We start from the raw sequence: 57,089 nt of genomic DNA, 5'->3' as shown, positions 1-57,089 counted from the left end.
AACTATCTGACGATTCCATTCCTGCTCGCTCATCCCGATGTCGTGTTGGAGGAGCTGCCACCCTGGTCTGAAGGCACTGAGACCTGGCGGCGGCTGCGGGCGCAATTCCCCACGCACCTGATCACGCTCGCGCCCGAGCAGATATTCTATTTCGACCAGAGCGCTTTGCAACGGCGGACGGATCACGATCTCTTCGGGATGAAGGTAGCGCATTATTCCTGGGCCCATGACAATTTCGCCGGCATCGTGGTGCCGACGCTTCGGCGCGTGCAGACGCTGCAGGCTGATGGAACCGTGATTGCCAGGCCCGTGCTGATGGACGTCGAGATCTTCGACGCCGTGTTCGAGTAGCCGCGGCGACACGCCGCCCTCGCAACGTCTAACACCACATAACGAGCCAACGGCCCAACTTGGGTGCAGATTACGCTTGCGAGCGGCGAACGAACGCAGCAGCTCGACGAAGACTTGCACCGATGTGCTCCACCAGGAGGGAGCGCGTCATTCAGCAAACGCAATCAAGGGAATCCGTGTCATGAAAGTATTGATGGTCATCACCTCCCACGACCAGCTCGGCAACACCGGACGCAGGACCGGCTTCTGGCTCGAAGAGCTTGCAGCCCCCTACTACGTCTTCAAGGATTCCGGCGCGGAGATCACGCTCGCCTCGCCCAAGGGCGGCCGTCCGCCGCTCGACCCCAAGAGCAACGAGCCCGAGTTCCGCACCGACCTGACGGTGCGTTTCGAGAACGATGCGGCGGCCGAGGCCCAGCTCGACGAGACCGTCCGCCTCGACAGCGTCCGGCAGGAAGACTTCGACACGCTGTTCTATCCGGGCGGCCACGGCCCGATGTGGGACCTCGCCGAAGACAAGAACTCGGTCAAGCTGATCGAGTCCTTCCTCGCCGCCGGCAAGACCATCGCCGTCGTGTGTCATTCGACCGGAGCGCTGCGCCACGTCAAGACGCCCGATGGCAAGCCGCTGGTCCAGGGCAAGGAAGTGACCGGCTTCACCAACGGCGAGGAAGAGGACGTGGGCCTGACCAAGGTGGTTCCCTTCCTCGTCGAGGACGAGATGTTGAAGCTCGGTGCCGTCTTCTCGAAAACGGCAAACTGGGGCGTGCACGTCGTCAGCGCCGGCCAGTTGATCACGGGACAGAATCCGCATTCGTCGGGCCCCGCCGCGCAGACGCTGCTCGCCGCCCTCAAGGGCAAGCCGATGGCGAAGGCTTCGTAAAATTCTGGATGCGGTCGCATCTCGGGAGGCGCCCGCGACGGCGCCTCCCGACGCCGCGATATTCCTCGGAGAGGACACGATCATGGACCTGCTTTCCTATGCGAAGACGATCGCAGAGCGCATCGAAGCGGAGGCTGCCCGCGCCACAGTTCCGATGGCGGTTTGCATCATCGACATTCACGGCAACATCATTCTCAAGCACCGTATGAGCGGCGCGCCGACCTTCTCGCTCGAGCTGTCGGAGCGGAAGGCCTATACGTCCGCGCTGGTGGGACTGCGAACGGCGGAACTCTCTCCGATGGTCCAGCCGGGACAGGCGCTGTTTCCCCTGATGGGAGTTGCGGGCGGACGCTTCTGCTCGATGGGCGGCGGCGCGCCGCTGCACATCGACGGACAGCTCGTCGCCGGCGTCGGCATCAGCGGCGGGACCGTCGAGCAGGACGTCGACATCCTCGAGGCGGGGCTTCGCGAACCCGCGGCCACCGATACGGTCGATATGAAGATCGAGGTCGTCGTCCTCCCGGTCTCGGACGTCGAGCGCGCCAAGCGCTTCTATGCCGACCTCGGCTGGCGGCTCGACATCGACTATCAGGCCCAAGCAATTATCGCGTGATCCAGTTCACGCCTCCCGGCTCGGGCTGCTCAGTCATTTTCGGCAGCAACCTCACCATTGCTGCTCCCGGCTCCGTGAAGGGGCTCCATCTCATCGTGTCCGACATCGAGGCCGCATGCGACGACCTGCGCCGTCGCGGCATCACCGTCGGCGAGCCGTTCCACGACCCCGGCGGCATATTCCATCATGCCAGCGTCCAGGACCTTGCCGCCGGCCCGAACCCGCAGCGCAAGAGCTACGCCTCCTACGCCTCGTTCAGCGATCCCGATGGCAACGGCTGGGTGTTCCAGGAGATCACGGCGCGGCTGACGGGACATATCGAGGACGGCGACGAAAGCTTTACGCCCGAGCTCACGGACGTCGTGCGGCGGGCCGAAGCTGCCGCGCGCGCGAGCGCCGGAGCGGGCGATCGCGCGGCGGCCTGACATCGGAGCGACGACATATGAGCATTCCAGCCACCCTCGCCCTCTCTGCTGCCCTTGCCTGCGCGACCGTGCAGGCCTCGGCGCAGGAGCTGCGGTCGAGCCGGCGCTCGATCAGCTACCACACCATCGAGATCCACGGCCTCAAGATCTTCTACCGCGAGGCCGGGCCGGCCGACGCGCCGACCGTGCTGCTGTTGCACGGCTTCCCCTCCTCCTCGCGGATGTGGGAGCCCCTGCTGCCGCTGCTGGCCGACAAATATCACCTGATCGCACCGGACTATCCCGGCTTCGGCAACAGCAGCGCGCCGCCGCCGTCCGGCTTCGCCTACACGTTCGACAATATCGCCGGCGTGATCGGCGAGCTCACGGCGAAGCTCGGCCTGAGCCGCTACGTGCTGTTCATGCAGGATTACGGCGGCCCCGTCGGCTTCCGCATGGCGCTGGCGCATCCCGAACGTACCAGCGCCATCATCATCCAGAACGCCGTTTCGCATGAGCAGGGGCTGAGCCCGCTCTGGGAAGCGCGTCGCAGATACTGGGCGGATCCGGCGCACGAGCTCGAGGCGCTCAAGGCCAACTTCACCTCTCTGGAGGCGACACGCCAGCGGCACCTCGGTTCCAGCCCGCGCCCGGAACGCTATGATCCGGATACATGGACCGACGAATACGCGTTTCTGACGCGCCCGGGCCAGGCCGAGATCCAGACCACGCTGTTCCTGGATTACCGGACCAACGTCGCGTCCTATCCCAAATGGCAGGACTGGCTGCGCAAGACGCGGCCACCGACGCTGGTGGTTTGGGGCAAGTACGATCCATCCTTCGCCGGCGCCGGCGCCACGGCCTATCGCGACGAGGTTCCGGAGGCGGAGGTTCACATCCTCGAAGCCGGTCACTTCGCGCTGGACGAGGCGACCGACGAGATCGCGTCGCTCGTCCGCGACTTCCTTGAGCGACTGGACGGACACAAGGGCTGAAGACGAAGGCAGGAGGCGCCGACGGCTTCCGCCGGCGCGGCTCTCGACGTCACGATCCACTGCTGCGGGGGCCATGTCCTGCCGAAAGCTCGTTCACTTGTCGCTCATCCTGACGACCACCTTCACCGCATCGAGACGCGCGGCGCGCCATATCCAGCGCCGAGGCGATGTCCAGTGAACGCCGAGCGCAAACCTCACGCCGGTGGGTCGATCGCCACATCAGGTCCGGCGCCATCCTCGCGCCAAAGACTTGAAACATTTGAGAAAGTCGACCTCTCTGCGACGCGCTGTCACACCATGTTCGCGCACACAAAATCTAACACATCCTAATCATCACTAACGGGCTTCTTGTCCGGCTCACGCCTATCCTCTGAGCATGGAAAACCTTCTCGAAAGCCTTGTCGAAAGCTTCGGGCTTGGGGGTTTGCCGGTCGCCGCCAGCGGCCGCGATGCCAAGAGAGGACGAGCGATGTTTACCGACTTGCAGGCGGCGCCTGCCTGGATTGATCTTCAGGCCGAGCCGCGCGATCACCAACTCCGCCAGGCAGCACAGGCGATCCCGAGGGAACGCGGGTGGCGCCGGATCGACCGCGGCCCGGAGGCGGCGATCGAGGACATCACGATTTCGCGATGGGAGGATTTCAGAGACAGCTCGTCGCACGATGCGACGACGCCGGAGGATCGCTACTTCGTCGGCATTGCCCTGAAGGCCACGCGTGCGAAATTGACCCGTGACCGCCAGGTCATTTTCGACGGCACCATGCCCGCAGGGACGCTCTATGTCAGCGCACCGTCGAAGCATCTCGCCGCACAATTCCAGGCGCCTTGCGCCTTCCTGCACTTCCATATCTCCGTTGATCATTTCCCGGCGCAATCGCCTGCCGCGGAAGGACTTGGCGACCTCGTCCTGCTGCGCGACCCGCTCGCGGCCGAACTCGCCAGGGCGCTGACCGAGCATGGCGATGCCGCGGACCGGGAGTTCACACGCTGCGTCGGCCAGACCCTTGCGATGCATCTGGCCCGGCTGGAGCCGCCGCGTGCCAGGGTCAACGCCTTGCCGAAATGGCGGCTGCGGCGCGTTGAGGAATATATCGCGGACAATTTCGACCGCTGCATCAGCCTGTCCGAACTCGCCAATGTCGCCGGCCTGTCCAGAATGCACTTTGCAGCACAATTCCGCACCGCGACCGGCTACCGTCCGCGCGAATATCTGCTCAATCACCGGATCGAGCATGCGAAGACGCTGCTCGCGACGACCGGGCGGCCACTGGCCGAAATCGCGCTTGCCGTCGGGTTCAGCACCCAGGCGCATTTTTCGACCGTCTTCAAGCGCATCAGCGGCCAGTCTCCGGCACGCTGGCGCCTCGCCAGCAAGGCCGAGCCTCTCGCAGCGGAAGCGCTGCCGCGGCGCCGTCCTGCTGCAGACAGGGACTGGATGGCCAGCGCGGCCGCGTAGCTCGTCCTTTCGACACGACAGGCGACATGGCGTTGCGGAATACGCGTCTGGTTTGGTCTGCAACGTTTCGAACGTAGTGCCCTGCCACTTGTGCCGGCTCGCGCCCTCGTCCTCCCGGGCCTACGAGCCACTCGGGGCCGTCCCTGCTCCCACACAGGACGGCCCCTTTTCTTTGTCTGTTGACGGGGATGAAGTTGCGCTCACAGCCTCCACATCGTCATTGCAAGCGCAGCGAAGCAATCCAGACTGCCACCGCGGAAAGACTCTGGATTGCTTCGCTGCGTTCGCAATGACGGAGCAAGGGGCGAACGCCCCGCTACACCGGATCGAACGCCCGGATCGGCGGCAGATTGCCGGTGAATTTCTCCACCTCCACCGTCGTCAGCTGCCCCGTGCAGCCCTGCGCGAAGGACGAGGTGCCGACGTCGCGGGTGAGCACGTTCGGATTGCCGTGGACGCAGAGCGGCGCGTCGTCCTCGGGGTCCATCGGGTCGTACCAGGCGCCGGTCGGGAGCTGGACCACGCCGGGCGCGATGCCGTCGGTGACATGGACCGCGGCGAGGCATGCGCCGCGCTCGTTGAACAGGCGGATGATGTCGCCGTCCTTGATGCCGCGCGCGTCGGCATCAACCGGGTTCATGCGCGCGACCTCGCGGCCGCGATGCTTGGCGCCGAGCGAATGTCCGCCGAAATCGAGCTGGCTGTGCAGGCGCGTCACCGGCTGGTTGGCGACGAGGAAGCATGGCGCACCGGGCTTGGGCATGTCGGTCTTGTCGAGCCAGACCGGATGGCCCGGACAATCCGCATCGCCATGGCCGGCGATCTTCGTCGAGAAAATCTCGATGCGGCCGCTCGGCGTCGGCAGGGCGTGAGCGACCGGGTCCTCGCGGAAGCGGCGCAATCGGCCGCCGTCGTCGGGCTGTTGCGGCACGACCAGGCTGCCGCGCTGCCAGAATTCGTCGAAGCTCGGCGCTTCGTGGCCGCGCATGGCGAGCGAGGCGCGGGTCGGCTCGTAGAGATGTTTTAGCCACTCCCGCGACGTGCGTCCTTCGGTAAAGGGTTCGCGCGCGCCGAGACGCTCGGCAAGATCGGCAAAAATCTCGTAGTCGTCGCGCGCGAGGCCAAACGGCTCGGCGATCCGGTGCATCGCGACCATGAGGGGATCGTTGCTGGAATAGCCGATGTCCTCGCGTTCGAGCGTCATGGTCGACGGCAGCGCGATGTCGGCGTGGCGCGCCGTCGCAGTCCAGGCGAGCTCGTGCACGACGAAGGTATCGAGCTGCGCAAAAGCCTTGCGCAGGCGGTTGATGTCCTGGTGGTGATGGAAGGGATTGCCGCCGGCCCAGTAGACGAGACGGATATCCGGATAGGTGCGCGTCTCGCCATTGTAGCGATAGGTGGTTCCGGGATTGAGCAGCATGTCGGCGATGCGCGCGACCGGGATGAAATCACGGACGCCGTTGCGGCCCTGCCCGAGCGTCGGCCCCGGCACATCGTTGACGCGGCGGCCGTAATAGCCGATCGCCCCGAGCGAATAGGCGTAGCCGCCGCCGGGCAAGCCGATCTGGCCGAGTGCCGCCGCCAGCACCATGCCCATCCACACCGGCTGCTCGCCATGCTCGGCGCGCTGGAGCGAATGCGAGACGGTGATGAGCGCGCGCTTTCCGGCAAGGCGACGGGCGAGCGTGCGGATCGTGTCCGCGTCAACGCCTGAGATCGCGGCGGCCCACTCGGCGCTCTTCGGCTGGCCATCGCTCTCCCCGGTGAGATAACGCAGGAAGACGGGCCACCCTTCCGTGTAGCGATCGAGGAAGGCCTGATCGTGCAGCTTCTCGCTGACCAGCGTGTGGACGATGCCGAGCATCAGCGCGGTGTCGGTGCTGGGCACGCACGTCATCCATTCGGCACCGGCCTCGACCGGCAGGTCTTCACGCAGCGGGCTGACCAGGATGAACTCGCAGCCGCGCCGGTGCGCCGCCGCCATGGCGCCGCGCTCGACATGCTTGCTGATCGAGCCGCCGGCCACCATGGAGTTCTTCAGCGCCATGCCGCCGAATGCCAGCACGATGTCCGTCTCAGTCGCGATCTGCTCCCAGGTGACGTTGCGCTTGGTGATGTCTTCGTAGCCCGCGAGAATCTGCGGCAGCAGCACCGAGGAGGCGCCCGAGGAATAGGAATTCACCGAACGCACATAGCCGCCCATCGCGATATTGAGGAAGCGATGCACCTGGCTCTGCGCGTGGTGAAAGCGGCCCGCGCTCGACCAGCCATAGGAGCCGCTGAACACGGTGCCGGGCCCGCGCGTGTCGCGGATGCGGCCGAGCTCGTCGCCGAGGAGATCGAGCGCCTTCTCCCAGCTGACGGAGACGAATTCGTCGCGGCCGCGGCGATCGTCGGGACCGGGCCCGCGCTCGAGCCAACCGCGGCGGATCGCCGGCTGGGCGATGCGCGCCTGATGTCGCAGCGCGCCCGGGAAATTGCCGATGATGCCGTTCGGATCAGGATCGCCCGCATAGGCCCTGACCTCAAGGCCGGCTGCGCCGTTGCGCGCCGAGAACACGCCCCAATGCGAGGTGTGCGGCTTGAAGCCGTCGGACAGGTCGAGGCCGGGGTCGGGGAAGCCAATCGTATCGTCCATCATCTGATCCTTGTTCCGGTACATGGTGGCAGTATACCGATCCAGGTCCCGATGTCGTCGAGATCAGGGTTGACGGAAACGCTGGGCTCCCGCGCGCAACGCAGGCAGGTGGGGATGGTCGGCCCGGGGTGCGTCCGAGGGTCCTCGACTAGGCAACGCCTTCGGGCACCGCCACATTCAGTTTCGAGGCGAGCGCCAGCAATCGCGAAACAGTTCCCCGCGCGAGCGGAATCCCCGCGCGCGACCGTCTTTCCATTTCCTCAAAGCCGCGCTCGCCCGGCAGGTATACGCTGTCCACCCCGGCCGCGGGCGGCAGGCTCTTGATCGCCGCGCCGAGCCGATCGACTTCAAGGGTGAAGTTGTCGCCGAAGGCCGACGGGTCGAGCACAGCCACCAGACCGTTGCCGCCTGGATCGCCGCCGTGGACGAGCGCCACGGCGATGAGTGGGTTGGCCGTCAGGACGCTGGCGAGAACCTCTATCATCAGAGAGAGGCCCGAACCCTTGGGACCGGCCATCGGAAGGACCGCTTTTGCTTCGCGCGGATCCGTTGTCGCCCGGCCATTCCCATCGACAGCCCAGCCAACCGGAATCGGCTGACCGGCATCCCTCGCAGCCATGATCTTTCCGAGCGCCACCGATGCCGTCGACATGTCGAGGAGCAAGGGACGATCGGGATTGCCGGTCGGCGCGGCAATCGCGATCGGGTTCGTTGAGACGCCCTCTGCGCTGGATCCGTGATAGATCATCAGCGGTTTCGAAGCCGTCATAACAATGCCGATCCGTCCCGCCTGAGCGACCTGATGCGCATAGTATCCGATCGCGCCGGCGTGGCTGATGGAGCGAACCGCGCACCAGCCGATCCCGTGGGTGTCCGCAAGCTCGCTTGCTTTTCGCGCAGCAAGGCTCATTCCGACGGCGCCGGGCGCGCGTTGTGCGTCGATCACCGCCACCGCGCTCTTGCCCGAAACCTGGCGCGGTTCGGCGGCGGGATTGATCAGACCAAGCTCGACCATCTCGACGTAGCGCGGGATCCGCAACACGCCGTGCGAATCGGCGCCGCGCAGATTGGCCCAGACGAGCATGGCCGCCGTCTGATCCGCCTGGTCGGCCGTGAAGCCGCCCGCCCTGAGAAGGTCAGCCGCGAACCGCCGGAGCGCATCGGCGCCGATCGCGACCGTGTCTGAAGCGCCCGTCATGCTCAGGCACCGAGCGGAGACGGGAAGAACTTGTCGAGCCAGCCTTTGATGATCGCCTTGGTGCGCGGCGCATCGCCTTCGGCGAGCGGGAAATGCGACGTGCCGGTGATCAGCACGAGCTCGGCCGGCTGGCCGGCCTTCTCGAACATTCGGATCGACTGCTCCGTCGGCGTGATCGTGTCGTTGGCGGTGTGCAGGAGCAGGATCGGACGGGGCGCGATGTTGCCGACGACCTCGTCCGCTCGAAAATTGTACATGCTCCACGCGGTCTCGACGGGAATCTCCATGATCGCCTTTGGCGAGAGATTCTTGCGCAGATGCTCCGGGATCGGGACGGCATCGAAGCGGGAGATCCACATGCTCTGGCCGGTTTCCTGCTTTTGCTTGCGTCCTTTCTCCAGAAGCGAGGTGAATTTTGCCCAGGCTTCGGGCGTCGGATGCTGGCCGCGGAATTTCCGCTCCCCGTCACCCCAGCCGCAGGACGAGATCACGCAGGCGAAGCGATCGTCGACGCCGGCCGCGTAGACGGAGACGGCCGCACCGAAGCTATGGCCGACCACGCCGATCCGCCCGGGATCGACCTCTTCCCTCTCCGCAAGGAACGTCAGCGCGTTCTTGGCGTCCGCGACCTGGTCGAAGCAGCGCACCTGCGCACGTTCACCTTCGCTCTCGCCGCAGCAGCGGAAATCGAAGCGAAGCGCCACATATCCCATCTGCTCGAGCATGCGCGCCTGGATTTCGGCGTGGGACTCGTCCTTCGATCCGACAAAGCCGTGCAGGACGATGAAGGCAGGCAGCCGCTGGCCCGGCTTTCTCGCGTCCGGCACGTGCCATACGGCCGATAGCTTGAGCCCGTCAGACCGGAAGGTGTGCTTCTCTTGCATTGGCATCTCTCTCGTAGGCTGCGACAGGGGCGGCGCGCTCACGCAGTGCGCACACGGGCAAGGCTGCCCGACTTCCCGTCAGGTGATGGCGGTGAAGGGAAAGTGAAACTGACGCCATTCGAGCGGCGCGGGCGTGCCCCAGACATTCATGCAGCGCACATTGCCCGGGCGCTCGAGATTGGTGATGACATTCGGCACGAAGCCGTCGTCGTCAGCGATGAGAGCCATCGATCCGGAGCACTCGATCATCGCGCCGCTGGAATCGGTGTAATAGGCGTAGGTGTTGTCGCCCGGCCGATGCCGGCCCGGCCCCCACAGCATCTGCCTGTCGAAGCGGTCAAGCAGGTCACCGAGCTTCAGGTAGTCGTTGAACTCCCTGAACTCGAAGGAGTAGTGGTGCAGCCCCACCTTGCCGCGGACGACGCCGACGATGTGATGTTGGCGATTGCCGCCGTACATCCAGCTCAGGCTGTCGTCGACCATGCGTTCGGATATGCGGAGGCCGCAGATCCTCTCGAGCTGCTGGCGCGTTGCAATCGGATCGGGCGACGTCAGATTGAGATGATCCATGCGGTTCGGTCCGACGCCGTGGGTCGGATAGCGCCGACCGTAGATCTGGTCGCGCGTCGGCGTATGCACCTCGAAGCGCAGCCCTTCCGGCGTGGCGAAGGTGACGCCCGCGGCCATGCAATCGAGGCTGGGTTTACGCGAGATGACGCGACATCCGGCGCTCTCGACGCGCGACTCCGCCTCGCGGACGGCATCGACGGTGAGCGCCTCCAATCCGATCGTATGGGTCGCATTCTCGTGCGACCTGAGCAGCACCAGTTCCGCCGCACGCCCGTTGGAGCTCAACCAGGTCTGCCCCTCGTCCGTGTAGGTGATCTGCAAGCCGAGGATTTCGGTCGCGTCCCGGACCACGGCCTCGATCGCCGTGGTGTTGATTTTCACGTGCCCGACCGCATGAACAATAGGCGGCATTGCTCCCCTCCCAGGGCTCGACGATGTTTGATGTCCTGATACCGCATCAGGGCAATGCGCACAAACATATTTTCGATGAAATGGTATTATTTCGAAATTATGCAACTTCGTCCGATCCTGCTCGCCGACGATGGGACCCGAAGCTGTTCGGAGAGTTCGCAGCAATCCCGTCGCTTGCTGCAGGCTTCGATCCGTTCAACACCGTGGATACCGCCGTGCCAACCGGGCAACGGCAGCCCGAACTGTTTGATATTCTTTCGAAAATCGATGATACTGACTGGCAGCAGAGGGATGGCAGGACGGCGTCGGATGCGTGAGAGGGTCAAGCCAGCAGGTGAAACACGCGCGGCTGACGTGCTCCACCGGATGCGCGCAGACATCATCAGTTGCACGCTCAAGCCGGGCGCCAAGCTGCGGTTCGAGGCGCTACGAGACATGTACGCGGTGAGCTTTTCGACGCTGAGGGAGGCGCTGTCGCGCCTCGTGGCCGAAGGGCTCGTCATCGCGGAGGATCAGCGCGGCTTCGTCGTCGCGCCGGTTTCGATCGACGATCTCAACGACCTCACCTATGTCCGCGTGCTCATCGAGCGCGAATGCGTAGCGCTCGCGATCAAGAACGGCGACGACGCCTGGGAGGCGGACATCATCGGCGCATTCCACCGGATGGATCGCCTGCAGAACCGGCTCGGCTCCAATTATTATCTCTCGGAAGAATGGGGCAAGCTCCACGGCGATTTTCATTTTTCGCTTGTTGCCGCGTGCGGCTCGCCCAACCTCCTGGAGATCCGCCAGAAGCTGTTCGAACGCGCGCACCGCTACCGCCGCATGTCCTCGCAATTCCGGACCAAATGGCGCGCCAAGGATGTCGAGCACAAGATGATCATGGATTCGGTCGTCGCGCGCGATGCCGCGAAGGCCGAGGAGCTGATCGAGCGCCATATCCGCGAGACGACCGACAACGTGATCAAGCACGCAGGCCACCTCTTCGTCACATCCGACGAGGAACGCCCCCGCCGCACAAGCCGGGTCGCCGCTGAATAGGTGCCAGCAAGGACGGTCTCCTGCTCGCCGTCACGCGCATCCTCTCACATTTCGCGATGCTTCTTGGCTCACCAGAGCGACCGCGAAAGCTGATATAGAGTCGCGCCCTATCCTCTCGCAATGTTGCCCAGTGATGCCCTCTCACGCAGCAAGCTTCATTCCGTGGGCAAAATCCCAATACAGCTTTCGTGCCCGCGCATAAAAGCGCCCTGGCCTGAGTTGCCGGTCGTCGATCCGGATCACGGGCGCGACTTTTGCGAAATTGCCGGTCGAAAAGATCTCGTCCGCACTGACGAAATCGGAGTAGCGCAGCGTTGCCTCCAACACCGTGATGCCGTCACCGCGCAAAAGTTCGATCACGCGCTGCCGCGTGATTCCGTTCAGGAACGTGCCATTCGGCGCAGGCGTAAAGACAACGCCGTCTTTCGCCATGAACACGTTCGAATTGCCGAACTCCGCGACGTTACCGAGCATGTCCAGCATCAGGCAATTCTGGAAGCCGCGCGAGGCGGCCTCCCTGAGCGCACGCGAACTGTTCGGATAAAGACATGAGGCCTTGACATCGGCCGGCGCGCATTCGGCGGTCGGTCTGCGGAACGGCGACAGGGTAATCGCGCTGCCGACGGGCTCCGGGATCGGCGATTCGTAGATGCAAAGGCACCAGTCCGTCGTTTCCGGATCGAACAGCACACCGCCGCCGATGCCGTTCTGCGGCCAGTACATCGGGCGGATGTAGAGTTCGGCATTGACCGGGAAACGGGCGATACCTTCGCGCACCAGTCCGAGCCACGTGTCGAGATCGACGACCGGTTTGAGCCCGAAGTTGACCGCAGATTGATTGACGCGGGCGCAATGACGATCGAGGTCGGGCATGACGCCTTCGAAAGCGCGCGCACCATCGAAGATGGTCGAGGCGAGCCAGAGCCCATGGGTACGCGGCCCCATGATCGGCACATTGCCCTCGTGCCACTGGCCTCGGAAGAATGTCCATGTCCTCGAATGGCTGATGGACTTGGTATCGGGAACCATGACGAACCTCCGTTCCGGGTCGACTAAGTTATGGTCCGTAGATCACCAGCTCGGAATCCGACAGATCGGCAAGTCGGGGGCAATGCGGGCCCTTGAAGTATTTGCGGCCGATCGGCTCCCTGTAGATGCCGACGAGGCCAGGCACAGGGCCATTGGCGTCGAGCGCAATCGATATCCGGCCGCGCCGCAGCAAGAAGCGGCCGATGGCGCCGGCACACACGACATAGTCGGCCACATCGGGGCAATAAATCATTTGCATCGCCAGGAGCCTGATCCTACGGACGCGCATCGGCTGCAGGACGAATGGAAAGGCGCGGCCATCGGAGGCGCGGCATATCAGGCAGAGGCAGCCGTAGGCTGCATGACGTGCCAGCAACACGACGTCAGCCTCGGACAAGCCGTCGATCGCCTGCGCGTCCTGCCGGACGACCTCAACACGCATCGCCTTGGCCGGACGCGACAGCGCCGGAAAGGAGAAGAACAGGCCACCGCAATAGCGGCGAAATCCCTGCGCTTCGATGACTTGCCAAGTCCATTCCGCCGGACTGATATTGACGTAGGTCACGTCCTTGTGGCGCTGCGCTACCTTGGTCAGCATCGGTGCGAAGCTGCGAAAAGCAGGTTCCACATACCAGCTGGAGAGATTGCAGCGGATGGAAATGCTTCCACCATCGTTCCTTGCGGTGTGGATCAACTGCAAAGCACCGACGGGCGCCCGGTCATGCTCAAGCATGTAGCCGAAGCGCGGGAAGCTGTCGGGCGTCTCGCGCACGGACAGGCGCCGGAGTCCCTCGATCCAGTAGTCCCGCGAACGGGTCGGAAAGCCGCGTGTCAGAAGATCGGCGATGGCGTCGAGATCGGCTATTCCTATCTCACGACATCGGATCATGGTCCGAACTCTCACTCGTAGTAGCCGAGCCGCCTCTTGGTCGCCGGATTTGGCGAACGCGCCAGACGAGCGGATCGAGCAGCAACCAACTTGCGTCCGTGGCGATGTGCCGGAATTCCGGCGGCAGACGGAGCCGCTTCTCGGGATCCCAACGGCTTTGAGCGTCCGGCTGGCTGCGACACCATGTACTGCAACCAGTTGCGGTATATGTGCTGGGCCGGCAGATGCCAGACGTTGCTCAGGTCCCTCGTCAGCTGATCCGCTGGAAAGTCGGCAAAAAGCTCTGGTTGTCTGTCGGAAAGGGCTTTCTGTCGGAAAGCGATCAGTATCTCTTCCGCGCCCTTGTTCAGATAGCCCCTCGGTATCGTCGGACAGACCTCGTTCTCTCCCCGGAGGAAGCGACCCATATCCCTTCGATATTCACCCAGCAGGCTCTGGGTTTCGTATTCCGGGTGCCCCTGGAAATGGACGAAAAGGCTGTTCTTCTGTTGCTTGACGAAGCAATCGACGCCAGCCTCCGCCGACCAGGTGAGAACCGAATATCCGCAGTCCGAGAGATCCTCCTCCTGCACCTCGTTCCACCGGGCGTGCGGAATTCGGAAGGTCCTCGGCACATCTTGCATCAAGGGATGATGTCTCGTCTTTGTTTGAGCGAAGACACCGAAGCATTTGGTAGGCAGCTTGTGGCGGGTAACGCCGTCCAGGTGCAGGACGGCCCCATGGACGGCCAGACAGGAAAACACCGACGACACCGTATTCTCCCGGGCCCAGTCCGCGATCTCGGCGAAGGTGGTCCAGTACGGCTCGTCCGTCAGACTGGCGGCTCTGGGTTCGGCGCCGGTCACGATCACTCCGTCCAGGCGTCTGTTCAGCAGATCGTCGATGCCACGGTAGTATCGACGAACGTAATCGCGCCCCCATTCCGAACGGGGGGTCGCCTCCATCGTATAGAAATGCAGCCTGACGCAAAGTCGTCCGGCAGCCGCAGCCAGCAGGTCGAACAGCTGGCGCTCGGTCGACATCAAGGCCGCATCCGACATGTTGTTGATGAGCCCGATGTCGAGGCACTCCGCCCGGTTTCCCGGTGACGCCATCGCGCGGGCGCCGTTGCCGGGCGCTCTCGATAAGAGGTGGTGCTCGTCCGAGTCTACGTCGATCAAGACAGTCATGCGAGTGCCTTCATGGTTGACGAACGTCAATTCGCGGCGCAGAGGGCCTGATCGAGATCCGCGACGATGTCGTCGATGTGCTCAATTCCGACGCTCAGCCTGATCATCTCGGGCCGCACGCCGGCTTTGTCCTGTTCTTCGGCCGTCATTTGCCGGTGCGTTGTCGATGCGGGGTGGCAGGCGAGCGTTTTCGCGTCGCCAATATTGACCAGCCGCTTGCAAAGCTTCAGCGCGTCGTAGAACCGCTTGCCCGCCTCGAAGCCTCCAGCCACGCCAAAAGTCAGCAGTGAACACGCCCGGCCACCCAGATACTTCTGCGTCAGCACGAAATAGGGGCTGTCGTGAAAGCCGGCATAGTTCACCCACTCGACACGGCGGTTATTACGCAAGAACTGCGCGACCTTTGCGCCATTCTCGACGTGCCGCTCGATCCGGAGCGCGACGGTCTCGATGCCCTGGAGCAGCAGGAAAGCGTTCATCGGCGCCAGGACGGCGCCGGTGGTCCTCTGGGAGACGGCGCGGCAACGCGCAATGTAGGCGGCGGCGCCGTAGCGCTCGGTAAAGACCAGCCCGTGGTAGGATTTTTCCGGCTCGTTCATCATCGGGAAGCGCCGGCGATGCTCCGCCCACGGGAACCTGCCGCCGTCGACGATAATTCCACCAAGCGTCGTGCCATGCCCGCCCATGAATTTCGTCAGCGACTCCACGACGATGTCTGCGCCGTATTCGATCGGCCTGAGCAGGATCGGTGTCGGCACCGTGTTGTCGACGATGAGCGGGACGCCGTGCCTGTGCGCGGCATCGGCCATCGCCTGGATGTCGCAGACATTTCCGGCCGGATTCCCGACGCTCTCGCAGAACACCGCACGTGTATCGTCGTCGATCAGCCTTTCGACGCTTTCCGGCCGGTCGTCGTCCGAAAAACGGACCGCAATGCCCTGCCTGGGCAGGATGTGCGCGAACAGCGTATGCGTGGTGCCATAGAGCTGCGGAACCGAGACGATGTTGGAGCCCATCTCCGCGAGGTTTACGACCGCATAGTTCACTGCGGCCTGACCACAGGCCACGCTGAGCGCCTCGATGCCTCCTTCCAGGGCGGCGACGCGCTTCTCCAGCACGGCGTTGGTCGGATTGCCGATCCGGGTGTAGCGGAAGCCGTCCACTTCAAGGTTGAAGAGCGCGGCTCCATGATCGGCACTGTCGAATGCATACGAGGCCGTCTGGTAGATCGGCACGGCAACGGCTTTCGTTGCCGGATCGCTTTCGAAGCCGCCGTGAACGGCGAGAGTCTCTCTCCTCATGGAGGCGCTCCCTTCCGCTGTCCGATCCCGGGCTAGCTCCCGACTTCCTTGGCGCATCGGTACTCCTCGAATGCTGACGGTGCCCCGCGGTCGGTCTGCGCCAAGCCCAGCAGGTCCCGCACTGCGATCGGCCACAGCGCGACGTCTTTGCCGTGGGTATGGAACATGGCCACGGCGAGACGGTCCATTCCGAAGGCTACGCAGGCAGTGTGGGCCGGCTCGCCGGCCGCATCGACGATGCCCCAGGTAGTGCCGAAATGATCGCGGTGGTAGTTGAAGCTCATGCAGGCGGTCGGTCGCTCCTCGGAGCGCAGAGGCACCAGCAGTTCGAACTTCAGCGACAGCTGCTTTTGGCTCACCGCCATCATCTGCCCGACCCGGCCGAAGAACGGGTCGTTGGCATGGTCGATCCTGAAGGTCAGCCCGAGATCTCGGGCGATCTTCTGTGCGCGTATGATCCAGCGTTCCCGGAACGCCGAGACGTGATCGGCGCTCCCGATGCAGACGAATTCGCGCATCCTGAAGGACTGCAGCCGGTCGAGATGGCGCGAAGGTTCGCGACGGAAACAGTCGGCGGCCACGTCGAAGCTCCAGCCGGCTGCCGGCACGGGCCCTCGGCTCGCGGCGATCGGATAGAGCGGATAGCAGGCTGCCGGCGACAGCACGAGATCGGCTGGCGATAGCGATTCGGTCCAGTCGCCGCCGGCATCGAAGCGGCTGATCGCCGCGTCGATCTCGCTTTCTATGCCGTGCAAGCCACAGACGCAGCCGAGAAGATTGGGAAAGCTCTTCAGATAGCCCGACCTCTCAAGCTGGGCGCGGTTCATGACGGGCGGGAAGCGCATCACCTCGGTGTTCGGCTCGCGATTGCGCGAGATCACCGCCGCAATTCGCTCCACAACGTCCTCATAGAGTGCGGTGCGGCCATAGACGCCGGGAGAGCCCATCTCGTGGAACAGCGCATCCGCAAGATGGTCCAGCGGATCGGAGGGAGGCGGAGTGGAGTCCGCCGGTGCTTCGACAATGGCCAGGTTCATTAGGCCGTTTCCTTTTCAGAAGGAGATCAATCGCACAAAGAGCCCGGAACGGTGCTCATCAGCGTGGCGGTACCCATGCTGGAGAGGATGCGATCGTTATTGATCATGATCGGAGCGGAGAGCACGTCACGCAGGTGGCGACCGATACTGACGTCGGTGTCGTTGCGGTATCCGGACAGGCCGCAGGCGCGCATCGCGTGCATGACGGTCGCAACCGCGAGCTCCGAGGCCTCCACCTTGAGAAGATTGATCGAGGACTGGAAGTCGACGGACGAAAGCGCGCGCACGTCCCGTTCGCGTGCTCCATAGGCCTGGAGATTCGCGGCGATGACGGCGCGTAGTTTCGTCAGGGTCATTTTGGCGGCGGTGAAGTGCGCCGCGCCGGGAGGCATGTTGCCGCCCGATCCGCGGGCGGCCTTGCGAATGAAGAGCTGCGCCCGGTCCACCGCCGCAGCCGCGATCCCCGCCCAGACCGACGACCAGCACAGGTGGGCGACGGGCGTCATCGTCTGCGCATGGATCTTTTCGTATGCTACGGGGAATATCTGGTCCGCAGCGCCCCTGAAATTCAACTTGAAGCCGGCGCTGCAGGTCCCGCGCATGCCGAGCGTCTCCCACCCGAGAGTGGGCTCCAGCGTATAGTCGTCACGGGTGATGGCGAGTAACACCTGATCGGATCCGGCGGCGGAGTCCGAGCGGCGGGCGACGGTGATGATGCCGTCCGCCTCGGCGCCGTACGAAATCACGGTCGCGTCGCGCACCAGCGAAATCTCGGTGCCAGCGCTCTCCACTGCGGCCGAGCTGAAGCGTATGTTTCCGCCGTTCTGGCCTTCCGTGGTCGACGACGCCAGCAGCATCTGCTCGGCAGCCACGCGGCGCATGAGGCTCTCATGCCAACCACTGCCCGCGCCGTGGCGAACCAGGCACGCGACCTTGGTCTGATGCATCGCGAAGATCATCCCGACCGAAGCGCAGGCGCGGCCGAGCGCGTAACACATATCTGCCACCTCGGAGATAGGCGCACCGTCTCCGCCGAACTCGACCGGAATCTGGGCGCCCAGAAGTCCCTCCTTGCGCGCCGCGTCGATCGCCTTCCGCGGGAATCGCGCCTCGCGATCGACCGCCTCGGCCTCCGCCGCGGCGACCTGCGCGACATTTGCCGTTCGCTGCTGGAACGAGGAGCCGTCGGGAGAGAATGCTATTCGGCCAATTTCCGTGGCGACGTTGCGGAACTGAACTTCCTGCACAGTCATGGGCCCGAGCCTCCCGTTTCATGGTTGTCATGATTGGACAATGCGAGCCAGATCGAGATGAATGCCGCTCAAAATTGACAAGTAGCTCACTTCCCCTGCCGCGTCGCTGGCGCAGAAGTGGGTGTCAAGGAGCTTCCACTCCCGGGCGAGGTACCTCCGAAGCAGAGCTATTGACCGAAGGAACAGTTGGGTATCGTCGCCCCGAATGTGATCACGCCTGGCCACGGCAGGAGACCGGCTGAAATGCACAACACTGCCATCAACGTTCAGAACCGTGTTCTGTCGGTCGTCAAGAGCGTCCTCCAGCAGAACGCGATCAGCGCCGATGTCCACCCGGAGTCGCGACTCGTGGATATAGGACTCAGCTCGATGGGGATGGTCGAGTTGATGCTCAAGGTCGAAGCCGAGTTCGATCTCATCCTTCCCCAGTTCGAGATCACGCCCGAAAATTTTCGATCGGTAAAGGCAATGGAGCGGATGATCCTCAACCAGCTGGGATCCGGGTCGGGATGAAGCCAGTTGAACAGAGGTTCTGCTTCGACAACCAGGCGAGCCGCATTGAACGGGTGCGCGCGCACCCCGAGCCAGCTCAGCCGCAGGCGACCAGACGCGACGCTCCGCGGCGCAGACGGTCCGCCGCCAAGACCTGGCTGCAAGCCATCGCACTCACCGCACGGCTCGAAGCCCAGCCGCATCGGTTGTTCGCCGACATCGTGGAGGATTGGGCACAGCGTCAGCCCGGGCTGCCCGCGTTGCTCTCGGATGGCCAATCCTTCACCTATGGCGGACTCGCTGCCCGGATCAACCGGTATGCGCGCTGGGCGCGGGACGTCGGCCTCCAAGCCGGCCGCACCGTATGCGTGCTGATGCCGAACCGGCCGGACTACCTCGCCTGCTGGCTCGGCATCAGCAGCGTCGGCGGGACGGTGGCACTGATCAACACCAGGCTGGTCGGCCAGTCGCTCGCCCACTGTATCGACGTCGCTCATGCCGATCACCTCATCCTCGCTGCCGATTGCGTGGATGCGTTCGAGAGCTCACGTCCGCACCTGCACCGCGAGCCGCAATGTTGGAGCCTCGGCACCGGCGATCCAAGCGGCGATCTGGATGCGGCGCTCGCCGCATTCGAGCCACGTCCGCTGTCCTCCGCCGAACGCGGCGACGTCACGATCGACGAACGCGCGCTCCTCATCTACACCTCGGGCACCACGGGCCTACCGAAGGCGGCGAACGTCAGTCATCGCCGCATTCTCGCCTGGGGCGGATGGTTCTCCGGACTGACGGACGCGTCCATCGAGGATCGTCTCTACGATTGCCTGCCGCTGTATCACTCCGTGGGCGGCGTCGCCGCTCCCTGCAGCATGCTCTGCGCGGGCGGTTCGGTCGCGATTGCGGAGAAGTTTTCCGCTGGCAGCTTCTGGGACGACATCGAACGTTTCGACTGCACCGTCTTCCAGTATATTGGTGAGCTTTGCCGCTATCTGCTGAAGGCGCCAGCGTCTGAACAAGAGGCGCGACACCGGCTGCGGCTGGCGGTCGGTAACGGATTGCGCGGCGACATCTGGGAGACGTTCGCCAACCGGTTCGCGATTCCGCAGATCCTCGAATTCTATGCCGCAACCGAAGGCAATTTCTCGCTGTTTAATGTCGATGGAAAACCGGGCGCGATCGGCCGGGTCCCGCCAGTTCTGGCGCATCGCTTTCCCGCCTCGATCGTCAAGATCGATGCCGACAGCGGCAGCCCGGTCCGGAGCGCTGCAGGGCTCTGCATCGCCTGCGCACCTGGCCAGATCGGCGAGGCTGTCGGACGTATCGGTGGCGGCGATCGCGACGGCCGGCCTTTCGAGGGCTACACGGATCCCGAGGAGACCAAGAAAAAGGTTCTGCACGACGTCTTCGCTGTGGGCGACGCCTGGTTCCGCACCGGTGATCTGATGTTGCGCGATGCGCAGGGCTACTTGCACTTCATCGACCGCGTCGGCGACACCTTCCGCTGGAAGGGCGAGAACGTCGCGACCAGCGAAGTGAACGACGCAATCAGGGACTGCCCCGGCGTTCTCGACGCCTCGACCTATGGAGTTGCGGTGTCCGGGGCCGATGGCCGCGCCGGCATGGCGGCCTTGGTGGTGGACCGAGATTTCGATCTCGGGATATTCAACGAACACCTTTCGCATCGGCTGCCGCCTTATGCAGTTCCAGCCTTCGTCAGGCTGTGCCGGGCGCTCGAGACGACCGACACCTTTAAGCAGCAAAAGCAGCGGCTGATCCGCGAGGGATTCGATCCTTCGCTGGTGGACGATCCGCTGTTCCTGCGTGATCCGGCGACCGGCGGCTATCGTTCGATCGACCGGGCCGTCTACGCGCGCGTCGTTGAGGGCGAAATCAGGCTCTGACATCGGCTCGGAAAGCCGAAATGTGAGGTGTACCATGTCGGTCAAATCGAAGATTTTCTCCGCGATGGAGCAGATCGCCGAAGAACAGAAGGTCACGCTTCCGCCGCTCGAGGACGATCTGTCACTGAACGAAACCGGGTTCGATTCGCTGGCGTTCGCCATCCTGGTTGCGCGGCTGGAGGACGAGCTCGGTATCGATCCGTTCACTGTCGCCGATGACGCAGCCTTCCCGTCTACACTCGGTGAGTTCGTCAGGGCCTACGAGAATGTCCCCGCCTGACATCATTGCGTTGCGCCAATATCTTGGCGCGGGGCCGAAGGGCCGCACGATTTCCGATGCCCGGCACAGGGTATCGCTGACCGACATGGTCGAGCACAGCTGCCTGACCGGCGGGTCCTTCGAGTTGTCCGGCCGCTCGGTGCTGCTTGCGACGTCGAGACAGCTGCTGTCCGCGCTTGCAATGATCGAGCTCGACGGCGTTGCCCGCCGCATCCTTCTAGGCCCGCCCGACCTCGATTGGGATCGCCTGCAGGTCCTGCTCGATCAGGCCGGGATCGACACCATCGTCACCGATCAGCCGCTACACCGATGCAGTGCTGGCAAGCGCGCTATTATCGGCGTCGACCTGCCCGAACGGAAGGCCGTGGGACGGAAGGTCGACCATGCGACCGAATGGTTGATGCTGACCTCGGGGACGTCGGGGCTGCCGAAGATCGTCCGACACACGCTCGATGGACTCGCCGGCGCGATTATCGCCGACGGGCCCGCGCGCTACCGGAACGCAACCTGGGCGACGTTCTACGACATTCGCCGCTATGGCGGCCTGCAAATCTTCCTGCGGGCCGTGATCGGCGGCGGATCGATGGTGCTTTCGGAGCCCGGGGAAGCCATTGCCGTCCATGTGGCGCGGCTGCGCGCGGGCGGCGTCACCCACATCTCCGGAACGCCGTCGCACTGGCGCAAGCTCCTGATGAGCGGCGCGTCCGCCAATTTCGCGCCGCACTATGTCCGCCTGTCCGGCGAAATCGCCGACCAGGCGGTGCTGGACGGCCTGGCCAGTGCATTTCCGCATGCGTCAATCGGGCACGCCTATGCCTCGACCGAGGCGGGCGTCGGTTTCAGCGTGGACGACGGGCGCGAGGGTTTTCCTGCCCACCTGATCGGGCAGAATCACGCCGGCGTCGAGATGAAGGTGGTCGACGGCTCACTGCGGATCCGTTCCCGGCGTACCGCGCGCGCCTATGTCGGCGCCGATGCTCCGCCGCTCGCCGACACCGAGGGCTTCGTCGATACCGGCGACATGGTCGAGCTGCGCGGCGAACGATACCACTTCGTCGGTCGGCGAGGCGGCATTATCAACATCGGCGGGCTGAAGGTGCATCCGGAGGAGGTGGAAGCAGTGATCAACCGGCACGCGTCCGTCCAGATGTCGCGCGCGCGGTCGCGCAGGAGCCCGATCACCGGCGCCATTGTGGTCGCCGACGTCATCCTCACCAACGGCACCAATGCGGAGCGGCACGAGAGAATTCGCACGGAGATTCTCGGTCAGTGCAAAGCTTGCCTGGCTGCATGGAAGGTGCCTGCGGTGATCCGCTTCGTCGAGCGGATCGACGTCACCGCGGCGGGAAAACTGGCTCGCACCGATGCGTAACGTCATCGTCACGGGCGGCAGCCGCGGTATAGGTCTTGCCATCGCGCGCAGGCTCGCCGCGTCCGGCGAGTATAATGTGATCGCCGTCGCGCGCCGCGAGAGCGAGGAGCTTGCAGCTGCGGTCCGCGAAGCGCAGCGACGCCTGCATTTCCGCGCCTGCGACCTTGCGGTGACCAATGCGATCCCGGCCTTCGCAAAATCGATGCGCGACGAATTCGGCGCGATCTACGGCCTCGTCAACAACGCCGGGGTCGGTCCCGACGGACTGCTGGCGACCATGCACAATTCCGATATCGAGGCCTTGATTCGCTTGAACGTATTGTCGCCCATGATCCTGACCAAATACGTGGCGCGCCATATGATGGCCGACGGCGCGGGGCGGATCGTCAACATTTCCTCCATCGTCGCCTCGACCGGCCACAGCGGCTTGTCCGTGTATGCCGCGTCCAAGGCCGCGGTTGTCGGCTTCACCCGCTCGCTGGCCCGGGAAGTTGGCAGGGTCGGCATCACAGTGAACGCGATCGCGCCCGGCTTCATCGAGACGGAATTGACCAGGTCCCTGGACGACGAAGGCCGTCGACGCATCGCTCGCCGCAGCGCATTGCGCCACCTGCCCGAAGCCGACGACGTCGCTTCCGTGGTCGAATATCTTCTCGGCGAAGGCGGCCGGAACATCACCGGCACCGTGGTGACGGTCGACGCCGGTAACACTGCCTGAGCGCCGGAAATCGGGCATCCGCCGTCGAGGGCGACCTCTCCTCTCGGCTCAAAGGGACTCGAAGTCGACCTGGCCTGACGGCAGGCTGGACACTTCAATTCGGCGATAGCCCCTTCAGATACTCAAGCATCGTGTTGCAGGCCTTCTCCGCCTCCGCGAAGGTTGAAAACGCCGAACCGCCAATCTTGATCGCGCCGTTACCCCGATAGAGCGGTCGCCACGACGCCACGTAGCCGGCACGTCCGTGAAAGCCGGCACCGGCAGGCGTCTCATAGGTGATCACAAAGGAAAAGCCGTCGCCGGCCGCACTCCAGATTTCCATGTCCTCGACGGCACGGTGAAACAGAAGGGACATCAAGATGCGCCCGCGCACTCGCTTTCAGCTCAACGACGGAGTTCCGGTCCTGACGGCAGGCCGTCAGGAGGGAACGACCCTGACCACTGGGGGGGCAGGAAGGTAGGGCCAGGGCCGTCGCTCCGGATGTGCCGAGATCCAATCGGCACATCTCTGCGATCATGTCTGGAGCCGTTCGTCATAGCCCGCGACTACGTTTTACCTGACAGCGGACAAACTGCGATCGACCCAGAGCCGCAGATGACGAATAAAGTACACTTCCCGCCGGACGCGCTGGCTGCGATTTTGGATCAGGCGCCAAGCCTGAGGGACTACCCCATTAGGCATCCCGGACATCGACCTCGCCAATCAAGCGGCGCTTGAAATCAGGCTTCAGCCCCTAAAGCTACTTGTTCCAGTCGATTGGTTGCGTTGCCGGGGCGCCGCCATGACAGACGCAGCTTCATCACCGGCATCTTTCGGATCGGGTCGCTGCATCCAATAGAGGCCGCCTGCCCATTGCAGTGGGAGCGTCGACCGGGAATGGTGGTGCGTGACGAGCCTCTCCTCAGCGCTCCCCACTCGTCGGACTCAATCCTGAGTCTTCTCCCGAGGCGCGGTCGCGCGATCATGTTGCGAGATGGCAAGGGCCGCGAGCACCGTCCGATTGCTGATTTCCAGTTTTTGGAAGATGTTGTGCAGGTGCACCTTGATGGTGCCGTCGGTAGTATTCAACCGGCGCCCGATTTCCTTGTTCGACAATCCTTCGGAGACCAGCCGCATGATCTGACGCTCGCGTTCCGTCAGCGCGGTCAGTCCGGTCTCCGAAGTCGTGCCCTGCTCGCGCGACACGATCGAGTCGGATGGGGTCGATGGCAGCACGTTGTGACCATTGGCGATATGCCGCAACGACTGCACCAGAGCCTCGGGATCGGTATTTCTCAGGATGATACTACAGGTCACGGGCGTCGCCGAGAACACCAGTTCGCAATCCTCACTCGCGACGAAAAACACCAAATGCGTCGAACGATTTTCTGAGTTGACGGTCGAAAGAATTTTCGCGGCGGCGAGCTCGGGCATTGCGGGATCGACAATCGCCATATCGGGCGCCAAGGTCCGGATCGCTTCGATGCAGCTTGCGGCATCGCTACAAGATGCAACGATGTTGAAATCGGCCGCGGCGCCGAGCACCTTGCTCAGCCCCTCCAAGACCACCGGATGCCGGTCAGCAATGACTACACTGATACGTCGCATTACGCGCTCCTCAGCCAGTCCCCCCAACATAAACTCCGCGCACCTTCTTCTGTTTCACCCACACCATACAGCATACATGCAACGCTGGAATCGCAGCATAGCATACAAGCAATGTTGGAATCGCAGCGCAATACTTAGGTTAATCCAAACCAGGATCTGTTCGCTTCCCGTATCTTCACGCAGCAATGCAACGCGAATGCCCGTAAGACTCCGGTGATCTGACGGGGGCGAGCAAGCCCCCCGCACCTATCCAGTCCGTCTAACGGCGTAATCCTCAACGATGCACCCCTTCGATATTTCCGCAACGTTCAATATATACCGCGCCGTTAACTCGCTCGCAGAATGCGTTCGCTTATACATAGTATATAAAAGCGAGTACAACCAACAAATCTTTCAATGTTGAATGAACATCCTCACCTAATTCACGCAGAGGCTGCGCCGGAAGGCGGTTTTCTATACCGCAATTACACGGGTATACGCAGAACCGCGTCTATAACCAACGGTATATAGGGCGATCGCCAATTCGCATCTAACATTCATAAAAGCTTAAGCACGATGGATTGCTCGAAATCCACCAACGAGACGAGGCAAAGAACGCCAGACCAGAACGGAGGAACACGACCGAGGTAGCTCAATATACCTAAAAACCACAAGTCATATCAGTTCAACCGCCCATCGCTGTTGTGTCATTGCGTAGTAGGCTGGAGGGTAAAATGAGGAGGCGGCAGTCTTGCGAGACCGTTCTTATTGGAAAGAACGTTTTGATTAGAGAAGGTATTGCTAAAATCCTGCACGCGGCAAATTTTCGCATCCCGGCCTCGGTATCGAGCCCCGAGGAATTGCCGAACTCACTTCAAGCAGAGAAATTGATGTTCCTCATCGTCCATACCGGCGATGGCTTCAATGTCGCGATAGAACAAATCGGATTTGTGAAAGATAGGTACCCGGACGCGCGCATCGCGATCGTGTCCGACAATTATCGACCAGTCGATCTTGCCTCAGCATTTCGAGCAGGGGCCAACGGATACTTCGTGAACGTCAATTCGTGCGACGCATTCATTAAATCCGTCGAACTCGTGACGATGGGCGAGACCGTCTTCCCGCCTGCATTCCTGTCATTCGCCCTTGATGCCGGTCGCGATCGCGAGCCTGAAACGGCGGAGCCCGGCGAATGCAGACAAACCATCCTCGCTGCTGCAGACGACGCGATCCTGCCGCAGCTCTCTCCGCGAGAAAAGGCAATTCTATCCTGCCTTATCGAGGGCGATTCCAACAAGTGCGTTGCCAGGAAGATCAATATCGCCGAGGCGACCGTGAAGGTTCACGTCAAGGCGATCCTGCGTAAGATCAGGGTCCAGAACCGGACACAGGCCGCGATCTGGGGAATGAACCACGGGTCGCTGGTACGGCCGGCAAACGATCGCGCCCCCTCAGCCGTCGATGCGGGCAGAGGGATCGCGAAGCCCATCGAGGTGATCTCCGAAATGGCGCAGCTCAACGAGCCGGCGCCATTGGTTCCTCACTCCAGTCACGTCGTGGTACCCCGTATCGACAGCCTGCTCCGTAAGGGCGTCGACTCAGGGGCTCACGCCGCGGTACGGCTCTACAAGTAGATGCAGAGACTCGCGAACGGCCCCATCGCGGAGTGAAGCTGCGACACTTTCGTCGACTCCGCGACGGCCAGGCGCGCCCGACAGCAGATTCCCTGCTGCTCTTGCATGCACAGTACTCGAGGTCGTGCTGACACTCTCCTCGGCCTCAGGTTGACGACGCGGACTGCGGGAGCGGGTTCTTTATCGCTCCCGCAGCGCTTCCTTCTTGTATCTCGCCAGCGGCGAGAGAAGGTCGCTGATGATCCTGCGAGCGCCGGTCTTCATCTCGACCGTCACCGCGCCAGGCCGGGGCCGAGCTTGAGGAGCTTGTCCTCCGCCCAGGTCCGGTGGAGTGCCGCAGGGCAGCGTGCCCGGACCACAACGCTCGCCTTCTGAGCACTTCGCCTCGTGCAAGTGACAGATCAGAGCGAGGTGATTCTATCGAGATGATAGTTGTCGCCGGGCGTGTAGAGGACCGGCCGAAGGTACGGACGCTCCGGACTCGCGTAGCGAAAGTTCCCTGCAAAAATGCCGTCTCCTTTTGCAAGGACCTTGGTTTCAGCTTGCAGAGGATGGTGACCGGTGAGGCGAACACGGGTTTTTGTTCATAAGCTCGGCCTCGCCTAAGTGAGGGCAAATCATGAGTGGGTGCTCCCTTATTATCACTGCATCGGGGACTTGCCAGACGCCCGGACAACACTAAGCGGAGAATACGCAGTGAGCCTGACCCTGCTGACGGCGCCGACGGCATTATGGGTGCCTCGCCAGGGGAGCATCTCAGCTCCTCTGGCATCTGTCCGCGGCATGGGCTGACAGGCACACCATTCTCCAGGCAGACCATCGAGCTCCGCTAGGTCGAGACCGGCTGGATTCGCCTGTGGCGCGCGATCTCGGGCGTCCATGGTGGCTCTCGACCCCGGCGACAGTTCAACCTATTCGATCGCATGGTCGACTGCATTCCCAAGAGCGTGACGGAGAACCACTTCTCGCGCTCGGGGGTCCAAAGCTCTCCACGCCGATTGACGTTCCGGCTTAGCGCTTACCCTATTCGCGATCTGCTGGTCTGGGCTTCTGGTGATCGAGAATGGGTAATCCGAAAGGGTCGAGCCGCCGATCGGTCCACAATACTAGACTGCGAGCGCGTGAGTGTGGTTGCCATGCGTTGACGTCCTCTCATCGGGGAGCTCTTTTCAAGCACGTGCGGAATTTCCGGTACTTGGGAGCGTAATGGTTGCAGCCTGCAGGATCTGAAAAGGCGGGCGTCTGCAATGACCCAAACCCTGAGCCACCACGGGCCGGACGACAGCGGAATTTGGTTGGGCGAGCAAGCCGGCATTGCCTTCGGGCAGCGTCGCCTGGCAATTATCGACCTGTCCTCGATGGAACAACAACCAATGGTCTCGGCCAACGGCCGATATACAATTACGTTCAACGGTGAAGTATATAATTTCCGAGAACTGAAGGCCGAATTGGAGCGTTGCGGAGTTCGGTTTCGTGGGCATTCAGATACAGAGGTATTGACGAAGGATTCGCCCAGTGGGGCGTCAAGCCAACCATCACCCGCTTGAACGGGATGTTCGCGATAGCAGCGTGGGACACCCGAGAGCGTCAACTGTTGCTGGCTCGTGATCGAATTGGCGAAAAGCCGCTCTATTGGGCGATTTTCGATGGACTCGTTTTATTCGGATCAGAATTGAAGGCGCTGCGGGCGCATCCCGGTTGGAAGCCGAGACTCAATCGTGGAGCGATCGCCGCCTTTCTTCGGCATGGTTATGTGCCGGGTCCATCCACGATCTGAGGGTGTCTACAAACTTCCGCCGGCCGGGTTCGTCAAGATTGCGAGCGGCGGCGGCCCCGAAGTGGGCGCGTACTGGGATCTGGCCGGTGTTGTTTCGCAGGGGCAACTCAATACACTTCGAGCCGACAAAGAGGGACTGGTCGATGAGCTCGAGACGTTGCTGCATGATGCGGTATCGCGCCGCATGATTGCGGATGTCCCGCGGGGCGGAATGGCTGCGCTGGATCCAGGCAGCCGAGGCGAACTGGCCAAGTTCTGCGAAACGTACTTTGGAGTCCATTACAATGTGATTGGAACCATATATGAGCACCGTACCCTTATTGCTCTATCGAGCTCTTACGCGCGGCAATCTCTGGATCGCCACGCAACGAATCGGCCGCGGTCACATCAGTCCGGCCTGTCGCCGATGGGACGTTTGAACTGCTTAGCTCTCGGGGACCATCCTGGTATCGCAAGGTGACCTCGACGGCGTCACCCGGCTGCAACTCGGTATCTTCGCTTGCGATAATCCGTTCCGGCCCTTTTTCGCCTTTTCTAATGATGGCAATGTCCGGATTGCTGCCGGCGCCTCGTGCGAGTTGTGACCGAACCATCGCAGTGTACTGAAGCTTCTCGCCGACGCTCTGCAGCTTTTCGCGGATTTGGTTGAGCTTTACGCTGGTGTCTTGCAGCTCGCGGAGCAGCTCGAGCCTCCGCTGGTCGTCGAGCCTTACAAGCCTTCTGGAGAACTCGTCCTGTTGCTTCTTGACCTGCAGTAGTGCCGCAGAGGTCTGCAGCTTCCGGGTTGACGACAGCAGCACCGCGCGCCGAGCATCGGTAACGCGAGGACTGGTCAAGGAACCTTTGCCGTAGAGATCGGTCGCTTTCTGCAGTTCCTCGAGGTCTGTCTGAAATCCCTCTTCCTCTTTCTTCTGCTGCTCTGACAACACGCGGACCTCGTCGTCTCCCTGTCGAACGCCGCGTTGAAGGAAGGCCTTTTCCTGCTGATAATCATTCTGTTTCGTCTTCAAATATTCCCTCTCTGCGTTGACGATTTCCGAAATCGCCGATCGAGTTATAGGCACGTCCGTTAGAATGCCTGGATTAAGCTGCACCCCTTCTCCGAGCTCACTCTTGATGCGCCACATACGCGCCTGTTCTTTGGCGAGCTCTGTCCAAAGCGATCCGTACTCGCTTCTCAAGTCCGCGGACTCGAGATATGGATTATTCATTCTGATACGCATGATGTCGTAGCCACCAGCCACAGCGACGAGTTGGCGTGCGGTGGTGGCCGGACGATAAGGATACTCACCCGGCTTCGAGACGTCCCCGCTTACGTAGACCGGCCGGTATTCCGCCACGACCGTTGTGACCTCATCCTCGTTTATCACGATGACGGCCTCACGGCCATCCAGAGTCCTCTGCCGAAACACTTTGCTCGCCAGTGCGGCCCCGATCTTTGCTCGGATCTGCGGTAACGGCAGGCCCGCGACTGGAAGCGCTCCGACCAGCGGCAACGAAACGTTCCCGTCGACTTGAACGGCAGCACGATTCCGCAGCTCCGGCACCCCGGCTACCGTGACCTCCAGTACATCTCCGATGTTTACCCGATATTCGGCCTTCGCCTCAGTGAGGGAAATTGTAAGGCCAATAGCCAGCAATCCCCATTTGGTGCAACGAACCAGGTTGAAAAAGACTTCGACATGGAAACAATGGTTGGGTCTGGAATTCGGCATCGCGGCAACTCTCTGTACGGACGTCGGCACCGAGTGAACTCAATTCAAATCTCTCCGCGGAAGGCAGCGCGTCGACATCGCTACCCTTCAAGCAACCATCCCAACAGCCGATCTGCAAACCAACGTTTCGTCGTATTGGCGCGCGGCCGCTCACTGCCCTTCTTCGCTATGTTCGATTGACCCGTGCTCTTTTGATTATTCGACAATCTAGTCCCGCAGCGCCCGTGCTCAACCGGCCATCGTGGTTACTCCTCATCTACCCATTTTTAGCCAATTTTCGCCCAGTGACCCGAATGCTACTGATTTAGCTGAGGCGGAATGACTGGGAATGAACGCCTGGGAGTGACTGGTGAGTTATGCGTCCTTTACCAATTCGCCGGCCTCTACCCAGTTTCGGGCCAGTTCGGTCGTCGGCGGCAGGGGCGTCGGTAAGGGCCGATTAGCTGCCCTATTGGTTTTGGCAGCAACTACCGAATTCATACTCGTAGCCATCGCGGCCTATTCCGCAGCCGTCCTCTATCATCGCCTGATCCTCCTGGACTCGTCGGACGCCGCCAACATCAAGGACTCCCTTCTGATTTCCACTATGCAGTTGCTCGTTTCTATAGGGCTCCACCAATATTCCCGGATCCAGACGCAACCCCGACACGTGTTCTTGCGGAGCGGCGTCAGCGCCGTCTTCTTCGTATTCTCCTTCTTCATCTCGACAATATTCCTTCTGAAGATTTCAGAATGCTACTCGCGCGCTACCGTTATAGCCCAAGGTGTGAGCGCCCTCCTTGCGGTGCTCTGCGCACGGGCAATATCGTTCTCATTACTACAGCCTGGCATTGCATCCGGGTTGATAGACGCCAGGCGCGTCGTTTTCATAGGCGACCCGAGTCACACCTTGCATTTTTCCGCTCGAGCAATCGCCACCGGAATTCAGACCATCCGCTCGTTCGACTTTCCGACGTTTCGCGCCGCCTCCTCAGTACTGACGCGACCCGGAGCCGTCCAAGTGCTGCCTAATGTCCGCCAACTGGTTGCGGATTGCCGGCCCCTCCGCGCGGATGAAATTGTCATTTTGACTTCGGAACCGGATGTCCCGGCTGCACTCCCGCTTGCCAGCGCCCTATCAGAGCTGCCAGTTGACGTTCACGTCGTCCCTGTGGGGACTATCGATCTCATGGCCGTGTCGCGGATCACTCTGTTCGGCAACATTGTGACGATGCGGATCTTCCAATGCCCCCTTATTCCTTTCAATCGAGCACTAAAGCGAGCATTCGACGTCGCCGTCGCAATCGCTGGGCTTATCATGGTTAGCCCTCTCCTCGTCTTCGTTGCGCTTGCAATCAAGCTCGGATTCCCAAGGCTGGTGCTATTTCGCCAAAGGCGGCACGGTTACGACAACGAGCCCATTTACGTGCTGAGATTCAGGACGATAACCGTGATGGCGGATGGCGACAATTTCAGACCCGCCGTCAGACACGATCCACGGGTAACTCGTCGGGGTCACCTCTTGCGCCAAACCAATATCGATGAGCTTCCGCAGTTGTTCAATGTCCTGGTCGGTGACATGTCGCTCGTCGGACCCCGTCCACATGCGACATCGCAAAACGAAGCATTCGCCGAGCTGATTTCGTCATTTTCTCGCCGCCACAACGTCGAGCCTAGCATTACCGGCTGGGCTCAGGTCGACGGTTACCGTGGCGAGATCGATACTCGAGAAGATGCTGCGTCGGGTGGAGCACGATCTGTACTATATCGACAACTGGTCACTCCTTCTCGATCTAAAGATCGTGGTCATGACCTTGTTTTCCAGAAACGTGTGGTGGAATGCCTATTGACGCCTTTCCGTCTGCTGCACCTTCTACTAATCGGCCCTTAATTTAGTAAATCTGAGGCGTATTGGACTTGGGCATCCTTCGTCCCACCGGGCGCTTCGTTTCATCTGATGTGCGGAGCCTGAGTGGGCAACTATCAGCGCAGGTACGAGAAAATGCTGCACACCAATAGAACATATAATTCGGTAGATCCGGACGGGCTGCCGCCTGAATTTCGTTCGTCGACCGTGTTCCTCGAAGAAGGTGTAGCCTTCATACGACGGCGCCTCTGGATCATATTGCTGACGTGGTTTGTAACGATTGGCGCTGCTCTACTCTACCTCATTGCTGCAGTACCCACGTTTACCGCTAAGGCGCAACTCTTTCTTGATTCGAGAGCGGCCGCAGTTGACGCCTCGTCGGTGTCAACGATCGTTGAAAGTCAGATCGCAATCATAAAATCTGAGAGTATCGCTCGCGCCGTGGTCGAGAAACTCGGCCTTGCCAAACGCCCGGAATTCGCCACGCAAGATAGCGTCCTGCGCGCCATAACCAAGTCGATATCCCAGCGGCTCGGCTGGAGCAAACCAGACAGAGACTCGAGCGCCATGCGCTATGCCATGGAATCGCTCGCACAAAATCTTTCGGCCAAGCGCGTCGGCCCTACCTACATTGTCGAAATGACCTACGAAGCCGCAGATCCTGACCGGGCGGCGCAGATCCTGAATGCTGTCGCGGAAAGATACATCATGCGTCAAATGGACGCAAAATTTAATTCCAGTGTCCGAGATGAGACATGGGCCAAGGATCGCTTGAACGAATTGAGCGCTCAAGCATCGGCCGCCCAAAAGGCTCTGGAGGATTACTATAAGAATAAGGCGGCTTCCGCGGATACTGACGATGACCTGGTAGCTGCTGCGGAATCCGCCAAAAACGCCTATGACAATTTCCGTCATATGCTGCGGAAGATGGAAGCCACGCAACAACGATCCGCTCCGGCGTTCGAGGCGAGCCTGGTCACCGTGGCGTCGCCTCCGTTGAGAGCCACTTCGCCAAAGCCTCGAATGGTGCTAGGAATAGGGGCCGTTGCAGGAGTGCTTCTTGGCATCGCTCTCGGAATGCTGCGCGATCTGTTAGATCGAGGCTTCCGCGTCAGCGGACAGGAACCTCGCCTAAGCGCACAAGGCGACGGGATCGAGCGATCTGTTCCAGACGCAATTCGACCGGACCACCTACCTGAAACATCGGCCACGGCAAGGCCCGTGCGCCTTACTGGTTCGCGGTGATGCCTACTATCTTCACAAACTGGCCAAGCCAGCTTCCGGCGGTCATCGTTCTCGACACGGATGCACTGCCGGCTAGCCCTTAAGGTAAGGACGATCACACGCCGCCGGTTGAAGGGCGGCAACTTCACGGCTGTGCAGCTGGAACCGTGCCGTAGCACACGCCGATCACGGCGACATGCCGCCTACCGGCCAGATAGAAAGCCCCCGCGAGTGCCATGCGCTTCGCTCCAATTCCAACTGCTCTCGTCGGCGTATTTGGGAGCGCTGCGGAGCCGGTCCTGGGTGATGCCGGTGACGTAACCGCCAAGGTTAGTGTCGTACTTCAGCGCCTGCCAGGGCAGCGGATAGTGATCGTCGCCGATGCCGAGCAGGCCGCCGAAGCTCAGCACCGCGTACGATACCTTGCCGCTGACCTTGTCGATCATGACGCGCTCGATGTAGCCGACCTTTTCGCCGTCGGCCCCGTAGACATTCGTGCCCTCGACCTTGTCGCTTCCGATCAGGCTGAAGGTCTCACGATCTTCGATGGCCATGTTGACCTCCCGGATGTTGTCTTCTGGAGTCAACGGGAGGACGATGGCTCCGTTCCTGGCTGAAAGCCTCGGTGGCTTGTTTTGGATGAGCGGAGTTCGAGCATGGAGCTGACCGATCTGGAGCGCGAATTTTTGAGAAAGCTGCTCGGCGAATCCTGGGTCAGCCCGCCGATGTTCGACCATGAGATTGTGGCTCGGCTGGTGGAGTTGGGTCTCGTTGAAACCGAACCGCTTCCATCCGGCGATATCGAATACCGGATCACTGACGCGGGCCGGGCGGCGGCCGCGTAAACCCAATTCGGCCGGTTAAGACGGGCTCCGCTCAGCTTTCTGAACGGCTGCGACCCAAGCGACGCCGGCTCTTATCCGAAACACTAGACCGGACCGATTCGGCGGCGGCGCCGAGCAGCATCTGAAACAGTGCCCGGTTGGCCCTGTATCTGGCGGCGGGCCGGCTGGCTTCCGAACTCTGGATCAGCAAGCGGCCGTCGGCCGTGCACAAGTACCACTCCATCTTCGGCCGCGCTTTCTCAAATGGGTCTCGAAAACAGCGAAATGGTCTGCCATCGCCACCTCAAACCGTCAGGGGGACTTCCATTGATAATCAGTCCTAAGCAGTGGCCAAAACCGCCTTCATGATCCATCTCCAAAATGACGATTCTTCAGAGGATCAAGCGCGTGAAGGATGGCCGTTCCGCTCCAAACAACGGACGCTGGTGACGCTCGCGTGGGCGCGGCCCGCCTTGAGTTTCTTAGGGACCTCGTAGGCGTCCGACCTGGAGAGCGACCACCGTTGGGCTACTGCAATGCCGCCGCCCGCCGAGCACCGGACGGCCGGTTCCGCTACGAAGCCTTGGCCCTTGTCCACTCCGAGACGTCCGGATTCCATCCGGTCATGCACCTGATCATCGTGTGTCCTTGAAGGGCGCAATTGCGACTTCCGTTGTCGCTATGAATCACATCGCTCGGCTGAAGATGGAACGAATTGATCCTCCTTGTCGGTATCAACCTCGAGAGCATGCTGGCGCTGTCAGGGACGCAAGTCCCTCCGCAGTTGCAAACCGAGCGCACTGTCAGGGAAGGCAGCGCCGGCAGCTCAACGCCAGCCGGAAGATCGTCCGGATCCAGCATCAGGTCGAGCCGGGACCGGTGGCCGGAGCCCTGCGATGACTGAACCGCAAACCGTGCCCCACGTCAGCGTGCGGCTGCGTTACGCCCGGTGCCGCTGCGCACGGCACCAGGCTGCAGCAAGCGGCAGCTCGCGGCAACTACTACCTTCCAAGTAACGGGGGAGTTGGGCGCCTGATCTTCACAGGGTTGAAGTCCTTCCCCGAACGCTGGACACCGTAAAATACGATATTGGGGCCTTGCAATTTGTGGTCATAGAGCCACCGCCAGTAGGAGGGGTCATCGCGAGGGACGATCGCGATTACTTGCTCGCAATAAGCGGCCAGACCGACCACAGTCGTCAGAAAGGCAGATATCCGAAGAAGAGATGAAGAGCCCCAAACTGAAGGAAATCGTCGGTCCGCTGAAGAACGTCGTCAACGTCGCCTTACCGCTCGTTCAGGCGCCAGCACTGTACGAAGCGCGCAGTACCCTGCTATTCGAGTTCCCGTACGCCACCGAGGTCGTCGACTTCGCGCTGGCCGATCTCGTCGGACGCGAGACGGTCCATTTGCGACCCCTCCTGATCGTCGGCGAGCCTGGCGGAGGCAAGAGCCGCTTCGCCCGCCGGCTGGGCGAGGTCTTGGACGTCTCTGTCTGGCGAAGCGACGCAAGCCGCTCGGATGGCGCTTCCTTTGGAGGTACGGACCGCCGCTGGTACTCGGCCGAGCCGCGTCGTGCCTTCCTCGCGATTGCGCAGGGACGCATTGCTAATCCGCTCGTGCTGATCGACGAGATCGAGAAGGCCGCGACGCGGACCGACTATGGTCGGCTTTGGGACGTACTGCTAAGCTTTCTCGAATCGGAAACGAGCTGCCGCTATCCCGACCCCGCGTTGCAAACCACCCTCGATCTGTCGCGAGTAAGCTACGTCGCCACCGCAAACCGTCTCGATCCCCTGCCCGGTCCGATCCGCGACCGGTTCCGTGTCGTGACCTTTCCCAAGCCGACTTCGAAGGATCTCGACGCATTGCTGCCGGCCGTGCTGACCGATCTCGCGAAGGAGCGCGGTCTCGACCAGAACTGGCTGGCGCCGCTCGACGGCATTGAGCGCGAAGCCGTCGCGAAGCACTGGCCCGGCGGCTCGGTGCGCCGCCTGCGCCGTATCGTCGAGGCTGTCCTGCGCGAGCGCGACGTTCGCGCATTGAGGAACTGATCATGGGGGAACAGGAGTCCGGAAAGACACGGCCGCCATTGCCGCGGCCGCCGCAACGACAAGCATCATTCGAATGAGCGCTTCATCTTCGACAAGAAATATCGATGCTTGCGTCATGTCTTGCCTCAAGCCCTGCTTGAACTAGCCACCGGGAGCGCGTTGAGGAGATGTGAGACCGCAGTTGTAAGCTGCACCGGCGCAAAGGGTTGCGCCCCACCTCCTCGCTTCCGCCGTTGGCTGGACAAAATGCCAAACCGCGAACTCTCTGAACTTCGCGTGAGGAGCAAATTCGGTCGACTCATGCTGATGATGATCTTTTTATCGAGTAGCGGCAGGTTAACCTGTTACTTCCGCTAATGGGATGGTCCGGCCGTGCTCCTGCCCCGCCAGCGATAAGCTGGCCAGGGGCGCCAAGACAAGGAGCACGCCATGTCCCAGACACCCAGTACCGCGATCGCCGTGATCGGCATCGATATCGGCAAAAACTCGTTCCACGTCGTGGGCCACGATACGCGCGGCGCCATCGTGCTGCGGCAAAAGTGGTTGCGTGGCCAGGTGGAGGCGCGGCTCGCCAATATACCGCCTTGCCTGATCGGCATGGAAGCCTGCGTCGGCGCACATCATTTGAGCCGCAAACTCGCATCGCTTGGTCACGATGCCAGGCTGATGCCGGCCAAATATGTCCGCCCCTATAGCAAGGGACCGAAGAACGACTTCAATGATGCCGAAGCGATTGCCGAAGCCGTGCAACGCCCAACGATGAAGTTCGTGGCGACCAAGACTGTAGAGCAACTGGATCTGCAGGCGCTGCATCGGGTGCGCGAGCGCCTGGTGTCGCAACGCACCGGCATCATCAACCAGATTCGCGCCTTCATGCTCGAACGCGGGATCGCGGTGCGCCAGGGTATCGGCTTCCTGCGCACAGAATTGCCCACCATCCTTGCGACGCGCACCGATGCCCTGTCGCCACGCATGTTGCGTGTCATCGAGGAGTTGGCAGGCGACTGGCGTCGGCTGGATCAGCGCATCGATAGCCTCTCCGGCGAGATCGAAGCACTGGCCCGTCAAGATCAGGCATGTTCGCGCCTGATGACGGTGCCTGGCATCGGGCCGATCATTTCGAGCGCCATGGTGGCCGCGATCGGCACTGGAGACGTCTTCTCCAAAGGCCGTGACTTCGGCGCCTGGCTCGGACTGGTGCCCAAGCAGATCTCGACGGGAGACCGCACGATCCTCGGCAAAATCTCACGGCGCGGCAATCGCTACCTGCGCGTTCTGTTCGTGCAGGCGGCATGGGTTGTGCTGGTCAGGATCAAGAACTGGGAACGTTACGGACTCAGATCCTGGATCGAAGCCGCCAAGAAGCGATTGCACCACAACGTGCTGGCGATCGCACTCGCCAACAAGCTTGCCCGCATCGCCTGGGCGGTGCTGGCTAAAGGACGCGCCTTCGAGCTGACAAGGACCAACGATGCAGGCGTCCGACCCGCTTGATCCTCGCGCCGTGCTCGGCGCGGTCAAGGCGCGGCCTGGCAACGCCGGAGCCAGCCGCAAGCCAAGCGCAACGGCCGGCCTTGACCGCCCGTGCGCGCGACCCGACGCACGTTCTGCGGGCCGGGACGAAGGAACGGCCCCTGGCTCGAACACAGGAACTGCGAGGTAGGAGGAGCATGCGATGACGTAACCCCATCAACAGGTTCCAGCCGAGGTCTGCGAGAGGATGAGACGAGATGGAGGTTCGGTCTTCCCGGCGCATGCGAACACTGGTGACCCAAATGGCCCAATCGAGGCCTGTCCGCTAATGAGAACGCGCGCGCGCTGATATCCATGATGGCCCGGAGCAAATGCTCCAATCAAAGGCCGGATACATTGATGCAAGACCACTCACCACCTGATCGACGAATCTCTTGCTACGCACGGCCGGACCATACATTGGGTCAAAAGCAGCGGTGGACGCCAAGTAGGATCGGCATCCGGTTTGCCCCTGACAGCCGACATGACACGCGCTTAATCGACCTTCGGCTAAGGGCCAGAAGCGGACTTTGTTCGCCTGACGTCACGGACCGTTTCGCGATATAACCGCTCGCCAGCAAGTCTCTGCTGAGATCTCAACGGGCGCCTTATCGGGATCAGTCGGGACCATGACGCGCAGGAAAAAGCGCGTCCTTCGCGAACAGCAGAAGCGGCATCAGCACGAAAATCATCAGCGCTGCCTCTACACGGACGAATGCCAAAGGCACTGCAACCGCGTACGGCACAAACACAACGGCACTTAGCCTGGTAAGCGCGGCCGGGCGATAACAGTCTCGGCGCCTGATCGGCCAATCGGGAGAGAACGTAGTAACGTAGTGTGGTCGGCGAGGCGGAAGTTAGCGCAAGGACAGCGCCATAGCTCGCAGCAGCCAAGGGTCTGGTTGGCGCACTTCCGACGAACGCAGTTGCATACGGAATCAAACTTACCCAAAATGGCAGTTCTCCAATTCGACTGGCGCCATGGAACACGCAATTTTTCAGAACGTTTTCATTTTGGATCCTCGTCCGCAGCAGGAATCCCACCAGCTAGTGCGCTGCCAGCGCGCGCAGAAACCACTCCTTGAACCTTTTCGGCGCATACCGCCGCCACGAGCATAGTTATGGGGAGATCGAATGCACCCATCACATCTCTTCCCGTTACGCTAGCCATGGGCGCGCCGACGTCTCTTAAATTAAGTGTAGGCAAAAATGCCAGAAATAGAAGCATTTCGATAGAACATCGGAGCTAAATGGCTACCCAATTGTGAGTACTTGGCGTTATCAAGCTGCGTTGTACAATCTAACGCGTCGGCACTTCGAGGATCGGATTTATGAGACCCGTGGAGGCTGAGCCGAAAACCGGATTAGCTTAAATTGGTGTCAACGAAGCGGGCGCAGGCCAGTGTCCTCGATCAATGCGCTCTGTTGCGCATGAAGTCGTCCAGTTTCAATATGGCATGCTATCGCATGAAGCTCTGGGTGTCAGGTGCGAATTCTTTCGATAGAGTTTTCCCTTCCCTATCTACTCAACGATGAGAACTATCCGATCGGCGGGTGGGCCATCGAACTTTCGATATGGCTTCGCGCGCTTGAAGATGCCGGTCATGAAGCTGCTGTCCTTACCTGGAAGGGCGCTTTGGCCCATGTTGGTTCGGACCAGAAAATCAAACTTATCGAGACCTATGATCCCGCGAGGGGTGTGCGGGTTGCGAAGTATTTCTACGCATACATTCCCAAAACATTGGCAGCCGCCCGCGCCTATCGTCCGGATATCATCATCCAGGGCGCACGTGGGGTCGGCACCGCCATCATGGCTTTCGTCGCCGGCCAATTGAGGATTCCCTTCGTTTACCGCGTGGTAAGCGACGCAGATGTCGATGAACGATACAAAATCGGGCTTCGACATTATGAATGGTTATCTTATTCTTGGGCTCGGCATCGAGCAGCCGGATTTCTCTGTCAGAATCAGTATCAATGTGACCAGTTGACTGCCCTTTTCCCGGGCAAGCCTATTCACGTCATTCATAATCCTATTGTCGTGGCAGAGGACGCGACCGCTCCTTTGCCGCGTGTAGCACGCAGTTATGTCGCCTGGCTCGGCGTCTTCCGCTATGAAAAGAACTTGCCATTACTTTTTCGGATCGCCCAGGAACTTCCTGCCGTCAAATTCCGCGTGGCAGGGATGCTGTCCCGAGGTGCTGATCAATCGACGGTGGACGCCGTGAATGGCCTGCGCCGTCTGCCGAATGTCGAATTGGTTGGCTATATCCGGCGGGCAGACATTCAACCGTTCCTATCAGAAGCGGCGATGCTTCTCTGCACCTCGCGTTACGAGGGCTTCTCGAACGTGTTCCTGGAGGCTCTGGCCGTGGGCACACCTGTCGTGACGCGCCGGCCTGTCGATCCGGACTCGATCGTCTTGCGTCATGCCCTTGGCGCATCGGCTGAGGACGAGCTGGCACTATCCAAATCCGTGAGGGCAATTTGGGAGATTGACGCGAATGAATACAACGCGCTCGCTCGACGATGTCAGATTTATGTTAAGGCGAATCACTCGCCGACGGTAAAGGCTCGTGAGTTGATTGCCGCTTTGACGCCCCTTGTTGCTCGGTCAAAACGCCCATGGCAACCACTTTGCCTTAATCCACTCGAACCTTAGATTTTGGTGCCTCGTACACGCCCGCGGTCCCTCTTTCAGGTAGAGCAGATATCTTGAGAAGCTTTCTCATTACAATCGACACAGAGGGCGATGACGTCTGGAGCAGGCGTTCCGGAGTTGGCACTCGCAATGCGTCCTTTCTTCCTCGCTTTCAGTCGTTGTGTGAGAACTTCGGACTGAAGCCGACCTACCTAGTGAACTACGAAATGGCAAATGATCCTAGTTTCGTTGAATTTGGTCGCGATCTAATCGCACGAGGTGCCGGCGAAATCGGGATGCATTTGCATGCCTGGAATTCACCCCCAATCCATCCCCTGACCAGCGATGATTCCTGGTACCAACCCTTTTTGATCGAATATCCGGAAGATGAAATCCGGAAGAAAGTAGAATTTCACACGCATTTTCTTGAGGACGTTTTCGGCGGCAAAATGCGGAGCCATCGATCGGGTCGCTGGGCCATGAATGGATCTTATGCCGATGCATTAAGAGATTTGGGATATAGAGTAGACTGTTCCGTAACCCCTCATGTGGATTGGCGGAGTTCCAAAGGAGACCCAGACGGTGCGGGAGGAACCGACTATCGAAGGTTTCCCGAGCATCACTATTGGATGAGTGAGCGAGATATCGCGCTTCCGGGAACCTCTTCGTTACTCGAGGTTCCAATGACGATCATCAACCGATCGCCTGCTTTGCTGACCCGGGTGACCCAAGCTTGTGAAGATATATCTGACTTTCCGAATAGAGCTCAGCGCTCAATCTGGCCGCTCGATTGGCTACGGCCCACCGGGTCGAATTTGGCATCGATGCTACGCATTCTCGACATCGCGATCGCACAAGATCGGTCTCATGTGGAGTTCATGACGCATTCGTCAGAGCTCATGCCTGGCGGTAGTCCTTATTTTCCCTCGATTGAATCGATCGAGAAATTATATCGAGATTTGAACGAGCTCTTCTCGCAAGCGGCGAAGCATTTTCGCGGCAGTACGTTGACCGAATTCCACGATAGAATACTGCTGTCATCACGCTCCGACCACCGAGCAGAATGCGGACAGGAGGAATAGCAATAATGATGATATCAACTATCATTGTCGTGGCTGGCAGCCCTATCGAACATCTCTGATGCCGACGCTTGGAGTTTTGCCGCGATGACCCCGACCGAAGGAGCACTGCTTCAGCGGCACAGCCAGATCAGGCCGCGCTAGAACAATTCCGATTCGTTGCGAGGGAATTCCTTTGAACCATACTGGCCCAGTTCCCGCTCCTCATCCTCTCACGTTTGCGCCCTCAGCCGCGCAAAGCGGGAGAAACCTGTTTCTTCTTTTTGTTTTTATGTTGCCATTCCAGCGCTTAGCATTTCTCAGGGACAATTTGTTTGATATCCAAGGTTTGAAGCCGTTCAACTTACTGTCGGCTGTGGTCTTGGCCTATTTGGTATTCCAAAGTGCGCCCTTGCGCGCGACCGACAAGATCGAGCAAACGTCCCTCAGAGTTTTACTCCTGTACTTCGCGACCTTTACCATCACCCTCATTCGATCAATTCCAAATGCGCCGCTTTTTCACGATCACTTCCCTGATGTATTTCCGGACTCCTATTTGGATTATATACTGTCGAATTGCATCGTTCCCGCCTTTTATGTTTTACCATTTTTAGTTATCCTAACACGAATGTGCTCATTTCAAGAGCTTGAGAGGATCACGACGGTGATCTGTCTCTCAATATTGTTGCTATCGATCGCTTTGATCATACTTGTCGCGATAAATCCGTCCGCTTTGCTTTCCGGCAGCCGGGACGAAATGGCTGAGCTGGTTTCAGGCAGCCGGGATGAAATGGCCGAGCTGTGCGGAACTTATTTTGGTGTCAATCGCAATACGATAGGAACTATATACATTTGTACTACGCCCTTGTTGCTCTATAAGGTTCTTACGCGCAGTGCTTTCTGGATCGTACCGCTCGGTCTATCGCTCGTTGCAATTCTCCTGCTCCAGTCCCGCAGCGCACTTGTCACAGTAGCAGTTGCATACTGCTTATTTCTGATTCAGAGGCGCAAATTTGTCATTCTAGGCCTTAGCGCTGCAGCGGTTGGCATCGTATCGCTCGTGTGGGTGGGACCAACCGTCGAGTCCCTTCTTTCGATTGGACTTGATAGCGGGTCCGATTTTTCGGCCGATGCCTTGCTGACGGGCCGCGTTGATCACATCTGGGCTCCTTTGCTCGATGAATGGACAAGCGATATCGGCCTATTCTTGTTCGGTGCTGGTCGCTATGGAATGATGACGAGCGAACTTTGGTACACAGGGACCCTCATACACGCCACTCATGCGCATAATGCGATTATCGATTTTTTCCTTGATTGCGGGGCAATTTTTACCTTCGTGCTGATAGTTCTTCTTTTCATTGGAGTGGCCACCGCTTTACGGGTTGGGCGAAGGTTGAATAGTGACCTATACTGGGCTCTGTTCGCATGCATCATTGGTTTTGGAATTGGCACGATGACTGATCGTGAAATCTTTCCAACAATTGACAACATGTATGTATTTCCGATCATTGCGATGATGATCAACTTGGCGCGGTTGCGTTATCGGGGTTGACCCAGTCACACAGAACTGGTCCGACCTGAACTCTGTTTTGGCATATCGAAGACTATATGACGGCGTGACGAGATGGTTGCGAAGTATCCGTCCGGTGGAGCCAATCTTGCAGAGTGAGGCAATTGACAACTGTCCTCATCGCCGGTGATAGGCGTAGTGCCTAAATCGAACTGCTAGAAATAGTGGAGACGGGTGCTGCGACGCTGGTCGGTCGGATGAGAAGCTCAAGATCGTCCCGGAAAGCCGCGCCTGTCGCTGGTCGCCCGCCGCTGAGAGCTGACCACAAGCCGCAACCAATCAGCATTCATTTTCGCTTCCACGGCATCATCGACTCCGCGGAAGGTCCGTTCTTCGACGATCCCATGTACGCTTGACGTCGCAGCTGCGAGCGATCACCTAAACGATCTAAGCTCTTCAAATTGACGGCGTCGGAGCTGGATGGTATCATATTTTATGGCTTCCAAACTCGTGATGGATCCGAAGCGCGAGCACCACTATAAGGTGGAAATTGGGCTCGCTGACCGGTTGCGCAATTCCTCGCGCGCCGAGCGCGCGCATCTCTACAGCTCGGTGTACGAAGAGCTGTTTCGTGAGGTGCCGTACCACTCGCAGCTCGTATCTAAGAGCCAGGAAACGGTGAAGCGAGCCGAGTTGCAGAAACTGTTCGAGACGCTTCGTCCGTTCCTGAATCATGACACGGTGTATGCGGAGATCGGAGCTGGCGACTGCGCGCTGACGATGCTCGTCGCGCCGCACGTCCGAAAGGCCTACGCGATCGATGTCTCCGAGACGGTGACCCGCGGCGCGACGGCGCCGAATCTCGAAGTCGTGCTTTCCGACGGCGTCAGCATTCCGGTAAAGGCGACCCTGATCTTCTCGAATCAGCTGATGGAGCACCTCCATCCCGACGACGCGCGCGACCAGCTCGCGAACGTGTTCGCCGCCCTTGAGCCCGGCGGAAAATACTTCTGCATCACCCCGAACCGCATTAGCGGTCCGCACGACGTCTCGCGCGGCATCGATGAAGTTGCGCGCGGCTTTCACCTGCGCGAGTACACGAATCGTGAACTAGCGGGCCTATTCCGTTCGGTGGGTTTCGCGCGCGTACAGGGTTTCGCACGCATCCGCAACTTCCAGACGACGCTGCCACTGGGCGTCGTGACCGCGCTCGAAACCGTCGTCGGCTGGCTGCCGCGGCCCCTCGGATCGCGCGTTTCGAACCTGCCGATCCTGCGCCGTATCATTGAAATCGAGCTCATCGCGACACGTCGCTGACGACACATCCCCGACGCTCAGGAGTGGTCGACAACCAGTATTTGGTCGGCGACTAGGGCCTGTTGAGATTCATCGAGAGTTTATCACGACTGCGGCGAGTTGGATATTTGCGGCGAAAACTCTGATCGGTTTTATCTGCGCGCATTGCGATGCGTTTGAATTCCTTGAGCTTGCAGAAGAAATCCTCGATCAGGTGGCGCCACTTGTAGATCTGAGTGTCATCGGCAGAGGCGAGGCGCGCGCCGAGGATGCTATGAGATGGCGATTTTGGCGCCGCACTCGTTGAGGTCGGCGATGATGGAATTGCTGTCGAAGGCCTTGTCGGCGATGAAGCCCTTAAGGACGAGACCGTCGATGAGCGGAACGACGCCCACCGTATCGAAAGGGTGGCCGGGCAAGAACAAAGCGGACGAGATTGCCGAACGCGTCGGTCAGCGCCAGAATTTTGGTCGTCATGCCGCCTTTGGAACGGCCGATGGCTTGGCTCTGAGCCCCCTTTTGCGCTCTGTCCGTGGCGGTGGACCTTGACGATGGTGGCATCGACCATGGCGTACTCCATGCTTGGCGTGTTGGAGCAGGCCTCGAGAAGCGTGCGAAAACGTCCGCTTTGACTCAGTCGCGGTAGCGCTTGAAAATCGTGTTCCGGTTGCCGAAGAACAGCGGAAGATCACGCCACGTGTCCGCACGATCCAAAGAACCGCTTCCACAAAGCGGCGGTCGGCTTACCCAGACACTGCGGCTCCATCTTCGCCCATTGGGCGTCTGTCAGCCAGAGCTTGAATCACAACCAAGCCACAGGTGGAATCTAACGAATCGTCCGTGAAGAATGCAGATCGGCCTGAGAGATAGGCAGAAGTTGTCTCGATAAAGTATTCGATTTTGCAGGAAAGCCGGGTGTTGGGCCGCGGTTTCTTGCGTTTTGGGATTTTGCTTTCGAGCGATTCGTGATTCCCTGACGGACGGGTCATCGGCATTGGGGACGGCGATGAGCAAACCGCGGGATGATCGCCAGAAAGACCTGTTGCTTCGTAAGCGCAGCTTTTCTCCCATTTGATTGACTGGTTTCGCTTCGGCTTTCGCTCTGCGATCCTTGGCTTGTCAGAGAGCCGAGAGGAGACTGAAGGCGATGGAACAATCGGGGGAGGAAGCCGAAGCTGATGGCTTTACTCTTGCGTGCCATCATCCGCGCCTTCGCCGAAACTGTCCCGGCTCAAAAGATCGCTTAAATCAGCGCTCGTCCGCGTTCTTCACGGAGGACTAACGAACAGAGTTGCGAGGCGCGACGCTGTCCTCTCCATTCTCATGGCACTGCTATCTTACGACCACAAGTTGACGTGAACCTTACAAGCGCATGGCTCCGAAACCGAGCCCATGGACTACTCACAATTGGGTAGCCACTCAGCCCCCGGTGAACTCAATCGAAGAGCTTCTATTCTCAATGCCTTTGCTTACACTTGCTCAAAGCGGCATCATGCGAAGTCTAGTGGACTTCCAACGCCGACGGTCTGCCGCTCAATCGACGTTTGTCAATCAACGGATTTTTTGTGATGCGCATACTAGTGGTAACCGATAAGCGGATTGCTAACCTAAGCGACGGCTATGACCTACGCGTGTGGCACTTGTGCCGTGAATTGGCGAAGCGGCATGAGATGCACCTTTTGACGATTCCTATCAGTTTACCTCGATTTGATGACGGTCCAATCGGGTTGAGCGATGTCTTCAAAAAGATAAGCGAGATGCCACGTGTTCCCGCGCACAGACCCTCGCTGAAAAGGCACTTCCGTCGAAATGACTCAAATTACTATTCGCTTTCCTACCCGCGCTACTTTCAAATGGTTACCAAAACGATAGCCGAAATCTGTGAACAGAACAATATTAGCCATATGCTGGTCTTTAACATTGATGTTGCGGGATTCGTAAAACCGTTTTCGGGCAGTAAAAAGATCCTTTTTGACCTCTGCGACAGTGAAGTCCTAACGCTGACTAGGCAAATACAGCATTTGCCACTTTGGCCCTTACAGAGATATCTAAAAGCGCATTTGATGCGCGCCCGTTTTGCCAAGGCTGAATCGTGTTTGCCTCGCTGGTTTAATCATGTAACGACAGTTAATGGCGCGGATACGGACACGGTCTGTAAGTTGTCCGCTAGAAGTACAAACATCAGCACTATACCGAACGGAGTTTCGCCTCGCCTTGCGGAGACATTTGACGCAAATGATCGTGTCGCCAAGCGCAGGGGGGTCGCTTTTTGGGGAAATCTTGCCTTCAAACCGAACAGCGATGCTGTTCGTTACTTCTACGAGAATGTCTATCGACCGCACTTAGCACCGGCCGGAATTGAGTGGTGCGTGGTGGGCAGGGATGCGGAACGCTGGCTACAGGAGGAGGCACAGCGAGACCATGGTATTCGTCTCACTGGCTTCGTTGACGATATTTACTCAGTACTGGCCGAGTATCCTATAATGGTGAACCCCATGCGGATCGGTAGTGGATTGAAGAACAAAGTGCTGGAGGCGTTTGCCATGGGGTTGGCCGTTGTTTCAACCGGCGTAGGCATTGAAGCAATTAGCGTGGCACGTGAAGGCATCGATTACATGCGAGCTGATGAACCTGAGAGAGCAGCGTTGGCGATCAAATTACTTATAGACAATGAACGCCTCCGGCTCTCTATGACTAAGGATGCCCGAAAAATGCTGCTGGAGAACTACACCTGGGACAAAGTTGCCGGCAATTTGGATGCGCTTCTGTGCTCATTGTGAAATACCACTCCCGATTCATTCAGATCACCTCGGTGTTTGAGGAGGCAGGCCACGTTTGTTTGCCATCGCGTCTTGGCGATTTCTCGCACTATTGACGCCTGCTAAGCCGTGAAAGCGGCGATGCGTCGGCGTGACTGCTGGCGACGGTGTTAGAATTGTAGTTGCAATCAAAGTCGTGATTGCTGGGCTAAGTCGGTCGAAATCAAGATCAAGGTCGCTGACGCATGGCGTCAATATTATATCAAGGCATCGAGCTCTCTGTTGCACGCTATGTCGAGCAGGTCATCACGCTGTTGACGCCGATCGTTCTAGTGCGAACCATCGGCGTCACGGCCTTCGGCGAATATCGACTGTTCTGGCTACTTGTAACTACAGCTGCCATGGTCTTCCCCTTGGGTTTGCCTCGCAGCTTGCTCTTCTTCTTTGTCCGCCTGGATTCAGAGGGACGCCGACTTTATGTTGGGCAGACAGTGCTGTTCTTGGTTGCCACAACGATGATTGCTGTGCTTCTGATCTTTGTCGCTGGTGATGCCCTCCCCGCGGGCATGAAAGAGCTACTGAGTGACCATGAGCTTTTGCTCGCGGTCTTCCTATTTGCCTGGAACTTGGGCTTATTACTCGACGTGCTGCCCAACGCAACAGGCCAGATCCGCTGGCAAGCACAAGCTATCCTGGCTACATCTATTGTAAGAGCCGCGCTCACAATTTCTGCAGCAGTTTTTTTTCAGCGGCTTGAAGACGTGCTTGTTGCAACGCTAATAGCTGCTTTCATGCGGCTTGGCCTTTTGGCCTATTTCATTGCACGCTATTGCGGCGCTCGATTATTACCTTTAGACAAGCAGCAATTTCGCGAACAGCTTCGGTACGGTATTCCATTTGGCGTGGCCACTTTGCTGTTCAACATGCGGAAACAGACCGAGCAATGGATTGTCGCGACGGTGTTTTCACCAGGGGTGTTCGGCATTTTTTCGATTGCAACTACGCTCCTCATGCCCTTTGAAGTCTTGAGAGGCGTACTGGGGAATTTGCTCTTGCCCAGAATGAGCCACCTCCATTCACTTGGTCGCCATGAAGAGCTGTTGCGCCTAAATAATCAGGGCAACCTAATCATCAGCGCGATCATGTTCCCCGCTATTGCGGCGTTGTTCGCCTTTTCCGATGAAATCATCCAATTCCTGTTTACGAAGGAGTACGTGAGTGGCTCGCCGGTGTTGCGTATTTATCTGGTTCAGACGTTGATTTCGACTGAAATTACCACCCTGCTGAATGTGTTCGGACAAGGTTCGTCTAATCTGCGTTATGAAGCCTCAATTTTCCCCTTTGCCGTAATTTCAAGTCTAATAGGCGTCTGGTATTATGGTTTGCCGGGTGCGGCTATAGGGTCGGTATTGGCTACTTTCGTGGTCTACGCGCTTTTTCTGACAAGACTTTCAAACGTAATGAGCGTTCCTATCGCAAGATTGCAGGATTGGACAAATCTTGGAAAACTCTTGAGCGTATCGGCAGCTTGCGCAGTCGCGGTACGCTTTTCGGTCGACCTGCTGAACCCATCGATTCCAGTTGCTGCGATAGGCGGGCCCGCCGCGGTCTTGGTGCTTTACGTTACTATTTCACTCGCGACGGGGTATCGTCGAACGTTTGCTGAGATACGAAGGGAATGGGGATCTATCCGCATTGGCTAATAAAGCATCGAACAAACGATCATGAGATCTGCAGCTGCTTTGATCCCAGGTGATTGCTTTCTGAGTGTTCGGACCACCGCTGCTGCATTGTTGCCATTGAACGCTTTGCGCTCCTGACCACCACCTCATCCGAAAGGCGACCGCGGCACACCGTTTACAGCGAATCGGTACAAAGCGGATTGAGCTGGGCCCGGTTGTCTGAACGGATTTTCCGCATCGATAGTCGTCCGTGAAGAATCAGATCGGCCTGACGGATAGGCAGAAGTTGTCTCGATAAAGTGTTCGATTTTGGCCGTGCTTTCCCTGTTGCTTCCGGCCCTTGAGAGCTGGCCCCGGTTGTTTGGACAGCGCCCCGCTGGATTTAAGTGGATTCCTGCCGGGTTATGCTGAACGCGGGGCTTTACGGTTTTGTCGTTGCGTCGGGAGGGCGTAGCCCGACCAGAGCGACGACAAAACCGTCGGCGACGGTCATGCGGCCATCACCATAGCTTGCGTGCCGAAGTAAGCCTCGTCGGGCGTGCGCCCGTCAAGGCTCGAGTGAGGGCGTCCCTGATTGTAGAAGGCCAGATACTTGGCAATTGACGCTCGCGCCTCGGACACGCTGTCGTAGGCGCGGAGATAAACTTCTTCGTATTTGACCGTGCGCCAGAGCCGCTCGACAAACACGTTGTCGCGCCAGGCGCCCTTGCCGTCCATGCTGATGGCGATCTTCGCGTCCAGCAGCACATCGGTGAACTCGAGGCTGGTGAACTGGCTGCCCTGATCCGTGTTGAAAATCTCGGGCCTGCCGTGCTTCGCCAACGCCTCCTGGACCGCTTCGACGCAGAAGGCCGCCTCCATTGTGGTCGAGACGCGATGGGCCAGGACCCGTCGGCTGAACACATCGACGACCGCCGCGAGATAGACGAAGCCACGCCGCATCGGAATGTAGGTGATGTCCATTGCCCACGCATGGTCGGGCCGCTCGATCTTCAATCCGCGCAACAGGTACGGGTAGATCTTGTGACCCGGAGCCGGCTTGCTCGTGTTCGGGCGACGATAGACCGCCTCGATCCGCATGCGCTTCATCAGCGTCGCGATGTGGCGGCGACCGGCGTATACGCCCTCCCGCCGCAGCAACGATCGCAGCATACGCGCTCCCGCGAAGGGATAATCGAGATGCAGCTCATCGAGCCGACGCATCAAGGCAAGGTCCTCGGCCGAAACTGGCCGAGGTTCATAGTAGACCGTGCTGCGAGCCAGCTTCAGGACCTTCGCCTGGCGCACGATAGAAAGATCATGATCGCGGTCGATCATCGCTTTGCGCTCAGCAGGCCCGCCTTGGTGAGCGCGCCGGACAAAAAATCGTTTTCCAACGCCAGCTCGCCGATCTTGGCATGTAACGCCTTCAAATCGACCGGCGTCTCGGCCGATGTCTTGTCATGCCCAAACACGCCGGCGGCGCCTTCCAGGAGCTGGTTTTTCCAGATCGTGATCTGGTTCGGATGAACATCAAACAGCTGCGCCAGCTCCGCCAGTGTCTTGTCGCCTTTGACCGCAGCCAAAGCAACCTTCGCCTTGAATGCCGGAGAATGCGTCCGGCGGCTCTTCTTCGTCATCTTCGCTCCTGATTCGCAGCAAGAATCCTCGCCGCTGTCAGGCAGAAAATCCACTCAAGCTACTGTCCGAATTTGCGGGGCCAGCTCTCTTGATCAAATCGTCGATATGGGCCACCCGCTAGTGCGGTTGGCGGCGCTGATCGACTGGCAGTTTCTGGGTGACCGCCTTGGTTCGGTGTGCCAAACCGGTCCGGGGCAGCCTGGCCCGCCGACGCGGCTTCTCGCCGGCCTGTTCATCCTGAAGCACATGCACAACAATCGTAAGCGTTGCGTTGAGGCCCTTGAGAATTTTCATACGCGATCGTGAGAGCACCGTTAGAAGAGTCATCTTCTGCAAGGGTGCTCACAATGGACGACCATTCGGACGACATAAGACGACCGTTGTCACCGCGTATCGAGGTGTATGCTGGCGCAGGTCGCAAGCGCTGGCCGGACGATTTGAAGGCGCAGATTGCTGCGGAAAGCCTCGAGCCGGACGCGGTTGTCACAGATGTCGCCCGTCGCCATGGCTGCCGGCCCCAGCAAGTGCATGACTGGCGGCGTCGGGCGCGGTTGGGCCAGTTGGTACTGCCGGCTTCGGCGGACACACTGTCATTCGTGCCGGTGGTGTCGGAATCAGCGTTACCGGCGGCCACGGAGCCCACCGGGTCGCCGGAAGCAGCCGTTGTGACGGTTGAGTTCCAGGGGGCACGCGTTGAGGTGCGGGGGGCGCCTGGCCTTGCTGTGTTGAGTGATGTGTTCATTGCGCTCCGACGGACACGTTCATGCTGACACTGCCCGCGAGCCTCACGGTCTACGTTGCGACCCAACCTGTTGACTTCAGGAAGGGTGCGGAGGGCTTGGCGCTCTTGGCGAAGGAGACGCTGGGCCACGACCCGATGAAGGGCGTGGCGGTGGTCTTCCGTGCGAAGCGCGCCGATCGGGTGAAGATTGTCGTCTGGGATGGCAGCGGCCTTGTGATGTATTGGAAGCGGCTCGATGGCAGCGGCTTCAAATGGCCTCCCATCGTGGCCGGCGTGATGCGGATGAATGCGGCCCAGCTGTCCGCGCTTCTGGCCGGCATGGATTGGACGCGCATGCACGCGCCTCGAATCCCGCAGCCGAAAGCACTTGCGTAAAGATACAAATCTTCGCTGCATCGGGGCGCGAAGCATGGCAGACTCGGGCCGATGAGTGATTTGCCTGATGAGCTGCCGAGCGATCCAGCCGAGTTGCGTGCCTTTGCCGCGGCTCTGCTGGATCGCTGCGCCAGACTCGAGCGGTTGCTCAAGCTTGCGAAAGATGCGCAGTTCGGTCCCCCGTGGGTCGGTCAAAATCCCCCGGGTATGGTCACTTGAAACTCCCCCACCTGATGATCACCGTCAGCGCCGCTGAACAGCAGTAGCCGGTCAGGCAGGACGTTTATGTTCGACCCCTTTAGCCAGCAAGGGGCCGGGGAGTTGAACGTCTTGAAGCGACATCTGCAAAGCACCGTACTTACATTACTTGATCGCAACACCAGCCAGCGCGAGATTCACCGGCTGACGGGTGTCGATCGCAAGACGATCCGGCGTTATCAGGCGCTGCGGGCCGGTGCGGAGGCAAATTCCCCCGGGGAAGTGACCACCGGCTCGGTGAGCGCGGACGGCCAAATTCCTCCACCCCGACCACCGGCTTTTGGGACATCGGAAGCGACGGTCACCAGCAGCCTGGCCCGTTCGGCTTGCGAAGCGCATCGGACGTGGATCGAAGAACAGGTCCGGCTGAAGCGGAACGCGCAGGCGATTTACCAGGACCTGGTTGATCAATTTAGCTTTCCGTCCAGCTACCAGAGTGTCAAGCGGTTTGTGCGCCGGTTGCGGCACGCTGATCCTGAGCAGTTTGATCGTCTTGAGTTCCTCCCCGGCGAGGAAGCTCAGGTCGACTATGGCGAGGGCGCGCCGACGGTTGATCCGAAGAGCGGGCGGTACCGTCGTCCCCGCCTGTTCGTGATGACGCTACGCTACTCGCGGCGCAGCTTCCGGCGGGTAGTCTGGAAGTCCAGCCAACAAGTCTGGGCGCAGCTCCACGAAGAGGCGTTCCGGTATTTTGGCGGGGTCCCCAGCTATGTCGTGCTCGACAACCTGAAGGAAGGCGTCCTCAAGCCGGATTTGTACGAGCCCCAGCTCAACCCGATTTACAGCGCGATGCTGGCTCATTACGCCGTGGTCGCCGATCCCGCGCGCGTGGCCGATCCAAATCGGAAAGGATGCGTCGAGAATGCGATTCAACATACCCAGGGCACTGCGCTGGCCGGACGGCGCTTCGAGACGCTGGAGGCGCAAAACGAGTTCTTGAGGCACTGGGAGGAGAACTGGGCTTCCAAACGCATCCACGGCAGCACGCGCCGTCAGGTCGAGGCGATGTTCCAGGAAGAGAAGCCGCACCTGCGGCCGCTGCCTGTCGCTCCCTTCCGCATCTTCACCGAAGTCGTCCGGACTGTCTGCGACGACACCACCGTACGCGTCGACAACAGCTATTACGCCGCGCGGCCCGCGCCGATCGGCAGCCAGGTCGTCGTGCGCATCTACACCACCACGATCGAGATCCGTGATCGCCACACCCGTGCGCTGCTGCGTGTTCATTCCCGGATGGCGCACCCCGGTTCTGTCGTCCTGCCGACCAGCGAACGGCCGTTCAACCCGTCGCGGCAAACCGCCGTGCTGCTGGCGAGCGCCGAGCGCATCGGACCGCAGACCAGGGCCTTGTGCCAGCAGGTGTTCGACACCGAAGGGCGCCCCGGACAGCGCGCGATGTGGGGCATTGTCGGGCTGGGCCGGAAGTATCCGGCGCGGCTGGTCGAGCAGGCCTGCGCGCACGCCATCGACAACCGCATCTACCGCTACAAGCACGTGCGTGCGACCGTCGAGCGGTTGTTCGAACAGGCGATCGAGCAGGTTGGAGTGACGCCACAGCCGGCATCGCCGCTCACCCAGGATCATCCGCTGATCCGTACCCCCGCGGAATACGGCGACCTCTTCAGCCGCGCTGTGCGGCGCGACGCCGACGACAATGGTCGGCAGGCCGAGGCTCACGACGATCACGCCACGGCAATCCGCGCTCGTGTCGCCTGCGCAACCCCGGCCAACTCCGGCGCCACGAGCGCTCCCGCTGCACCTTCTCACCTTAAACTGGAGACCTAGCCACATGATGACCATGCCGGAAATTGAGCGTTGCCTACGACAGCTGCGCCTGTCGGGTGTCCGCGACACGCTGCAGACGCGCGTGCTCCAGGCGCAGGGCGCCAACCAGCCCTTCCTCGAGACCTTCTCCCTTATCCTGCAGGATGAACTGGACCGTCGTCAGTCCCGTCTTATCGAGCGGCGATACCAGCAATCCGGGCTCGACGAAAAGCTGACGCTCGCCGAGTTCGACTGGTCCTTCAATCCCAAACTGCCACGTCAGACCTGCTTCCAGCTCCACACCCTGGCGTTCATTGCCGCTGGCGAGAACGCTCTGCTTGTTGGCAAACCTGGCACCGGGAAGTCGCACATCGCCAAGGCGATTGCCTATCAGGCGATCCTGCAAAGCCACAAGGTCCAGTATCTTGAGACCGACGACTTCTTTCACCGCTACGCCCTGAACTCTCCGGCACAACGCGAGGTCCGGCTGCGAACCATCATCGACTGCGATCTCCTCGTGCTGGACGATCTATTCCTCGCACGCGCCATCCCCGACGACGCCGGCACTTTGCTGCAGACCCTGATCCATCAGCGTTACAAACTGCGCCGCAGCGTCATCGTCACCTCCAATCGCGTCGTGCAGGATTGGGGGGCATACCTTGGGGACAACACTATGAGCACGACGATCCTCGATCGCCTTATGCATCATTGCCATCTGCTTGAGTTCGACGGACGCAGCTATCGGCTCAAAGAAGCCGCTGAAGCTCTTGCCCGGGAAACAAACTCAAACTAACAGTCCCTTGTCCTGCCTCGCGGGTGGAGGAATTTGACTGACCACACCCGGAGGAATTTGAAGTGACCCGCGGGGGGTCGATCCTCGGAAAAGCTGGACGCTGATCAGCTACAGCTTGTTCTGGAGGACATCGAAGAGGCTGTCGCGGCTCTCGAAGCCGCCGAAGATCGCGCCAATCCCAGAGTTTACGAGAAGAGAACTGTCGCGCGCAGGACCAATCGTGGTCAGCTGCCGGAGCATTTGCCGCGCATCGTCGAAACCCTGATGCCGGCGGAGACTTGTTGCCCGTCTTGTAAGGGCGACCTCTTCGAGATTGGTCGGAATGAGAGTCAGAGGCTCGACGTCGTTCCGGCGCAATATCGCGTCATCGTCACCCGCCGTCCCAAGCTGGCCTGCCGCGCCTGTCATGGCGTCGTCCTGCAGCACGCGGCTCCCGAGCGATTGATCAGGGGAGGATTGCCCACCGAGCGGCTGGTCGCGCATGTGATCGATGCCAAGTATCATTGGCATTTGCCGCTTTACCGCCAGGCGCAGATGCTGGCGACGCATGGAATAGCGCTCGACCGTTCCACGCTCGCCTTCTGGGTCGGGTATGCCGCCCAGGAATTGAAGCCCTTGTGGCATCGGCTGCGCCAGCTTCTGCTCGCCTCCTCGAAGCTCTGTGTCGATGAGACGCCGGCGCCTGTGTTGGATCCGGGTCGCGGCAGGACGAAAACCGGCTACTTCTGGGCGCTGTCGCGGGATGACCGGCCCTGGGCCGGGCCTGATCCGCCTGGAGTGGTCTATGCCTATGCACCGGGCCGTGGGGCCGTCCATGGCTTGCGGTTGCTTGAGGGCTATCGCGGCATCATCCACTGCGACGGCTATCAGGCTTACAAGACCATGACCCGAGAGACGCGTGCGGACGCCCTGTCCGGGACGCTCGCCTTCTGCTGGTCGCATCTGCGGCGCCAGTTTGTGAAGATCGAGCGCGAGGCGGCGCCTGCGTCAGCTCCGGTTGCCCGCGAGGCCCTTGAGCGCATCGCCCAGCTCTACGCGGTCGAGAAAGCCCTCCGAGGCCGATCGGATGCCGAGCGCCGCGCGGGTCGACAAGCGCATGCCCAGCCTCTGGCTGCAGCCTTGAAGCAGTGGTTTGAGGCAACGCTTGATCACCTTGCACAGAAGAGCGACACGGCGAAGACTTTGCGTTATGCGCTGCGTCACTGGGACGGTCTGACGCTCTACCTTGACGACGGACGCATCGAGATGGACACGAATGCTGTTGAGCGTGCGATGCGGCCGATCAAGCTCAACGCCAAGAACTCCTTTTTTGCCGGTTGCGACGAGGGGGCCGAGAGTTGGGCAGTACTAGCTTCGTTAATCGAGACCTGTAAGCTCAATAGCGTCAGCGCCGAGCACTGGCTCTCCGACGTTCTCGCCAAGCTCGTCAATGGCTGGCCTGCGGCGCGACTGGACGAACTGCTTCCATGGGCATCGACTTACGCGATGCATGCGTACGATCCGAGGCTGGCAGCATGAGCCTCAAGACGACCGCGGTCCGGATCAAGGTGACCCTCAAGGACCTGAAGCCGGAGGTGATGCGTCGCCTTGTCGTACCCGTCACCCTGCGTCTTGATCGGCTGCATCTGACGCTTCAGGCGGCATTTGGCTGGACAAGCAGCCACCTCTTCGAGTTCTTCGCTGGTGAGGTCCATTGGGGGATTCCCGACCCCGACAATGATTACGGCCACCAGCCCATGGATGCTAGCAAAGCGCGGCTTTGCGATATCGTTCGCGAGACCGGTGCGAAGACGATCCATTATCTCTATGACTTCGGCGACAGCTGGGACCATGTGATCAAGCTCGAAAAATGGTTCGAGAACACCACGACGGAGGGACTTCCCTTCTTGCTCGAGGCCGCCGGTCGCTGTCCTCCGGAAGATGTCGGCGGTGCGCCAGGCTATGCCGAATACCTCGATGCCATCAGCGACCCCGCCCATCCGGCGCACGAACACATGCGCCTCTGGGGCCCGGAGCGATTCGATCCCAACGTCGTCGACCGGAAGGCACTTGAGGCCGCCGTCAACGCATTGTCCGACACATGGAAGCCGCGACGTCGTGCGGCTGTCGAGCCCGTCATCGGCCACGTCAAGGCCGAGCACCGCATGGACCGAAACTATCTCAAAGGCCGCGATGGCGGCCGCATCAACGCGTCCTCGCCGCAGCCGGCTACAACTTCGGCCTGCTCCTGCGGTGGCTCGCAGAAATCTTGCGTGCCATCATCCGGAACTTCGCAGAAACTGTCCGGCTCAAAAGATCGCTTAAATCAGCGGTCGCCCGCGTTCTTCACGGAGACTCGAAAAGTCGAGCCTCTGCCGAGATTAGGCTGCCAAGCGGAGAGGCAGCGTGGTGAAGTAAGCTTGATCGGGCGTCGCGCCGTCAAGGCTCGAATTCGGACGGCGGCCAGTTCGCCTTGAAAGCCGGTGTGTGGTTCCGGCGTGCTCGTCTGCTCATCGTCTCTCCTGATTCGCGGGCCAATTTAGCCCGCCGTCAGGCAGAAATTCCACTTATCGCACCGTTCAGTTTGGTGGGGCCGGCTCTAATCTCAAAAGGCGCCTCGCATGATTAATAGAACTACTTTTCGAGCATCGCGATAAACGCCAGTCTTGCTGGGCTGAAATCATCAAAAAGGGTACCTAAAGTGCGGTGCTTTTCTGATGGTGCTTGCCGCTATCACTTCGTATTTCGATCCGCCCCCCTCATCCGATCCTGACCATAGCAGACCTCCACGCCAGCATTTGTAGCTCTACCGATAATCCTCACTCAAAGTCGCGCGTCCCCTCCTATCCGCAACTTTCCGATAGAGGCAGAGATACGCGTTAGTCATCGCATCGAGCGAAAATACTGTTTCAATACGTCGACGCCCTTCCCTGCCGAATTCGTGCGCAAGCTTACGATCATCGAGGAGTCTGAGCACACGATCGGACAACATTCCAGCGTCATGGCTCGGCACAAGGAATCCTGTCTGTCCTTCCAAGACCAATTCAGGAGTGCCCCCATCGTTTGTTGCTACAACCGGCTTACCCAGTGCCATGCATTCCGTTATTGCGTTGGAAATACCCTCCCCGTGTAGACGGCTGTTGGTAGCGAGAACTCCCACAGTGAAGAGATTAGCAATGCTTTCTACATCGTTCCGGCGCCCCAGAAACTTTATGCGCGGCGAATGTTCTGGTGGGATACTATCGCGCACCTGCGACAACATTTCACCCGTACCGACAGTCAGAAAAGTCACATCGTCCCTAAGATGGCAAATGCGGCATACCATTTCGACAAAGGTTGCGTAGTCCTTTCTGGGCGCGAAGTTAGCAACCATCCCGACAATGTGGGGGGTCGTGATTCCCAACATGCTGCGAAGCTCTGCCTCGTCCGTTAAGTTAAGAACTCTTGCAGGATTGAACCCATTGTGGATCCACAGGCCTTTGCGCTCGGGAATACGGTAGGCAGCCAGTCCCGCGCGCGAATTGGCGACGACAATGTCTGAAAATGGGATGGTCAACTTGCCTCTTAAGTAGATCTTG

49 protein-coding genes and 5 pseudogenes (2 of these 54 running past the window's edge) are annotated in these 57,089 nt (G+C 60.2%); 36 read left to right on the top strand and 18 right to left on the bottom strand.

The genetic code is table 11. The annotated features are described in order from the left end of the window. From ACFLEY_RS12360 to ACFLEY_RS12335, 6 genes are all read left to right on the top strand, one after another. Window positions 1-351, top strand: the end of a protein-coding gene (locus ACFLEY_RS12360) for a hypothetical protein (protein WP_060908440.1). The gene continues 357 nt to the left of window position 1, outside the view; the window shows 351 of its 708 coding nt (coding positions 358-708); its start codon lies beyond the left edge, outside the window; its stop codon occupies window positions 349-351. A gap of 181 nt (window positions 352-532) precedes the next feature. Then, complete coding sequence (locus ACFLEY_RS12355) at window positions 533-1,234, top strand: type 1 glutamine amidotransferase domain-containing protein (RefSeq protein WP_171463800.1); 702 nt, start codon at window positions 533-535, stop codon at window positions 1,232-1,234. An 82-nt stretch (window positions 1,235-1,316) separates the two neighbouring features. After that, the gene (locus ACFLEY_RS12350) at window positions 1,317-1,847 is read left to right on the top strand and encodes a heme-binding protein (protein ID WP_063824239.1); all 531 of its coding nucleotides are present in this window, start codon (window positions 1,317-1,319) and stop codon (window positions 1,845-1,847) included. Next, a complete protein-coding gene (locus ACFLEY_RS12345) occupies window positions 1,844-2,272 on the top strand; it encodes a hypothetical protein (protein ID WP_063824240.1) in 429 nt (142 codons plus the stop codon). Before ACFLEY_RS12350 ends, ACFLEY_RS12345 begins: the two co-directional genes overlap by 4 nt. A 17-nt stretch (window positions 2,273-2,289) precedes the next feature. Continuing rightward, window positions 2,290-3,246, top strand: coding sequence for an alpha/beta fold hydrolase (locus tag ACFLEY_RS12340; RefSeq protein ID WP_396604657.1), 957 nt, complete (start codon window positions 2,290-2,292; stop codon window positions 3,244-3,246). A 469-nt stretch (window positions 3,247-3,715) separates the two neighbouring features. Further along, the gene (locus tag ACFLEY_RS12335) at window positions 3,716-4,702 is read left to right on the top strand and encodes a helix-turn-helix domain-containing protein (RefSeq protein ID WP_060912644.1); all 987 of its coding nucleotides are present in this window, start codon (window positions 3,716-3,718) and stop codon (window positions 4,700-4,702) included. A gap of 316 nt (window positions 4,703-5,018) precedes the next feature. Here ACFLEY_RS12335 and ACFLEY_RS12330 read toward each other — a convergent pair whose 3' ends face one another. The 4 genes from ACFLEY_RS12330 to ACFLEY_RS12315 form a co-directional block, all read right to left on the bottom strand. Beyond that, window positions 5,019-7,340, bottom strand: a complete 2,322-nt coding sequence (locus ACFLEY_RS12330) for a molybdopterin guanine dinucleotide-containing S/N-oxide reductase (protein WP_396604969.1) — start codon at window positions 7,338-7,340, stop codon at window positions 5,019-5,021. Between the two features lie 148 nt (window positions 7,341-7,488). Further along, window positions 7,489-8,538, bottom strand: coding sequence for an Ldh family oxidoreductase (locus ACFLEY_RS12325; RefSeq protein ID WP_060908442.1), 1,050 nt, complete (start codon window positions 8,536-8,538; stop codon window positions 7,489-7,491). Between the two features lie 2 nt (window positions 8,539-8,540). Then, a complete protein-coding gene (locus ACFLEY_RS12320) occupies window positions 8,541-9,422 on the bottom strand; it encodes an alpha/beta hydrolase (RefSeq protein ID WP_060908443.1) in 882 nt (293 codons plus the stop codon). Between the two features lie 78 nt (window positions 9,423-9,500). Continuing rightward, window positions 9,501-10,403 (bottom strand): VOC family protein, encoded by a 903-nt coding sequence (locus ACFLEY_RS12315; protein ID WP_028175707.1) that lies wholly within the window; start codon window positions 10,401-10,403, stop codon window positions 9,501-9,503. 23 nt (window positions 10,404-10,426) lie between these two features. On the opposite strand from ACFLEY_RS12315, the gene ACFLEY_RS12310 reads away from it, so the two are divergent. Together ACFLEY_RS12310 and ACFLEY_RS12305 are read left to right on the top strand one after the other, a co-directional pair. Further along, complete coding sequence (locus tag ACFLEY_RS12310; protein ID WP_171901081.1) at window positions 10,427-10,720, top strand: hypothetical protein; 294 nt, start codon at window positions 10,427-10,429, stop codon at window positions 10,718-10,720. After that, window positions 10,713-11,444, top strand: a complete 732-nt coding sequence (locus ACFLEY_RS12305) for a GntR family transcriptional regulator (protein WP_028175709.1) — start codon at window positions 10,713-10,715, stop codon at window positions 11,442-11,444. Before ACFLEY_RS12310 ends, ACFLEY_RS12305 begins: the two co-directional genes overlap by 8 nt. A gap of 141 nt (window positions 11,445-11,585) precedes the next feature. Here the strand turns inward: ACFLEY_RS12305 and ACFLEY_RS12300 are convergent, their stop codons facing one another. The 6 genes from ACFLEY_RS12300 to ACFLEY_RS12275 are packed head-to-tail and all read right to left on the bottom strand — an operon-like array spanning window position 11,586 to window position 18,122. Further along, window positions 11,586-12,473, bottom strand: a complete 888-nt coding sequence (locus tag ACFLEY_RS12300; RefSeq protein ID WP_028175710.1) for a branched-chain amino acid aminotransferase — start codon at window positions 12,471-12,473, stop codon at window positions 11,586-11,588. A 28-nt stretch (window positions 12,474-12,501) separates the two neighbouring features. Continuing rightward, entirely contained in the window at window positions 12,502-13,362 is an 861-nt protein-coding gene (locus tag ACFLEY_RS12295) for an acyl-CoA acyltransferase (protein ID WP_396604656.1), read from the bottom strand. Window positions 13,363-13,373: 11 nt separating this feature from the next. Then, window positions 13,374-14,531, bottom strand: a complete 1,158-nt coding sequence (locus tag ACFLEY_RS12290) for a homoserine O-succinyltransferase (RefSeq protein WP_011089020.1) — start codon at window positions 14,529-14,531, stop codon at window positions 13,374-13,376. Between the two features lie 26 nt (window positions 14,532-14,557). Beyond that, window positions 14,558-15,832 (bottom strand): O-acetylhomoserine aminocarboxypropyltransferase/cysteine synthase family protein, encoded by a 1,275-nt coding sequence (locus ACFLEY_RS12285; RefSeq protein WP_060908445.1) that lies wholly within the window; start codon window positions 15,830-15,832, stop codon window positions 14,558-14,560. Window positions 15,833-15,864: 32 nt separating this feature from the next. Further along, a complete protein-coding gene (locus ACFLEY_RS12280; RefSeq protein ID WP_060908446.1) occupies window positions 15,865-16,869 on the bottom strand; it encodes an amino acid--[acyl-carrier-protein] ligase in 1,005 nt (334 codons plus the stop codon). A gap of 26 nt (window positions 16,870-16,895) precedes the next feature. Then, on the bottom strand, window positions 16,896-18,122 hold the full coding sequence (locus ACFLEY_RS12275; RefSeq protein WP_082755336.1) for an acyl-CoA dehydrogenase family protein: 1,227 nt from the start codon (window positions 18,120-18,122) through the stop codon (window positions 16,896-16,898). Window positions 18,123-18,365: 243 nt separating this feature from the next. Between ACFLEY_RS12275 and ACFLEY_RS12270 the strand changes: the two genes are divergently transcribed. Genes ACFLEY_RS12270 through ACFLEY_RS12250 form a run of 5 tightly spaced genes read left to right on the top strand, consistent with a single transcriptional unit; the run spans window position 18,366 to window position 22,885 of the window. Next, a complete protein-coding gene (locus ACFLEY_RS12270) occupies window positions 18,366-18,635 on the top strand; it encodes an acyl carrier protein (protein WP_060908447.1) in 270 nt (89 codons plus the stop codon). Next, window positions 18,632-20,515 (top strand): long-chain-acyl-CoA synthetase, encoded by a 1,884-nt coding sequence (locus ACFLEY_RS12265; RefSeq protein WP_082755337.1) that lies wholly within the window; start codon window positions 18,632-18,634, stop codon window positions 20,513-20,515. Before ACFLEY_RS12270 ends, ACFLEY_RS12265 begins: the two co-directional genes overlap by 4 nt. A 34-nt stretch (window positions 20,516-20,549) precedes the next feature. Next, entirely contained in the window at window positions 20,550-20,795 is a 246-nt protein-coding gene (locus ACFLEY_RS12260; protein ID WP_060908448.1) for an acyl carrier protein, read from the top strand. Beyond that, window positions 20,782-22,167, top strand: a complete 1,386-nt coding sequence (locus ACFLEY_RS12255; protein ID WP_396604968.1) for an AMP-binding protein — start codon at window positions 20,782-20,784, stop codon at window positions 22,165-22,167. The genes ACFLEY_RS12260 and ACFLEY_RS12255 overlap by 14 nt, the downstream gene beginning before the upstream one ends. Then, on the top strand, window positions 22,160-22,885 hold the full coding sequence (locus tag ACFLEY_RS12250; RefSeq protein ID WP_060908450.1) for an SDR family NAD(P)-dependent oxidoreductase: 726 nt from the start codon (window positions 22,160-22,162) through the stop codon (window positions 22,883-22,885). The genes ACFLEY_RS12255 and ACFLEY_RS12250 overlap by 8 nt, the downstream gene beginning before the upstream one ends. Before the next feature lie 94 nt (window positions 22,886-22,979). On the opposite strand, the gene ACFLEY_RS12245 is transcribed toward ACFLEY_RS12250, so the two are convergent. Together ACFLEY_RS12245 and ACFLEY_RS12240 are read right to left on the bottom strand one after the other, a co-directional pair. Further along, complete coding sequence (locus tag ACFLEY_RS12245; RefSeq protein ID WP_027546420.1) at window positions 22,980-23,240, bottom strand: hypothetical protein; 261 nt, start codon at window positions 23,238-23,240, stop codon at window positions 22,980-22,982. A gap of 570 nt (window positions 23,241-23,810) precedes the next feature. After that, window positions 23,811-24,473 carry a response regulator transcription factor gene (locus ACFLEY_RS12240; RefSeq protein WP_211433991.1) on the bottom strand — a complete coding sequence of 221 codons (663 nt, stop codon included), beginning with the start codon at window positions 24,471-24,473 and terminating at the stop codon, window positions 23,811-23,813. A gap of 713 nt (window positions 24,474-25,186) precedes the next feature. Here ACFLEY_RS12240 and ACFLEY_RS12235 point away from each other — a divergent pair. The 3 genes from ACFLEY_RS12235 (at window position 25,187) to ACFLEY_RS12225 (ending at window position 27,863) form a co-directional block, all read left to right on the top strand. Continuing rightward, window positions 25,187-26,086, top strand: coding sequence for a response regulator transcription factor (locus tag ACFLEY_RS12235; protein WP_249163199.1), 900 nt, complete (start codon window positions 25,187-25,189; stop codon window positions 26,084-26,086). Window positions 26,087-27,333: 1,247 nt separating this feature from the next. Further along, window positions 27,334-27,633 (top strand): hypothetical protein, encoded by a 300-nt coding sequence (locus tag ACFLEY_RS12230; protein ID WP_211433989.1) that lies wholly within the window; start codon window positions 27,334-27,336, stop codon window positions 27,631-27,633. Window positions 27,634-27,638: 5 nt separating this feature from the next. Further along, on the top strand, window positions 27,639-27,863 hold the full coding sequence (locus ACFLEY_RS12225) for a hypothetical protein (RefSeq protein WP_373565373.1): 225 nt from the start codon (window positions 27,639-27,641) through the stop codon (window positions 27,861-27,863). Here the strand turns inward: ACFLEY_RS12225 and ACFLEY_RS12220 are convergent. Together ACFLEY_RS12220 and ACFLEY_RS12215 are read right to left on the bottom strand one after the other, a co-directional pair. Then, window positions 27,799-28,143 (bottom strand): hypothetical protein, encoded by a 345-nt coding sequence (locus ACFLEY_RS12220; RefSeq protein ID WP_211433997.1) that lies wholly within the window; start codon window positions 28,141-28,143, stop codon window positions 27,799-27,801. The genes ACFLEY_RS12225 and ACFLEY_RS12220 overlap by 65 nt on opposite strands. 37 nt (window positions 28,144-28,180) lie before the next feature. Then, entirely contained in the window at window positions 28,181-29,578 is a 1,398-nt protein-coding gene (locus ACFLEY_RS12215; protein WP_396604655.1) for a polysaccharide biosynthesis/export family protein, read from the bottom strand. A gap of 349 nt (window positions 29,579-29,927) precedes the next feature. Between ACFLEY_RS12215 and ACFLEY_RS12210 the strand changes: the two are divergent. The 3 genes and pseudogenes from ACFLEY_RS12210 to ACFLEY_RS12200 form a co-directional block, all read left to right on the top strand. Beyond that, window positions 29,928-31,232 (top strand): annotated as a pseudogene (locus ACFLEY_RS12210) (sugar transferase); the annotation flags it as partial. Between the two features lie 58 nt (window positions 31,233-31,290). Next, complete coding sequence (locus tag ACFLEY_RS12205) at window positions 31,291-31,407, top strand: sugar transferase (RefSeq protein ID WP_373565371.1); 117 nt, start codon at window positions 31,291-31,293, stop codon at window positions 31,405-31,407. A gap of 122 nt (window positions 31,408-31,529) precedes the next feature. Continuing rightward, window positions 31,530-32,669: a Wzz/FepE/Etk N-terminal domain-containing protein gene (locus ACFLEY_RS12200; protein ID WP_211433986.1), complete on the top strand. Its 1,140-nt coding sequence runs from the start codon at window positions 31,530-31,532 to the stop codon at window positions 32,667-32,669. Between the two features lie 182 nt (window positions 32,670-32,851). On the opposite strand, the gene ACFLEY_RS12195 is transcribed toward ACFLEY_RS12200, so the two are convergent. Then, a complete protein-coding gene (locus ACFLEY_RS12195) occupies window positions 32,852-33,202 on the bottom strand; it encodes a PRC-barrel domain-containing protein (RefSeq protein ID WP_396604654.1) in 351 nt (116 codons plus the stop codon). A gap of 102 nt (window positions 33,203-33,304) precedes the next feature. On the opposite strand from ACFLEY_RS12195, the gene ACFLEY_RS12190 reads away from it, so the two are divergent. From ACFLEY_RS12190 to ACFLEY_RS12160, 7 genes are all read left to right on the top strand, one after another. Then, the gene (locus ACFLEY_RS12190; protein WP_028175462.1) at window positions 33,305-33,493 is read left to right on the top strand and encodes a hypothetical protein; all 189 of its coding nucleotides are present in this window, start codon (window positions 33,305-33,307) and stop codon (window positions 33,491-33,493) included. Window positions 33,494-34,697: 1,204 nt separating this feature from the next. Beyond that, window positions 34,698-35,525, top strand: coding sequence for an AAA family ATPase (locus tag ACFLEY_RS12185; protein ID WP_396604653.1), 828 nt, complete (start codon window positions 34,698-34,700; stop codon window positions 35,523-35,525). 429 nt (window positions 35,526-35,954) lie between these two features. After that, complete coding sequence (locus ACFLEY_RS12180) at window positions 35,955-37,019, top strand: IS110-like element ISBj4 family transposase (protein WP_396604652.1); 1,065 nt, start codon at window positions 35,955-35,957, stop codon at window positions 37,017-37,019. Window positions 37,020-38,523: 1,504 nt separating this feature from the next. Further along, window positions 38,524-39,696 (top strand): glycosyltransferase family 4 protein, encoded by a 1,173-nt coding sequence (locus ACFLEY_RS12175; protein WP_211434449.1) that lies wholly within the window; start codon window positions 38,524-38,526, stop codon window positions 39,694-39,696. 194 nt (window positions 39,697-39,890) lie between these two features. After that, window positions 39,891-40,757, top strand: coding sequence for a hypothetical protein (locus ACFLEY_RS12170; RefSeq protein ID WP_211434450.1), 867 nt, complete (start codon window positions 39,891-39,893; stop codon window positions 40,755-40,757). Window positions 40,758-40,929: 172 nt separating this feature from the next. Beyond that, on the top strand, window positions 40,930-42,285 hold the full coding sequence (locus tag ACFLEY_RS12165; RefSeq protein ID WP_211434451.1) for an O-antigen ligase: 1,356 nt from the start codon (window positions 40,930-40,932) through the stop codon (window positions 42,283-42,285). A 453-nt stretch (window positions 42,286-42,738) separates the two neighbouring features. Then, a complete protein-coding gene (locus ACFLEY_RS12160) occupies window positions 42,739-43,560 on the top strand; it encodes a bifunctional 2-polyprenyl-6-hydroxyphenol methylase/3-demethylubiquinol 3-O-methyltransferase UbiG (protein ID WP_211434452.1) in 822 nt (273 codons plus the stop codon). Window positions 43,561-43,612: 52 nt separating this feature from the next. Here ACFLEY_RS12160 and ACFLEY_RS12155 read toward each other — a convergent pair whose 3' ends face one another. After that, window positions 43,613-44,107 (bottom strand): hypothetical protein, encoded by a 495-nt coding sequence (locus tag ACFLEY_RS12155; RefSeq protein ID WP_211434453.1) that lies wholly within the window; start codon window positions 44,105-44,107, stop codon window positions 43,613-43,615. A gap of 1,111 nt (window positions 44,108-45,218) precedes the next feature. Here ACFLEY_RS12155 and ACFLEY_RS12150 point away from each other — a divergent pair. Both ACFLEY_RS12150 and ACFLEY_RS12145 read left to right on the top strand, forming a co-directional pair. After that, window positions 45,219-46,319, top strand: coding sequence for a glycosyltransferase family 4 protein (locus ACFLEY_RS12150; RefSeq protein WP_211434512.1), 1,101 nt, complete (start codon window positions 45,219-45,221; stop codon window positions 46,317-46,319). Between the two features lie 224 nt (window positions 46,320-46,543). Next, the gene (locus ACFLEY_RS12145; protein WP_211434513.1) at window positions 46,544-48,001 is read left to right on the top strand and encodes an oligosaccharide flippase family protein; all 1,458 of its coding nucleotides are present in this window, start codon (window positions 46,544-46,546) and stop codon (window positions 47,999-48,001) included. A gap of 468 nt (window positions 48,002-48,469) precedes the next feature. Here ACFLEY_RS12145 and ACFLEY_RS12140 read toward each other — a convergent pair. Further along, window positions 48,470-49,599, bottom strand: a protein-coding gene (locus ACFLEY_RS12140) for an IS3-like element ISRj2 family transposase (RefSeq protein WP_396604651.1) whose coding sequence is annotated in 2 segments (ribosomal slippage) — window positions 48,470-49,347 and window positions 49,347-49,599 — 1,131 coding nt in all. Because the reading frame shifts where the segments join, the coding sequence is not laid out codon by codon here. Window positions 49,600-49,633: 34 nt separating this feature from the next. Here ACFLEY_RS12140 and ACFLEY_RS12135 point away from each other — a divergent pair. From ACFLEY_RS12135 to ACFLEY_RS12100, 8 genes and pseudogenes are all read left to right on the top strand, one after another. Next, window positions 49,634-49,888 (top strand): annotated as a pseudogene (locus tag ACFLEY_RS12135) (hypothetical protein); the annotation flags it as partial. 59 nt (window positions 49,889-49,947) lie between these two features. Next, the gene (gene tnpA, locus ACFLEY_RS12130; protein ID WP_396604650.1) at window positions 49,948-50,370 is read left to right on the top strand and encodes an IS66-like element accessory protein TnpA; all 423 of its coding nucleotides are present in this window, start codon (window positions 49,948-49,950) and stop codon (window positions 50,368-50,370) included. Then, window positions 50,364-50,717, top strand: coding sequence for an IS66 family insertion sequence element accessory protein TnpB (gene tnpB, locus ACFLEY_RS12125; RefSeq protein ID WP_211434514.1), 354 nt, complete (start codon window positions 50,364-50,366; stop codon window positions 50,715-50,717). The genes tnpA and tnpB overlap by 7 nt, the downstream gene beginning before the upstream one ends. 285 nt (window positions 50,718-51,002) lie before the next feature. Further along, a complete protein-coding gene (gene istA / locus ACFLEY_RS12120) occupies window positions 51,003-52,760 on the top strand; it encodes an IS21-like element IS1631 family transposase (protein WP_129557431.1) in 1,758 nt (585 codons plus the stop codon). A gap of 4 nt (window positions 52,761-52,764) precedes the next feature. Further along, complete coding sequence (istB, locus tag ACFLEY_RS12115) at window positions 52,765-53,532, top strand: IS21-like element IS1631 family helper ATPase IstB (protein WP_038952109.1); 768 nt, start codon at window positions 52,765-52,767, stop codon at window positions 53,530-53,532. A 75-nt stretch (window positions 53,533-53,607) separates the two neighbouring features. Continuing rightward, window positions 53,608-55,050, top strand: a pseudogene (tnpC, locus tag ACFLEY_RS12110) (IS66 family transposase); the annotation flags it as partial. Next, window positions 54,999-55,517, top strand: a pseudogene (locus ACFLEY_RS12105) (plasmid pRiA4b ORF-3 family protein); the annotation flags it as partial. The pseudogenes tnpC and ACFLEY_RS12105, both read left to right, overlap by 52 nt. Before the next feature lie 105 nt (window positions 55,518-55,622). Continuing rightward, window positions 55,623-55,789: pseudogene (locus tag ACFLEY_RS12100) on the top strand (IS5/IS1182 family transposase); the annotation flags it as partial. Window positions 55,790-56,317: 528 nt separating this feature from the next. Here ACFLEY_RS12100 and ACFLEY_RS12095 read toward each other — a convergent pair. Next, on the bottom strand, window positions 56,318-57,089 hold the 3' portion of the coding sequence (locus ACFLEY_RS12095) for a glycosyltransferase (protein WP_396604649.1). 383 nt of this gene lie beyond the right edge of the window; 772 of the gene's 1,155 nt are visible here — the last part of the coding sequence; the start codon falls outside the window, past its right edge — the gene reads right to left on this strand; the stop codon is at window positions 56,318-56,320.

Source organism: Bradyrhizobium sp. YCK136, assembly GCF_044570075.1.
GTDB classification, from domain to species: Bacteria; Pseudomonadota; Alphaproteobacteria; order Rhizobiales; family Xanthobacteraceae; genus Bradyrhizobium; species Bradyrhizobium diazoefficiens.
This window is presented reverse-complemented; position numbering and strand designations above follow the sequence as displayed.

What these genes read in the sequence shown, in the direction of transcription:
- ACFLEY_RS12355 (WP_171463800.1), top strand. Translation starts at nt 533, where the DNA reads ATGAAAGTATTGATGGTCATCACCTCCCACGACCAGCTCGGCAACACC.
- ACFLEY_RS12350 (WP_063824239.1), top strand. Translation starts at nt 1,317, where the DNA reads ATGGACCTGCTTTCCTATGCGAAGACGATCGCAGAGCGCATCGAAGCG.
- ACFLEY_RS12340 (WP_396604657.1), top strand. Translation starts at nt 2,290, where the DNA reads ATGAGCATTCCAGCCACCCTCGCCCTCTCTGCTGCCCTTGCCTGCGCG.
- ACFLEY_RS12335 (WP_060912644.1), top strand. Translation starts at nt 3,716, where the DNA reads ATGTTTACCGACTTGCAGGCGGCGCCTGCCTGGATTGATCTTCAGGCC.
- ACFLEY_RS12330 (WP_396604969.1), bottom strand. Translation starts at nt 7,340, where the DNA reads ATGGACGATACGATTGGCTTCCCCGACCCCGGCCTCGACCTGTCCGAC.
- ACFLEY_RS12325 (WP_060908442.1), bottom strand. Translation starts at nt 8,538, where the DNA reads ATGACGGGCGCTTCAGACACGGTCGCGATCGGCGCCGATGCGCTCCGG.
- ACFLEY_RS12320 (WP_060908443.1), bottom strand. Translation starts at nt 9,422, where the DNA reads ATGCAAGAGAAGCACACCTTCCGGTCTGACGGGCTCAAGCTATCGGCC.
- ACFLEY_RS12315 (WP_028175707.1), bottom strand. Translation starts at nt 10,403, where the DNA reads ATGCCGCCTATTGTTCATGCGGTCGGGCACGTGAAAATCAACACCACG.
- ACFLEY_RS12310 (WP_171901081.1), top strand. Translation starts at nt 10,427, where the DNA reads ATGTTTGATGTCCTGATACCGCATCAGGGCAATGCGCACAAACATATT.
- ACFLEY_RS12305 (WP_028175709.1), top strand. Translation starts at nt 10,713, where the DNA reads ATGCGTGAGAGGGTCAAGCCAGCAGGTGAAACACGCGCGGCTGACGTG.
- ACFLEY_RS12300 (WP_028175710.1), bottom strand. Translation starts at nt 12,473, where the DNA reads ATGGTTCCCGATACCAAGTCCATCAGCCATTCGAGGACATGGACATTC.
- ACFLEY_RS12295 (WP_396604656.1), bottom strand. Translation starts at nt 13,362, where the DNA reads ATGATCCGATGTCGTGAGATAGGAATAGCCGATCTCGACGCCATCGCC.
- ACFLEY_RS12290 (WP_011089020.1), bottom strand. Translation starts at nt 14,531, where the DNA reads ATGACTGTCTTGATCGACGTAGACTCGGACGAGCACCACCTCTTATCG.
- ACFLEY_RS12285 (WP_060908445.1), bottom strand. Translation starts at nt 15,832, where the DNA reads ATGAGGAGAGAGACTCTCGCCGTTCACGGCGGCTTCGAAAGCGATCCG.
- ACFLEY_RS12280 (WP_060908446.1), bottom strand. Translation starts at nt 16,869, where the DNA reads ATGAACCTGGCCATTGTCGAAGCACCGGCGGACTCCACTCCGCCTCCC.
- ACFLEY_RS12275 (WP_082755336.1), bottom strand. Translation starts at nt 18,122, where the DNA reads ATGACTGTGCAGGAAGTTCAGTTCCGCAACGTCGCCACGGAAATTGGC.
- ACFLEY_RS12270 (WP_060908447.1), top strand. Translation starts at nt 18,366, where the DNA reads ATGCACAACACTGCCATCAACGTTCAGAACCGTGTTCTGTCGGTCGTC.
- ACFLEY_RS12265 (WP_082755337.1), top strand. Translation starts at nt 18,632, where the DNA reads ATGAAGCCAGTTGAACAGAGGTTCTGCTTCGACAACCAGGCGAGCCGC.
- ACFLEY_RS12260 (WP_060908448.1), top strand. Translation starts at nt 20,550, where the DNA reads ATGTCGGTCAAATCGAAGATTTTCTCCGCGATGGAGCAGATCGCCGAA.
- ACFLEY_RS12255 (WP_396604968.1), top strand. Translation starts at nt 20,782, where the DNA reads ATGTCCCCGCCTGACATCATTGCGTTGCGCCAATATCTTGGCGCGGGG.
- ACFLEY_RS12250 (WP_060908450.1), top strand. Translation starts at nt 22,160, where the DNA reads ATGCGTAACGTCATCGTCACGGGCGGCAGCCGCGGTATAGGTCTTGCC.
- ACFLEY_RS12245 (WP_027546420.1), bottom strand. Translation starts at nt 23,240, where the DNA reads ATGTCCCTTCTGTTTCACCGTGCCGTCGAGGACATGGAAATCTGGAGT.
- ACFLEY_RS12240 (WP_211433991.1), bottom strand. Translation starts at nt 24,473, where the DNA reads ATGCGACGTATCAGTGTAGTCATTGCTGACCGGCATCCGGTGGTCTTG.
- ACFLEY_RS12235 (WP_249163199.1), top strand. Translation starts at nt 25,187, where the DNA reads ATGAGGAGGCGGCAGTCTTGCGAGACCGTTCTTATTGGAAAGAACGTT.
- ACFLEY_RS12230 (WP_211433989.1), top strand. Translation starts at nt 27,334, where the DNA reads ATGACCCAAACCCTGAGCCACCACGGGCCGGACGACAGCGGAATTTGG.
- ACFLEY_RS12225 (WP_373565373.1), top strand. Translation starts at nt 27,639, where the DNA reads ATGTTCGCGATAGCAGCGTGGGACACCCGAGAGCGTCAACTGTTGCTG.
- ACFLEY_RS12220 (WP_211433997.1), bottom strand. Translation starts at nt 28,143, where the DNA reads ATGGACTCCAAAGTACGTTTCGCAGAACTTGGCCAGTTCGCCTCGGCT.
- ACFLEY_RS12215 (WP_396604655.1), bottom strand. Translation starts at nt 29,578, where the DNA reads ATGCCGAATTCCAGACCCAACCATTGTTTCCATGTCGAAGTCTTTTTC.
- ACFLEY_RS12205 (WP_373565371.1), top strand. Translation starts at nt 31,291, where the DNA reads ATGCTGCGTCGGGTGGAGCACGATCTGTACTATATCGACAACTGGTCA.
- ACFLEY_RS12195 (WP_396604654.1), bottom strand. Translation starts at nt 33,202, where the DNA reads ATGGCCATCGAAGATCGTGAGACCTTCAGCCTGATCGGAAGCGACAAG.
- ACFLEY_RS12190 (WP_028175462.1), top strand. Translation starts at nt 33,305, where the DNA reads ATGGAGCTGACCGATCTGGAGCGCGAATTTTTGAGAAAGCTGCTCGGC.
- ACFLEY_RS12185 (WP_396604653.1), top strand. Translation starts at nt 34,698, where the DNA reads ATGAAGAGCCCCAAACTGAAGGAAATCGTCGGTCCGCTGAAGAACGTC.
- ACFLEY_RS12180 (WP_396604652.1), top strand. Translation starts at nt 35,955, where the DNA reads ATGTCCCAGACACCCAGTACCGCGATCGCCGTGATCGGCATCGATATC.
- ACFLEY_RS12160 (WP_211434452.1), top strand. Translation starts at nt 42,739, where the DNA reads ATGGCTTCCAAACTCGTGATGGATCCGAAGCGCGAGCACCACTATAAG.
- ACFLEY_RS12155 (WP_211434453.1), bottom strand. Translation starts at nt 44,107, where the DNA reads ATGGTCGATGCCACCATCGTCAAGGTCCACCGCCACGGACAGAGCGCA.
- ACFLEY_RS12145 (WP_211434513.1), top strand. Translation starts at nt 46,544, where the DNA reads ATGGCGTCAATATTATATCAAGGCATCGAGCTCTCTGTTGCACGCTAT.
- tnpA (WP_396604650.1), top strand. Translation starts at nt 49,948, where the DNA reads ATGGACGACCATTCGGACGACATAAGACGACCGTTGTCACCGCGTATC.
- tnpB (WP_211434514.1), top strand. Translation starts at nt 50,364, where the DNA reads ATGCTGACACTGCCCGCGAGCCTCACGGTCTACGTTGCGACCCAACCT.
- istA (WP_129557431.1), top strand. Translation starts at nt 51,003, where the DNA reads ATGTTCGACCCCTTTAGCCAGCAAGGGGCCGGGGAGTTGAACGTCTTG.
- istB (WP_038952109.1), top strand. Translation starts at nt 52,765, where the DNA reads ATGATGACCATGCCGGAAATTGAGCGTTGCCTACGACAGCTGCGCCTG.